Source organism: Bacillus testis (assembly GCF_001243895.1).
Taxonomy (GTDB): domain Bacteria; phylum Bacillota; class Bacilli; order Bacillales; family DSM-1321; genus Bacillus_AD; species Bacillus_AD testis.
This window is the reverse complement of the sequence record NZ_LN851186.1, coordinates 1,429,244-1,486,914: the sequence shown is the minus strand read 5'-3', so window position 1 is coordinate 1,486,914 and position 57,671 is coordinate 1,429,244. Positions and strand designations below refer to the sequence as shown.

The window sequence follows — 57,671 nt, the reverse complement described above, 5'->3', positions numbered from 1 at the left end:
CTTGACGATCCTGATATCCTTGTTGGGTATCCAAAAAGACTCGGCATTCAGCGATTGATCCAATTGGGCTTCCCACAGCGTGCGCTTATGATGTTCCAGCTGCTGTGCCAAATCAAGCAGTTTGCCATCCAATTCATCCATGTGTACGGACAGTCCGCTTCTATTAAGGGTGCCGACTTCCCTCTTGAAAATGGCATAAAGACCTTGGGCAAGTTCTTCTTCTTTTTCTATTTGCCGGCCAAGTTCTTCTTGTTTATTATTGATCGCCAGTTCCATGCCTTCGATCATCTGCTGCAGCTTCCCAATATTAGTAGCCAGCTTACTCTGCTTTTTCTGGGACTCTTTTTCCTTTAATTCCAACTGCTCTTTTTCTTCCTGGGCGGCAATTACTTTCTTTCGATATTCTTCAAGCACCTCTGGAAATGCGTAGGCCGCCTTATCCCCGAATTCGTGATAGATGCGGTCCCTGAACGCTTCGAAGTCTGCCATATCATTCTGCAATTGGTTTATTTGCAGCTTCGTTGTTTCCAGCTCTGCCACCTTGTGCTGATAGGCTTGTTTATAATCTGTTTCCAATCTGTACAGATGTTTCTTAAATCCTTCATATTGCTTGATATCTTCCTGGATTTTCGAGAGTGTTGCCTGCCATTGTTCAATTGACAAGGATTTTAATGTGTCCATTCGTTCATTTACTTCCACTAATTGATCGCTTTGCTCCAAGGACTCTTTCTGTTTCAAAAGGTTTTGCACGGTATTCTCTATCTCTTCCCATTCCTTTAAAGAAATGAGCAATACCTGCTCTTCTTTCTGGCGCCGCAATTCCGCTAGCTTCTCAAGCAATGCTTGGTGCTTCTCCTTGCTGGTTTCGATAGACTTCTCTAACTCTTCTTTTTGGCGATGGATTTTGGCATATTCAAGATTATCTTTCTGAAAACGCAATTCTGCTAACACCGATTCTAATCTGGCAACCTCTTTCTCTACTTCTTTTAAACTTGTTTCATCGGATTGGATGGCATATTCCAGCGCAGCCAGCACTTGCCGTCCTTTTTGCACATGGGCCTCCATTTTTTCTTCGTTTTCCAGCGCTTTTTCCACACTTTGCTCGAATGGGATCACTAGATTCAAAAACTCCGTATGGGCCTGTTCCCTTTTAAGAAGGATCGGCAAGTCTTTAGCGATGCTTGCTTGGTTCTTGAATATTTCCACCAAATCATCTTCCGGCGAATCATGTTTTTTGATTACCTGGCTGACGGTCGGGATGATGCGTTTCTGGAACAGTGCATGGTCGTCTTCAGCACCTTCAAAATATTTGCCGACGCCTCCTTCGGTCAGATTGATATCCTTAATGATGTCCCAATCTTTCCGGTTGATGCCGTATGAGGACAGCAGTTTATAATGCTCGGCAGGTTTTTTGTAAATATAGTATCCCTGCCATTGAAGGAAATCGCCGATGACTTCTTCAGCGGAAAGCGCCTGGCCATCTTTGTAAAGCGGGATTTCCGCAAGGTCAACGCCTTCTCCAACCGCAAATTCTTTGGCATAAAAATGAAAAATCGGTGTAATGCTTTCTTCTTTTAAATCCTCTTCCGCCTCGTCCCCGTCTCTCATTTTCACGGTTTTAGCTGCACTGAAAATGCCGCCTGAAATCAAGTGCCGCTTATCTGAACCATCCAGTTCCCATTCAATCGCCACGTGGAAGGTATAAGGGACGAATTGCTCTTGTTTATTATAAAAAAATTGCTGGTAATGCCGATTGTTTTCTTCCCCCCAAGTGGTTCCCGGCTTCAGCACCTGAAAAATCGTCTGAAGCAGCACCCCTTTGCCCCCGCCGTTCATTAAGGCGATCAGCCCATTAGTAGCTCCTTCATCGTTATGAAAGTCAAAAATCGTGTTTGCATACTGTTTCTGCATACCATCATATTTCAACCCGGCGATACGAATTCGGTGTATTTTAGGCATCCTGCTGCACCTCCGTTTGCATGAGTAATTTCATTTCTTCATAGCGGGCATCATCATGATACAGATATTCGATCCGCTCGAATAACTCGCTTTTAGGCATGGCTTTCGGAAGATCATGGCGGTCAAGGATGATCACTAGCCCCTCTCCCTCCAAAAGGCTCATCGCATTTTTAATTAAACCAAGCCGTGAACGCCTATTTCCTTTTTTGTAATCGAATTGCTGGTAATCCGCTACCTCCATATTCATCCACGTGTCATACGCTTCCTTCATGTCCACCCTCTTTTCCAAACCATAATCAGGGTGATCCTTCAACAGCACTCCCCATTTCTGCATCAGATCATGGACGCCTCTTTCAAGAGCATAAAAAGAGATTCCTTCACGTTCTGTACCAATTCTTGTCGCCCTATTCCGGTCGACTATGGAAAGAAAAGCCATAATAATGATGGATACCAAATGAAAGTATTTCTTGTTCTCGATATTTTTATGTTTATCCTTCAAGTGCGTAAAATTGGTTGCAAAAAGAGAGCCGGTGGAGGATGTGACCAAATGCAGCCTTTTAGTCGTTTCAATAATTTGCGTACCCGATTCGTCTGCCATCACTCCGACCAGCTGCCGGGTCGTAGGCTCAAAATAATGTTCATACATCTCATCCGTATCTTCGATCACCTTATTTTTCAACAAGGCGAAATAGATGGATGACGCTCGTTTTACTGCTTCCATTTCCATTATTGGTCATTCTCCTTTATGCATAGCTTGAATGGTGAAATTTTGGTATGGTACCATGTGATCGCCGATTTGTCTTCCTCTACTTTTGTGTAAATCTGTTTCCCCTCAAAATAACTGAATTCCGGATTTGCTGCCATCAATTTGGAAATAAGCACTTCCCGTTCATCATGCAATAATTCTTCTTCTTTTCCATAGACAGCAATAACTAGCGGCTTGCGGTCAAACATCATCCACATGTCCAATGTCTCACTTTCTTCGAACCATTGATCCTGTGCCTCGTAGGGGAGATCTGCAAGCGAAGAAAGGGAAAACTCGCCAAATTCCTTCAAATGGTCGAATACATATGTCCATGCGCCGACAACCGATTGCCAATCCGTTACCTTTAATCGATACTCTTCTTCTTCCTCGATTTCTTCATCGCCAAAGTCTGCCTGTTCTGCCAACGCCTCATATTCCTGCTCTCCCCACACCCAATCGAGGGGCAAGATAAATTCATTCCTTGGTGAAAACAATGGTCCCAGAATCTTCTCGACCAATGAGAAATCTTCCACTCCCTGTTTCATAAACCAGCCTTCGTAATAATGTTCCTTGAAAGAAATGAAGGAACTTTCCCAGAAGAGGGACGGCCTTTCCACTTTCAACCTAAGCTCAATTGAAATATTTTCAATGACAAGTTTGGCAAAATGGTCGTGAAGCTGGCGTGCATGCTCAAAGCGATCTTGCAGGAAAAAAAGCTCAGCCTTCACTTTGCTATAATCTTCCTTGTTTTTTGCCCGTTCCAATAAAGTCATAATCGTTCGGAAATGTTTCTTTTCTTCCTCAAACTGAGATTCGATGGCATCTTTATGGTCTTCTCTCTGCCGTTCCTGTTCCAGGACAAGGATTTTCGGATTTTCTTTCATTTCCTTCTGGAAAGCTTGTTCTCCTTTAATGAGGCGCTTAACGCGGGATATCAAAAGGTCCAGATTATCTGTCGCTTTCTTGAAATTGCCGTTTTTAATCAACTGCATGCTGTATAACTGTTCGATAGAAATGGAAAACTCTTCTGCCATTTCGCGGCTCATAAAAATCATTTCCTGAGCCACATCCGTTAATTTATAAACGGTTCTTTGGCCTTTTTCCAAATCCGTATGTAGATCATCCATGGTGACATAACGAAAAGTCTGCGTATCCCATGTTTGCGTCATTTCATTGTAGTATTCCGCTTCAAAAGGCTTCATTTCCTCTTCCTTGCCTCTATACAGCAATCCGCTGACCATTCGGTCAATCGTTTTGGAATCTGCCGACAGCCCCATCATGTCGACCACTTCCTGGATGATCAAGCGGATATCTGTTTTTTGCCGCTGGTCATCATCATTCAATTCACGATAAAAGATTTCCAATAATACCTGCATGAGGATCGACTGAATTTTCGGCTTCAGATTCCCTACTTCCATTCCTTTCCCTAAATGAAAAAGAGGATTGAGCCTTTTCATCCTCTGCGAAAATCCGTCTAATGTTGCTTTCATGACAATCCTCTCTTCCATGTTTCTATTGTCAATACTTCCTGTGGTATTCGCTTTCCCTTAAGTAACAGTTGCCGCATTGCCTGCTTTAGTTCCCAGCTGAATTCTTCCAGGAACAACTCTGTATGCGTCCCATTGTTGATTTGGCCGATTGCATCATTCGCCAAGGATGAATGCTGCAACATCCTTTCATAGATGGACACTGCCAGGGCAAAGCGAAATTCAGGGAATTTTTCCACTAGGCGTATGTAAATGCTGATTCCCTCCGGGTCAAGATCTCCGGCGTACCAAAATAATGGCCGGTTCTTCGGGAATTGTCTACAAAAAAAAGACAAGCTCCGTTCGATCTTCTTTCCTTCCCCATATATGAGGAGTTCCGGATTATAATCCAAATTGCCTTCCTCCAATAAGGAAACGGCCGTATGGAAGAAAGATAAATTCTCCACAATTAATACATTTCGGATCTCTTGGGAGTTATTACCCAACTTTGTCCAGTAGATAAAAGGCTCGCTTTTACTTACTGCATGGATATCCCCAGCTGAAAGGCCAAGCCGGGCCAGAAAATGGGGGCCGGCTGGAAATAATTTCGGATCCGTCAGGTATTTTTCATGCCCAAACAGTTCCAGGCTTCTTTCTTCAATTGACACTTCCCGATGGGGACGCTTCTCCTTCAAAAAAAGAATAAACGGAAACGATTTTGTCCCATTGTTCATCCGTTTGGAACTGCGGGTACTTTTCATAATACGTAAATGAAAGAAGATCATTCATTTTCATCATTTCGATTGTACTCCAGCTCCCCTTTGCTTTATACGGCATGAGCCAAAAAGCTTGCGGCAAAGCTGGCGTTCTAGCATTCATTTTTTTATTGGTTATAGCCTTTAACAAGCCTTTAGCCATCGCTGTTTGGACGGCTTCAAAAAAGTCGTTATATCCCTGAAACGGGTTGATCTGCAGGAGACTTTCCAATTCAGCCGTATATACCTTTTTCTTTTTGCTTGTATACCTCATAGAAGTCAATAACTCTTCAAGTCTATCACCGTTTTCATTCATATAGGATTTCTCCCTTCCCTGTCGCATTCCGATTATATCAAAGCAGCCACTATAAGAAAATAGCATTTGCCCCGCTCCTAGACTTATTGACACACACAAAAAAAAGAGCACGATATGTGCTCTTTCAACAGCGTAAGAACAAATAACAGCTCAATCCCAGAATTTGCGGAGCGCCTGTGTGCCGCTGTCTCCCTCCCCTTTCTTGGCGATGGTTTCATACATAGATTTGCTTAATGTTAGTCCCGGCACTTTCATATCCATTTCAGCTGCTTCCTCCAAGGCAATCTGCATATCTTTAATAAAATGTTTAACAAAAAATCCAGGCGAATAATCTTCATTCAAGATTCGCGGCGCCAAATTTGAAAGGCTCCAGCTTGCTGCAGCCCCTGTCGAAATACTGTCCAGAACCTTCTGCGGATTCAAGCCGGCTTTCTCGGCATAAACAATTGCCTCACATACTCCGACCATATTAGAGGCGATCACTATTTGATTGCACATTTTAGTATGCTGGCCGGCTCCGGCTTCTCCTTGATAGACAATATTTGTGCCCATGGCCTGGAGGATCGGCAAAGCCTTCTCATAAACTTCTTTCTCTCCTCCCACCATAATAGCAAGAGTCCCCTTCTCGGCTCCAATATCTCCCCCTGACACCGGGGCATCCAAAACCGATATACCTTTCTTTTTGCCTTCCGCATATAACTTTTTGGCCAATGATGGTTTGGATGTGGTCATATCAATCACAATTGTGCCTTTACGCGCAGATTGGAACGCTCCTTCTTCTCCAAGGTAAATTTCTTCTACATCTTTAGGATAGCCGACGATGCTAATGATCACATCTGCCGATTGGGCAAGCAGTCTTGGAGATTCAGACCATTCAGCACCCTTATCAAGCAACTCTTCTGCCTTTTCCTTTGTCCGAGTGTACACAATCAAGTCATAGCCTTTATCCATAAGATTGGAAGCCATGCTGCTTCCCATTACGCCTATTCCAATAAATCCGATTACCGGTTTTTTTTCCACGCTGCCCATTCTTGCATCCTCTCCTTATTTAACTAATTATTCAGATAAGTATGTATATCATTAATCAGCAATATTATAACATACAGCCCATTTATGTACCCTCGCTATTCCCAACTTCCGCAAAAAAAAGAAGCCGGCATATGCCGGCTTAAAATGGGGGAAATGAGAATGTTAGCTGCACTACGAGTCTAACAATTATGCTCCTTCTACTTTTACCCATAAGCTCCATAAGTAAACACCTTAAACAATCTTTTTTTATATTTATCAAATTTTATATACAGAAAAGGCCATCCCTTCTTAGCAGGATGGCCTTTTTCTGTATTATTTTTGTTCTACCGCTGCTTTAACAGCTTCAAGAACTTCATCATTTGTTTTCATATTCAATGCTTTAGCAGCAAGCCCTTCCATCTCTTCTTTAGAAAGACGAGAGATTAGGGAACGCGCTTTCAGAATAGACGTAGCACTCATAGAGAACTCATCCAATCCAAGTCCCAATAGAAGTGGGATCGCGATTTCGTCTCCTGCCATTTCACCGCACATGCCTGCCCACTTGCCTTCTTTATGCGCTGCATCCACAACGTTTTTAACAAGGCGAAGGATTGCCGGATTATACGGTTGGTAAAGGTAAGAAATGCGTTCATTCATACGGTCCGCAGCCATTGTGTATTGAATAAGGTCATTTGTTCCGATTGAGAAGAAGTCAACTTCTGTAGCAAAAAGATCTGCCATAACAGCTGTCGATGGAATCTCAACCATGATACCCACTTCAATATCGTCGCTGACTTTTACGCCCGCTTCCACAAGTTTTGCTTTTTCTTCTAGTAGAATTCCTTTTGCTTCACGGAATTCTCCAAGTGTCGCAATCATCGGGAACATGATTTTTAGGTTTCCGTAGGCGCTTGCACGCAATAGCGCACGAAGTTGTGTACGGAACATATCTTGCTCTTCCAAGCATAGGCGGATTGCTCTGAAACCTAAGAAAGGATTCATTTCATGAGGAAGGCTCAAGTAAGGAAGTTCTTTGTCTCCGCCGATGTCCAATGTACGGACAACAACCGGTTTGCCCTCTAGGCCTTCTAACACTGCTTTGTAAGATTCGAATTGTTCTTCTTCAGTCGGGAAAGAATCGCGGCCCATGTACAAGAATTCAGTACGGTATAAGCCAACGCCTTCTCCACCGTTGTCAATGACACCTTTAACATCTTTCGGTGTACCGATATTAGCAACAAGCTCTACATGGTGGCCGTCTTTAGAAACGGTTTTTTCGTTGATTAGCTTCGCCCATTCTGCTTTTTGTTGCTCGTAAGCAGCCGCTTTTTCTTTGTATTCAGCAATCAATTCAGGAGTTGGATTGATGTGGACTTGACCATCCAAACCGTCTACGATGATGATATCGCCATTTTGAATTGAAGCAGTCGCTTCTTTGGTTCCCACAACAGCAGGGATTTCCATTGAGCGTGCCATGATTGCAGAGTGAGATGTTCTTCCGCCGATATCAGTTGTGAAAGCAAGCACATATTGGCGGTTTAATTGAGCGGTATCTGAAGGAGTTAAATCTTCAGCAACGACAATTACTTCTTCCGTTACCATGCTTGGATTTGGGATTTGTACGCCAAGTAGGTGGGCAAGAACACGTTTAGTTACGTCGCGGATATCCGCAGCACGTTCTTTCATGTACTCGTTGTCCATGCTTTCGAACATCGTAACGAACATATCAGCTACTTCTTTAAGTGCAGCTTCTGCGTTCACTTTTTCACTTTTAATTTTATCTTCAATAGGACCTAATAATTCTGGATCGCTTAGGACTAATAGATGGGCTTCAAAGATAGCAGCTTTGTCAGCTCCCAATTCTTCATTTGCCTTATCTCTGATCGCTTGTAGTTCAGTCTTTGATGTTTCAACCGCTTTCTGGAATCGGCTTACTTCTTCTTCGACGTTAGAGATATCGCTTTTTGAAAAGGATAAATCAGGTTCTATAAGACGATATGCCTTTGCAATCGCAATACCGTTAGATGCTGCAATTCCATTTAACATAGTTGTCATTATTCTGCTAAACCTTCTTTTTTAAGAGTCTCAGCCAATGTGTTGATCGCATCTTGCTCGTCGCTGCCTTCAGCTGTGATAGTGATTTCAGCTCCTTGGCCAATTCCAAGGCTCATAACGCCCATGATTGATTTAAGGTTCACTTTTTTATCTTTGTACTCAAGGTTGATTTCTGAATCGAATTTACCTGCAGCTTGAACCAACAATGTTGCTGGACGAGCATGAATACCTGTATCTGCGATAACTTTAAAAGACTTTTGTTCCATAATAAAATCAAACTCCTTTATAAATAATACTTTTTAGTGAGATCTTGCGTCTTTTTTATATATAACTTCTATTACATAATACCCCAATTCAATATTTGTAATGTATACATCCAATAGAAACACATAAAAAATATCATTTGGCCAGCATATAGGCAGCCAAAGTCTGACTACAGACCTCTTATCCCCAAAATAATAGCATTACAATGGAAACGACACAATGACTTTTTTTCATTTTACCGATAAAAAAAGCACAATTCTCAAAAGGTAAATCCTCCCACACTAATCATGCCCTTTCAAGGTAAAAAATGGGCAGAATCCATGTTGAAAGCTATTATTTTTATTACTATACCATTTTCGTTTTCGACTATTCCGTTTCTACGCTTGTGATAGCGATTACAATTACATTTATAGGCAGTAAGGCGCAGGATAATGTATTTTTATTCCATTATATTCGATAAGTTGTGTAGGATTTGTTAAATAAGTTTGCTAATTCGATTGCAAAAAAATTCTTAATAGAGGAAAATACAGATAAAACGTTAACTATTGGAGGAGTTGTTCATGTATAAAAGGCATGAACCCTTTCGTTACCAGTTCGACAGTCCAATTGAGGGGTCCCTTAGCGTCATTCATACAGAGGATGGAAGTGAACGCAGCAATAAAGGAGCAATCCTTGTTTATAATCTCAGCCCTAAAGGATGTTGTTTTACATCAGATCTCATATTGCCCATTAAGCAGGAACTGAAATTCTTCATTCAAATTTCCTTGAATGGGGATTGCTTGGATATGCCAGGCTATACAGTATGGAAAAAACCGACCGGAAAAACATATATGTATGGTTTTTCTCTCGATGAAAATAATGTCTCTGCCGATCAAATTACCAATGCGATCAAACGGTATGTTGGTTCCATTAAAAGCAACTGACAACTGATCCTGTGCCATAAAAGAATCAGGAAAAAAGGTATATCCTCACCTTTTTTCCTGGTTCTTTTTTTGCCTTTCCCATTGACCATATGCCTTCATCATATGTTCATAAGCTGAAGGTTGGCAATTGGTATTCAAACGTTCAGCATTTTTGAAAAAAACTTTAACCTTTTCAAAGACTTTTATCTTTTCGATATGCTTGGGGAAAATCCACATGCAGCCTTCTTCATGCGCTTCTTTTGTAGGGAATGCAACCACTTCTTCCCCCTTGTTGGAAACAGCCACATATAAGCAGTCTTGATAAACAAGATAGGATCCTCCCTCATAAAACCTTTCCAGCAACTCTGAAATGCTCTGGATGGTTAAGAAGGTGCCCTCAGAATCGAAGATGATACTGCGGTAATAGGGATGCTTAGCCGGGACCAATGCCATCGTTCCTTTTGATAGATGATAATCCAATTGTTCTTTCATGCATCCTTTCCCTCCTTTTCATCTAGTACAGACATTCTGCCTTTCCCCCATGATAATCGTCCTTTTTGGAAGCACTTTAAAAAAAGGGGCCTTTTCACTGGCGATATGGCCAAAAACAGATGATTTGCCGCCAGAACCGCTTTGGACTGAAATGACTACATCCGCTTATAGTGGGATTTACCCGGGAATACAAGAATCATCGCGATGACTGACTCGAGGAAACAATGGAATCCTTTGAAAACCTAGCGGCAAGCCATTCCAATTTAATCCATTCAATTATTCATAAACTCCGTATCTACAAAGACCATGACCATTACTACAGTGTTGGTCTTGTAGCCTTGTGGGAAGCAGCAGACAAATATGAAGAAAATAAAGCGTCCTTTATTACTTATGCCTATTCTATGATACAAGGCCGTATCTTGACCGAATTGCGCAAGCAAAACAATTGGGAAGAAAGGCATTGCCTTATTATGGATTCCGACCACACTGCCTATGAACCTAGCGAATGCGACATCTATTTTGAACATCAAGATCTCCTGGATCTTTGCAGGGGCTTAACCGCAAATCAGGCAAATTGGCTTATACACACCTACGTATACAATATGAGCCTGGAAGAAACAGCTTCCCGCTTCAACAAAAATGTATGCGCCGTAAAGTCATGGAGGCGGGGAGCACTAGCCAGATTGCGCACTTCATGGAATGTAGACTAAAAGAAAAAGGGAAACATTTGCTCAATGGGATTTCTATTCCGCCCCTACGGCCATCATTGGCCCAATCGGACTCTTGCTGGCGCTTGATTCCATTTACACTTTTTCTTCTTTACGCATATATTGGAGCGAGAGCCTTAGCGCCAGTTAAAACGGGATAATAGGAGGCCATTGCGCCTCCTCCCGCTTAACTCCGGGCTTCATCGCAATACACGTAGGATGTTATGCCCCCATGCTTGGCAATTCCTTTAAAATGCTTAAAATCTGCACGCTTGGTCAATTCTGCCCTGAACGTTAAGAAATCCTCTTTCGACACAGTTATTTCATCCAATTCTTTCTGTTTTAACTTTTCCAACAATTCCTTAGCGGTATCACTATTCAATATAAACACCTCATTTTCAGAATATCAGTACAGTCAGTATACATTATTTCGACTGCTTTTGGATGGAAAGAACAGTATGTGTTTCTTTGAAAAAAAACAAAACACAGACATTTACAGTTATTTCTAATTTTTTTATAAAAAAACCTTTACGTATTCGATAAAATAGTGCAAACTGTAAAGTATATTTTCGAACAATTACATTTGTTTGAATTTTCCATTCCTTATTTTCACAACATTCATACGGGCAGATTGTTCTGACGCGGAGAAGTACAATAGAATGCTAAAGGTGTGATATTAATGAAGATTGCTCAAATCGGGAACTTAATTGAGTTTAAGGGTGGCCTGAGAGGGATTGTTGAAAAAGTGAACGAGAACTCGGTCATTGTGGATGTTACCTGCATGGACAATTACCGTGATCTTGAATTGGAGCAAAAAACCGTAGTGAACCATAAGAATTATAAGATTATCGAGCTTACGAACCAATAACCTTTTGTAAGCGCATTCCTCACGGCGGCCTAAGCCTATGTTTATTTAAAAAGAAGAGAACCTCCAAATCGGTGGTTCTCTTCTTTTGCATGTAAAATGGTTCCAACGATTTGTAAAATCTTACTTTATACATATCCTGTTGTAATGAGACCCTAAAATAAAATACAATAACAACTGTTATATTCAACTATTGCATCTGAGGAGGTAAATTTCACGCATGAAAGCATGTGCGACGGATTTCCGTTTTGTGCTGTCCTTGGTCAGCGCCCAAATTCTTTTATATCTTACCTATCAATATCCATCTGTGTTTTGGTATTTGTATACAGCCTCTATTCTTTTCTTGGTTTGTTTCACTTTATCAAGCAACTCTCAAAATTCCCGTAGCAGCATCACTGGAAAAAACATGTTATACGGCATTCTATCGGCCATTCTGCTCTATGCTGTTTTTGCTTTGGGAAACGAGCTTTTCTCGCTGCTGCATTTCAAAAGCCTTGCGAAGGATGTCTCGCAATTATATAAGCTCTATAGCCCATCTGCTTTATGGCAATTCGCCGTCCTATTTCTTATTCTGATTCCGGGAGAAGAATTGTTTTGGCGGGGCTTTATCCAAAAGAAGCTCAGCGCTGCTTTTACGCCATTATGGACAATCCTTACTTCTGCCATTTTGTATAGCATACCTATGCTATACGCACAAAATAACGCATTATTGCTGGCCGGCCTTGCAGGCGGACTCATGTGGGGCTTCCTCTACCAATGGAAGAAATCTCTATTTACAGTGATCCTCTCCCATATGGTTTTTGATTTTATACTTCTTTATTTACTGCCTTTGCACTAAGTGGCTAATGGGGTTCCCGCTGAAAAAAGGGGCCCCATTTTTATATAATGTAACTTTTTCTCTCGTAATTCGTCTAAATTTATGAAATACTCTATGTAAATGGCAAAAATAGCACTAAATTGGAGGAATAAACAAATGAAGAAATTACTTATGGCACTTTCTCTAGCAGGTCTGGTAGCATTAGCGGGATGCGGCAGCAATGAAGCGAGTGATTCTCCAGACAAAAAAACGGAGCCAACCGCCAAAAAAGAAGAACCTTCCAAGGAGACCGCAACAGAAACTGAGACAAACGAAAACAATGCTACTAATGGGCAATCTGCCGATACAACAAATACGAATAATGAGGATAAAACGCAAGATCAGGAAGGAACCACATCAGAAAGCAATAACGCTGATCAAAATACAAACGACCAGCCTTCTTCTGATACAAACAGCAGCGAAGGAAATGCAGTAGACAGCAATTCTAAAGAATTAACCTATCAAGTAAACGGCCAATCTAAGAAGGAAAAAGGAAAACTGACCAAAAGCGACAATCAGGGATATACCATCTATACACTTCCCCAATATGCTTTAACAGGGGAAGAACCGGGCAAGGACGTTCTTTATATGAAGGGTGCCGATCAAGTCAATATGCGAATCGAACTTTTGCAAAATCCTGATTGGGCCCAAATCGAAGAAAATATTCCTGTTGAATTAGAAGACACCAACAAAACGATTACACATCCGGCAGACAGCAGCCTGCAGCTTCCAAATGCAACAATCTATGAAGCAAGCAATGGCGAAGATGTAGTCACTGTTTATTTGGTCAAAGACAGCAAAAATCCAATGAAGCTAACCTTATTCACAACCGCTAAAAATGACCAACGTTCGGCACTGGCTGCAATGGCCAAAACGATTACAAAACAATAAAGTGAAATTTAAATCGTTGTAGATAAATTGATACAGAGGGCAGAATATACTTCTGCCCTCTATTTTTATTCGCCCTCAAATGCTTGGCTGCTCCGGAATAATAAAACTAAGAATACAGTGCTTACATAACCGAATAACGGATACAGGAAGGATAGCAATGCCCCATATTCGAACTGGCCGATTAGATATGCGACCGCTAGGAGAGAAACATAGATTAATAGACTCTTAGCCTTTACAATCGTCCGTAACTGCCTCTCTAAACCGAAAGTATTTCCGACTAAAGAAGTGAATATTTCCCCGTATACCACCAATAAAAAAATATAATAAAGCACCGAAGACCCCTGCTTCATTAATTCAGCGCTTGGAATGCTATACCCAAGAACATCGGGGAGAGTGCTTAGTGCCAAATGGCCTGACACCAAAATGGCAGTTAAAGCGATCCCACCCGCGATTCCTCCGCCTTTTATAACATTGACGTCCTTAATTTCTGCTGCAGTCGGCACAAGAACAGCCGCTGCCAATGCTAAATTGAAGGCGCTATATAATATGGGGGAAAAGGTGCTTCCCCAACTGATACCGGTTGCAGGCATCCTCAATGCATCCTCCAGAAAATGCGGCTGTTTTATGCCGTTCCATAACAGAAGAAAACTGAAGAAGATCATCAGAGGAACAACGACAATATTTATAGCGATCAAACCTTTCATCCCCTGCATAAGAATCAATAATGCCAATAGCGATGTCAGGATGACTCCCCACACTTTCGGTATATGTAAGTGTTCTTCAAAAACCGCGCCCGCTCCAGACAGCATAACTGCACTCACCCCGAGAAGCATTATAAAGAACAAACCATTTACAAGAATACCCCATCTCTTTCCGAATAAATGCCTATTCAATTCCTGGTAGGAGGCTGCCTTGATTTTTAACGCGATTAACATTATTTTTGTGCCCATCCAAACAAACACCAGTCCCGCCAGTACAATTCCAAACAGACCAAAGAGCCCATACTGCGTAAAAAATTCCGCAATTTCCCTGCCTGTTGCGAAACCAGCACCCACTACTGTCCCCACATACACTGCAGCAATTTGAAAAATGCCTGTTATTTTGGCATGCATAGCAGTCCCCTCCTCGAGAAAGTATATGCGTGGCTCACAGTATTAAGACAAGCAATTAGTATTCCATATTTATACTTTTATCGATCATTAACTCAACGGGAGGAGAAGTAATTGATAAAAATTATGGCATAAATGTTATTTATACATAAATATATGGTAAAATATTCATGAATTTAGAGAAAGGTATCTATTATGGATGATTTAAAAGCAATTCAAAAACACAATCATATTTTAACTAATCTAATCTGGATTGTTGTCGCGGTGCAGATATTTGTCAATGCTATCACCCAAGATTCCATGTGGACCAAAGAGATCATTCTGACCATCTTGATGAATGGCATCATGACTNCAATAAAAAAATATAATAAAGCACCGAAGACCCCTGCTTCATTAATTCAGCGCTTGGAATGCTATACCCAAGAACATCGGGGAGAGTGCTTAGTGCCAAATGGCCTGACACCAAAATGGCAGTTAAAGCGATCCCACCCGCGATTCCTCCGCCTTTTATAACATTGACGTCCTTAATTTCTGCTGCAGTCGGCACAAGAACAGCCGCTGCCAATGCTAAATTGAAGGCGCTATATAATATGGGGGAAAAGGTGCTTCCCCAACTGATACCGGTTGCAGGCATCCTCAATGCATCCTCCAGAAAATGCGGCTGTTTTATGCCGTTCCATAACAGAAGAAAACTGAAGAAGATCATCAGAGGAACAACGACAATATTTATAGCGATCAAACCTTTCATCCCCTGCATAAGAATCAATAATGCCAATAGCGATGTCAGGATGACTCCCCACACTTTCGGTATATGTAAGTGTTCTTCAAAAACCGCGCCCGCTCCAGACAGCATAACTGCACTCACCCCGAGAAGCATTATAAAGAACAAACCATTTACAAGAATACCCCATCTCTTTCCGAATAAATGCCTATTCAATTCCTGGTAGGAGGCTGCCTTGATTTTTAACGCGATTAACATTATTTTTGTGCCCATCCAAACAAACACCAGTCCCGCCAGTACAATTCCAAACAGACCAAAGAGCCCATACTGCGTAAAAAATTCCGCAATTTCCCTGCCTGTTGCGAAACCAGCACCCACTACTGTCCCCACATACACTGCAGCAATTTGAAAAATGCCTGTTATTTTGGCATGCATAGCAGTCCCCTCCTCGAGAAAGTATATGCGTGGCTCACAGTATTAAGACAAGCAATTAGTATTCCATATTTATACTTTTATCGATCATTAACTCAACGGGAGGAGAAGTAATTGATAAAAATTATGGCATAAATGTTATTTATACATAAATATATGGTAAAATATTCATGAATTTAGAGAAAGGTATCTATTATGGATGATTTAAAAGCAATTCAAAAACACAATCATATTTTAACTAATCTAATCTGGATTGTTGTCGCGGTGCAGATATTTGTCAATGCTATCACCCAAGATTCCATGTGGACCAAAGAGATCATTCTGACCATCTTGATGAATGGCATCATGACTGCATTGAATAGATACTGGAAAAAACCATATATCGTGATGTGCATCCTTATTGCAACGTCAGTTGTTCTTACTTTTTATGTCGCTTACACTTTGCCTTACATAAGCAATTATTTTTTTATGATGATTACCATTATAATCGCCGCTTACTATCAGAATAAAAAAGTCTTGATTGCATCTACATTGGTTTCGCTTGTTTTACAAGGATTTCTTTGGTTCCAAAAAGGCGAAGAAATTTTGCATAATATGCTGCCAATCAATTTTATGCACATTTTTGTCTTTATTGGTCTATGTTTTTTTATTCTATTAAATATGGTCCACCAAACGGATATATTAAAGCGCAGAAACAAAAAAATGGAATCCAAAGCGAAAGAAGATTTGCATTCCACCAAATCTCTCTATGAATCTTTGTTCTCTTATTCAAAGGATGCAATCGCTATTTTGGATCCAACCGGAAAAATCATCGAATTCAACCAGGCATTTCTTGAGCTGTATGATATACCTGATTTTTCAACCAAAATCCCGCATCTGCAAACATTTTTCCCTGAATCCATCGCCGCTGTTGAAAACGCCTTGGAGCAAGCAAGAAAAGGGGAAAGCATCACTGGGCTGGAACTGAAAAGCAATAAGCACAGCCAGGAATGCCTTATTGTCGAAATGACGATATCGCCCATCTTCAATGTACACAGCCAAATGGATTTTGTTTCATGCATGATCCGCGATGTAACGGAAAAAAGAATGATGGAAGAGTATCTCAGCAATTCAGAAAAACTGAAAGTGACGGGAGAAATAGCTGCCGGAGTGGCACATGAAATCAGAAACCCATTGACTGTCATTTCTGGATTTATCCAAATGTTGAATGAAGAAAACAGCCCGCATAAACAATACCTGGATATCATAACTTCAGAGATTAAGAGGATGAATAGCATCATCTCGGAATTCCTTGTGTTATCGAAACCGCACGTAACGAATATTAAATTGCATAATCTACATGATTTGCTGATGGAAGTCATTTTATTGTTCCAATCAGAGGCGCATTACAAAGGTGTAGCTATTTCGACACAATGCAGCGGATCCCCATTTTGGGTGCTCTGTGAAGGAAACCAGCTCAAACAGGTATTCATCAATCTCATCAAAAATTCATTTGAAGCCATGCCTAACGGTGGCCATATCACCATAACATGCAAAGAACAAAACAAAAAAAATGTACTGTTAACGATAGAAGATGATGGCATTGGCATTCCCGCCAATGTACTTGAACATATCGGGAAACCCTTTTTTACAACAAAAGAAACGGGCACCGGGCTCGGTTTCATGATCACTGAACGGATCATCCAGCAGCATAATGGGACAATCAGCATCAACTCTGTTGCCGGATCGGGAACTACCATAAAAATTTTGCTGCCTTTTGAAAAGCCCCATCACATGCAATTTATTTAAAATCATACTTCCTATAAAGTGAAACTTTGATCGGTGGCGGTTTTTATCCATTCCCGCCACTCCCCAATCAAATTGGGATAAATCGTAAGCCCGGCGAAACAAATATCCTTGCCGGGCCTTTCTTATTGCTTCTTTTTACTCTTTGTGGTTCCTTGCATGGTTCACATTTTGGAATCCAAAAATCCGAAAACAAAGAATAATCATTTGATTTTACACTTTTTTGATATACTATGATAATTATGCGTTCCTTCGCCTACTGAAAAAAATGCTTGAAGAATAAAAGAGAGAGAGCTTCGATGAATAATATCAAAAAGAATTTATTAGTATATATATTTATTATCATAATACCGACAATCCTGGCAGGCCTGTTGTTTCAGCATTACCTTCAAGTACAGGCGGATAAAAACCTGGCAAAAGAAAATATCCATTTTGGCAGAATGTACCAGCATTATATTGAATCATTCATTAAAGAAACCATCAAGAGTCTGGATGTATTGGCGATTGTCTCTGCTGAGATGGATGAGAAGCCTGGGGAGATCACCAATTTACTGACCAAAACAAAAGAAGCGGATAAGCGTTATGGCAATTTATATTATGTGGATGAAAGAGGAATCATTAAAGCAGGGACAAACGCTAACTATCATCATAAAGAGGTGAAACGCTACTTTATCAATAGCTGCTCCAGATTGAAGAAATCATACGTATCCAGCAGCAAAAGGGTCGATCCGTCAACCAATAACAGTTACTTTTATATTTGCAAACCGATATTAAATGCGGATCATACGATTTCCGGGTTTATTTTAGCGCAATTAAGTTTGGATTATGTCAAAGGGATCTTTGAAAAGTTGACGCCGCAGATTGCCCTGAAGATTACCAATTTTGATAATAAAGAAATCTTGTCATTGAACAATAACCACAAAGAAGGCGATTATCAGCAAAAGATTGCTTTTGATACAGTTCCTTGGGTACTGAACCTCAATTATGCCCCCAGAAAAATCGGACTGAACTCAAATGCTCTACTAAAATTCATTGTCTTTTTCCTTTTCATCACCCATATTCTCTTTCTCTCTTATCAGCATATTCAATACAAACGTGAAGAGACTAGAAGAAAAAAAGAGTACAACGACCAAAAATTAAGCATCATTGGCACCTTGGCGGCTTCCACTGCCCATGAAATCAAAAACCCGCTTACAGGAATAAAAGGGCTCGTACAGCTGCTCAGTGAAAAATACCAGAATTCCATCGATCAAATGTATTTTTCGGTAATCCAAAAGGAAATCCACCGCATCAACGAAATAGTCAATGAATTCCTGGTATTAGGAAAGCCAAGCATCCACCCAGTCGACCAGATCGATTTAAACCACATCTTAGAAGAAATGCTGCCCATGCTCGAGCGGGAAGCGGAAGCCTATTCTACTTCTCTCCAGACTTATCTTTGCGCTGATCCTGTATATGTCAAGTGTTCCAAAGACCAAATCAAACAAGTGATCTTAAACATCGTCAAGAATGGCTTTGAATCATGCATGCCCGGTGGCGCCATTGAAATCGCCCTTTCCATCCGCAAACAACAGGCAATACTCATTGTCCGTGACAACGGGAAAGGGATGGATGAAGAGACGGTAGAACATATTTTCGAACCCTTTTTTACCACCAAAGAATTTGGAACCGGATTGGGGCTTTATATTTGCCGACGGATTTTGAACACTAATAACGGCAAGATTGTTGTCGAAAGTGAGGCGGGTAAAGGAACTGAATGTACACTTTCCTTCCCGCTGATGCCGTCCGCCAGTCAGGATGGTTAATCAAAAAAACAAACAGAGTTGATGGGGGGGATCTCTATATGAGCCAATTGACAGAAACAATCAGGCAACCAAACACTGCTCGGCAAACGACGTATAAAATTCTATTGCTGATCGCCTTGTGCCATCTATTGAACGATACCTTCCAAGCCGTTGTGCCAGCTATGTTTCCTGTTCTGAAACAGGAAATGACCCTTACATATACACAATTAGGGATGATCGCCTTTACGCTGAATATTGTCGCATCCATTATGCAGCCAGTTGTTGGCTGGTATACAGACAAGAAGCCGATGCCCTATGCATTGCCTCTCGGATTATTCTCCACTATGCTGGGCATGGCGCTATTAGGCATTGCATCCGCATATACTTTTTTAATCGTTGCAGTCATACTTGTTGGAATCGGTTCAGCTGTCTTTCATCCTGAAGGATCCCGTGTCGTCCATATGGCAGCCGGCGATAAAAAAGGCTTATCCCAATCCATTTATCAGGTGGGAGGGAACGCAGGACAATCCCTGGCCCCTTTAATCTCAGCATGGGTCATCCTGCCACTTGGCCAAATCGGCAGTTTATACTTTGCCCCGGCAGCCCTGGTTGCCTGTGTGCTGCTATTGGTGATCGCCAAGTGGTACAAGGCACAATTGATTGCCGTACCGTCCGCCCCTAAAAAGGAAAGTACAACTATAGGCATTTCACGGAGAGTATGGAGCGCCTTGTTTCTGATCCTCCTGCTGATCTTCGCCAGATCTTGGTATATCTCAGCGATGACAAACTTTTTTGCATTCTATGCGATTGATCATTATGGTTTTTCCACCACTATCGCACAAATGTATGTGTTCACATTCCTTGCAGCCGGCGCTTTAGGCACTTTTTTCGGCGGCCCTCTGTCTGATGCTTTCGGAAAAAGAACCATCCTGCTTCTTTCCATGCTTCTGGCTGTGCCGTTTACAATCATACTGCCCTATGTAAATCCTTATCTGGCATTCTTCCTATTGTTTTTGATCGGGTTCGTTCTTATGTCGAGTTTCTCAGTCGCAGTGGTATACGCACAGGATTTAGTTCCCGGGAAAATTGGGACCATGTCCGGCCTGACAGTCGGCTTAGCATTCGGGATGGGGGCAATCGGGTCGGTTGCAATCGGAAATTTGGCGGACTCATTCGGTTTGATTCCGACAATCCGGCTGATGGGATTTCTTCCTCTGCTCGGTTTATTCAGTTTTTTCCTCCCCACTGACAAAGAACTGGCACAAACCAGCCAATCTTAATCGAATGAGTCAAGCGCCAGTAAGAATCCAATTGGTTCAACGAATAATCGGCGGGAGATACATGTCTCCCGCCGATTAAAGTTTCACTTTATCGAGTTTGTTTGCCGTTAAAGCATGAAATCTATTTTTTCATCCTTCCTATCCAAATACCATCCACACTATCCTTTGAAAAATAACCTCTTTCCAGAAGTCTTCCTATCTCCATCTATCATCATGGATATCGAAAGTCATAACACCCGGGTTCACATAATCGTTCGGGTCAGAGATGAACAAAAGGTCCGGCCGTTTTTCCACTGGAATTCGCCGCATTTCCCTTTGGAGATAACTCTTGTAATATTTTCCGGACGTTGTGATAGGTGATGCCCAATTGTCGTGGTGCGTCGGGATGAACAACCGTGGTTTCAATGCCTCCATGTACATACGAGGGTCACGAAGACCATTGAAATACTGATTAAAGCCCATGATGGCACCTACCTGGACATCCGTCTGCGGAAGGGATGACATTATACTGAGAAGCTCAGGTGCCTCTTCCTTGACTGGCCCCGCCGTATCATTCCATGTCAATACAAAGTCCCCCACCTGAAATTGGTACATGAGCATACCGCCGCCATCTTTGCCAATGGCACCAAGCAGCTTCTTGAGGTCTACCTTTGGCGCATTACTTTGTAGGTCCTTTTTAAGGAAGATGCCATGCGATCTATCTGTCAAATCAGGCAGCTTAGCGGCTGAATGGATATGAGTCAGCGCCGTGACCGAAACACCATCCAGAAAATCCAGCTTGTTCATGTCCCCTGGCTTGGCCCCCTGTCCTNATTGCATCCGCATATACTTTTTTAATCGTTGCAGTCATACTTGTTGGAATCGGTTCAGCTGTCTTTCATCCTGAAGGATCCCGTGTCGTCCATATGGCAGCCGGCGATAAAAAAGGCTTATCCCAATCCATTTATCAGGTGGGAGGGAACGCAGGACAATCCCTGGCCCCTTTAATCTCAGCATGGGTCATCCTGCCACTTGGCCAAATCGGCAGTTTATACTTTGCCCCGGCAGCCCTGGTTGCCTGTGTGCTGCTATTGGTGATCGCCAAGTGGTACAAGGCACAATTGATTGCCGTACCGTCCGCCCCTAAAAAGGAAAGTACAACTATAGGCATTTCACGGAGAGTATGGAGCGCCTTGTTTCTGATCCTCCTGCTGATCTTCGCCAGATCTTGGTATATCTCAGCGATGACAAACTTTTTTGCATTCTATGCGATTGATCATTATGGTTTTTCCACCACTATCGCACAAATGTATGTGTTCACATTCCTTGCAGCCGGCGCTTTAGGCACTTTTTTCGGCGGCCCTCTGTCTGATGCTTTCGGAAAAAGAACCATCCTGCTTCTTTCCATGCTTCTGGCTGTGCCGTTTACAATCATACTGCCCTATGTAAATCCTTATCTGGCATTCTTCCTATTGTTTTTGATCGGGTTCGTTCTTATGTCGAGTTTCTCAGTCGCAGTGGTATACGCACAGGATTTAGTTCCCGGGAAAATTGGGACCATGTCCGGCCTGACAGTCGGCTTAGCATTCGGGATGGGGGCAATCGGGTCGGTTGCAATCGGAAATTTGGCGGACTCATTCGGTTTGATTCCGACAATCCGGCTGATGGGATTTCTTCCTCTGCTCGGTTTATTCAGTTTTTTCCTCCCCACTGACAAAGAACTGGCACAAACCAGCCAATCTTAATCGAATGAGTCAAGCGCCAGTAAGAATCCAATTGGTTCAACGAATAATCGGCGGGAGATACATGTCTCCCGCCGATTAAAGTTTCACTTTATCGAGTTTGTTTGCCGTTAAAGCATGAAATCTATTTTTTCATCCTTCCTATCCAAATACCATCCACACTATCCTTTGAAAAATAACCTCTTTCCAGAAGTCTTCCTATCTCCATCTATCATCATGGATATCGAAAGTCATAACACCCGGGTTCACATAATCGTTCGGGTCAGAGATGAACAAAAGGTCCGGCCGTTTTTCCACTGGAATTCGCCGCATTTCCCTTTGGAGATAACTCTTGTAATATTTTCCGGACGTTGTGATAGGTGATGCCCAATTGTCGTGGTGCGTCGGGATGAACAACCGTGGTTTCAATGCCTCCATGTACATACGAGGGTCACGAAGACCATTGAAATACTGATTAAAGCCCATGATGGCACCTACCTGGACATCCGTCTGCGGAAGGGATGACATTATACTGAGAAGCTCAGGTGCCTCTTCCTTGACTGCCCCCGCCGTATCATTCCATGTCAATACAAAGTCCCCCACCTGAAATTGGTACATGAGCATACCGCCGCCATCTTTGCCAATGGCACCAAGCAGCTTCTTGAGGTCTACCTTTGGCGCATTACTTTGTAGGTCCTTTTTAAGGAAGATGCCATGCGATCTATCTGTCAAATCAGGCAGCTTAGCGGCTGAATGGATATGAGTCAGCGCCGTGACCGAAACACCATCCAGAAAATCCAGCTTGTTCATGTCCCCTGGCTTGGCCCCCTGTCCTACTGCAGGGATGCATGAAATTTTCTCTGGATTTTTTGCTTCTTTCTTCACTAATTCGCAATGCTCCGGGGTTCCTACCAATACAGCATCCGTTTGTTCAAGGATCGTCGCTGCATGATCCGAATGGTCAAAATGCGCATGGCCAATAAAAAGTGCTTCCGGTTTCAAGTCGATAAGCTCCTTAACGGTCGCCGGTACATAATTCGATTTATCGCCGCCAGGAATCCAGCTGTCAAGCAGAACAACATGCCCGTTGATTGCAGCTGCAAAATTCGATACACCAATCCATGAAAGAATCACTTTATCCTTATTGATGCCGCCAGTAACTGGATTCACATTTTCTTTCCCAAAGAATTTCTGGCGCGTTTCAATCATCGATGATTCTTCGGCCTCTGCTTTATCCGGATTCATCACTGCGATTGCAAGTGCCAACATAAATGCCGCAGTGCTAAAAAGCAAAAAAATGACTTGCTTTTTCATTAGAGAATACCCCCTGTAAAAGTCTATGTTTTATTTTTACAATCCCCTTTCCTTTTGTAAACCAAACCTTTCACATCTATCGTTCAACTAAAATACAAAGCTATTATAAATGTCCGATTGGTTCAACAAATGATCCGTAGGGTGAATTCCTCCCTCCTTATCAAAGTTTCACTTTATTTCAGCAAAACAGATTTCTAAAAAAGTTGGCATCTTTACTTAAAGAGAGTTGAAAATGGCTATACTCCTCTTGATTAGAAGGATGCTTTATAGGGTTTAAGCCAAATCCAGCCAATTCACACTCTCATTAACTAGCCATTGCTACATCCACCAGAAGAGTTATAGACTTTTACCATTAAAGATTGCGGCCATACCGGGCACAAACAAAGAAGCCACCCTCAAAGGTTGAGGGTGGCTTCTTTGTTTGCCCTGCATGTCTCTTTTCCATTCATAATTTTTGTTTTCCGCCATACATTATCAATAGAATATAGGTACAAGTTGGCTGATCGCTGACAGAAATGGAGCTTATTATGCCCGATTTGCTTTTAGGAAGCTTCTGTTCCGCCATGTCTACAGGCTTGGGGGCTTTTATTATTCTATTTGTGACAAAATCCTTCACCCACCGCTTCCGTGATATCCTTCTTGCCTTTACAGCGGGCATCATGATGTCCGCTTGTATGATGGGACTCATTCCGGAAGCGATGGAACTTGGAGGGTTTGTACCGCTTGTTATCGGTATTTATTTTGGAGTAGCGACACTTACTTTTATGGAAAAAAATATTCCTCATATCGATGTGAATCATTCGAACATTCCTTTTGCATATGAACAAAAAGCGATGCTCATCATTATGGCCATTACTCTGCATAACATTCCCGAAGGCCTGTCGGTAGGTGTTTCCTATGCATCGCCCGACACGGAAACCGGCAATCTTATTGCTATGGCGATTGGTCTCCAGAATGCCCCAGAAGGGTTCCTAGTCGCCCTATTCCTCCTCAACCTCAATATTTCCAAGTGGAAAGCGTTCATCATCGCCGCCGGGACCGGGACAATCGAAATTGCCGCTTCCCTTGTGGGATATACTATGACTACCTATATCCAGAATTTGATTCCGATTGGACTTGCTTTTGCAGCCGGAGCCATGCTATTCATTATCTATAAAGAGTTGATTCCCNCAAGCAGAACAACATGCCCGTTGATTGCAGCTGCAAAATTCGATACACCAATCCATGAAAGAATCACTTTATCCTTATTGATGCCGCCAGTAACTGGATTCACATTTTCTTTCCCAAAGAATTTCTGGCGCGTTTCAATCATCGATGATTCTTCGGCCTCTGCTTTATCCGGATTCATCACTGCGATTGCAAGTGCCAACATAAATGCCGCAGTGCTAAAAAGCAAAAAAATGACTTGCTTTTTCATTAGAGAATACCCCCTGTAAAAGTCTATGTTTTATTTTTACAATCCCCTTTCCTTTTGTAAACCAAACCTTTCACATCTATCGTTCAACTAAAATACAAAGCTATTATAAATGTCCGATTGGTTCAACAAATGATCCGTAGGGTGAATTCCTCCCTCCTTATCAAAGTTTCACTTTATTTCAGCAAAACAGATTTCTAAAAAAGTTGGCATCTTTACTTAAAGAGAGTTGAAAATGGCTATACTCCTCTTGATTAGAAGGATGCTTTATAGGGTTTAAGCCAAATCCAGCCAATTCACACTCTCATTAACTAGCCATTGCTACATCCACCAGAAGAGTTATAGACTTTTACCATTAAAGATTGCGGCCATACCGGGCACAAACAAAGAAGCCACCCTCAAAGGTTGAGGGTGGCTTCTTTGTTTGCCCTGCATGTCTCTTTTCCATTCATAATTTTTGTTTTCCGCCATACATTATCAATAGAATATAGGTACAAGTTGGCTGATCGCTGACAGAAATGGAGCTTATTATGCCCGATTTGCTTTTAGGAAGCTTCTGTTCCGCCATGTCTACAGGCTTGGGGGCTTTTATTATTCTATTTGTGACAAAATCCTTCACCCACCGCTTCCGTGATATCCTTCTTGCCTTTACAGCGGGCATCATGATGTCCGCTTGTATGATGGGACTCATTCCGGAAGCGATGGAACTTGGAGGGTTTGTACCGCTTGTTATCGGTATTTATTTTGGAGTAGCGACACTTACTTTTATGGAAAAAAATATTCCTCATATCGATGTGAATCATTCGAACATTCCTTTTGCATATGAACAAAAAGCGATGCTCATCATTATGGCCATTACTCTGCATAACATTCCCGAAGGCCTGTCGGTAGGTGTTTCCTATGCATCGCCCGACACGGAAACCGGCAATCTTATTGCTATGGCGATTGGTCTCCAGAATGCCCCAGAAGGGTTCCTAGTCGCCCTATTCCTCCTCAACCTCAATATTTCCAAGTGGAAAGCGTTCATCATCGCCGCCGGGACCGGGACAATCGAAATTGCCGCTTCCCTTGTGGGATATACTATGACTACCTATATCCAGAATTTGATTCCGATTGGACTTGCTTTTGCAGCCGGAGCCATGCTATTCATTATCTATAAAGAGTTGATTCCCGAAAGCCATGGGGACGGCAATGAACGGGCAGCTACCTTTTCTTTTATTGCCGGTCTGCTGGTTATGGTCATGCTAATGACCTCATCCTGATTATTTGCCTATCCAGGGCATTATGAAATGGCCAATTGAAAATTCTTCTTCCAGAATGAGTTTATTTCCTTTTGCTTTTCAGCATGGATTTGTGAACTAATCTGATATTCATATATCACTTGATCTAAATCTTCACTTTTTTGAATTGTAATAGAATGATTCAGACCATATAGAGACGCAAATTGAATTAATTCCATTCTCTTCACTTGAATATCCGAAGAAATCTCCGATAAAGCACGTTCTATCATTTTTTCTATATCTCCCTTTTTACCCCGAATATGAATCATGTTAAATTATTACAAACTTTCCCATACTTGTAAATAGATTCGCAAATATAGACAAAAACCGCATTGGGCCTTTTTTTTTATTCGACAACCCCTTCCTCTTAGGGCGATCAAGTGAAACTTGAATCGGGTGGTTTTATTTCATTTCTTCGTTTGAGGCGGGAGTCTTAGCGCCAGTTCGAATGGGCTAAAGATATGCCTTTATGTTTTATTGTAAGGGAAGTTAGGTATAACATATATATACTGCTCATTAGTGAGAGGGGGTAGGCATGATGAAAGAAAGCTTATTCAATAAAGTAGCGTATAACCGCTATAAATCAAAAGCAGAGAAGTATACGAAAGATAAACGGAAAGCCTCTGCCTTGATCAACAAGGCGAGCGCAAAATCCAAAAAAAACAAAGCGTCACTTAAAGGAATATGGGATTCACTGGTTACGATGACGCAAATGTTGAAGGCCTGGGTTACAGGAGAATATAAACAAATTCCATACCGCACGCTGGTCCTCTTATTTGTCGGAATCCTTTATTTCGTCACCCCAATCGATATAATCCCTGATTTTATTATAGGGGTTGGCATGCTGGATGACGTAGCCGTAATCGGATTTATCATCAAAGGGATCCAAAAAGACCTTGACCGCTATACGTTCTGGAAAAAGGAAAAAGAAAATACAGTGTATACGATTGATTATAGCAACATCCAGCAATAAGAACAAAACAGCTTAACAACCAGCAACAAAAGAGCAGTCTTTATCACTGCTCTTTTGTTGCTGGTTGCGTTATTTATATAAAAAAGTAAAGTGAACCGCTGATTAACGGGGGTCATTTATCCCCCATTTACCCTTTTCCCCTTCTCTCCCATTATCTAAAAAAGGTTACTCTTTTTTCTCAGGATTGCAAGGAATGTAAACATCTACGATCGTTCCTTTTCCCACCTTGCTTTTGACTTCTATCCACCCTTGATGTTCTTTGATTATTTTATAACTGACCATCAACCCCATGCCTGTCCCCCGGTCTTTTGTAGTATAAAAAGGTTCGCCCAGCCTTTTTTGTTTTGAAGCAGGAATTCCTATTCCTTCGTCCATAATGGATATTTTCAAGAACTTTTCATTATAACCGCTCGTCTTTACTGTAATAATGCCCCCCTCGGACATGGATTCAATACTATTTTCTATTATATTGATAAAAACTTGCTTTAATTGATCCCTTTCACATATAAGAGAGTAATGTTTTTGGCTGAATAAAATGGAGAATGAGGTCTGTTGTTTCATTGCCTCCTTGCTTAGTGCATCTATTGAATCTTGAAGAATTTGGCGGATGTCATTCATTTTATACTGGATTGCTTGCGGTCTGGCTAAAACCAGAAACTCAGTGATGATCGTATCAATCTTTTTCAATTCGGAAGAAATAATATTAAAATAGCTTGAAAAATCAGCATCGATATTATATTGCAGCAATTGAATAAATCCCTTCAAAGAAGTCATCGGATTACGGATTTCATGGGCAATACCGGCTGCCAATTCACCGATCACATGTAAGGTATCGGATTTCTTGATTTGTTCCTGCAATTCTAATCTCTCGGTTACATTTTTGATGATTGTAAGGTGAAGGCCTGAAACAAGTTCTTTCTTCGTACTAAATTCCAGGTGTTTGTATTTGCCCTCTCTTAAAGGAAATGAGATGGTTTCTTCTACTTTCGTGTTGTTCCTGATCCTTTCCATCATTTGTTCAATATCCCAGCGGCTTTTTGGCACAGCATCTAAAATCCTGTCGATTGGCATATTGATGAGAGTATTTTTGGGCTGCTCAATAATGCGGGCGCCCGCATCATTAATGTCGACGATCCCCTCCTCTTTCCACAGAATCAAGCCATCCTGCATGCCGTCGAAAATCGATTTGAACTTTTTCTCGCTTTTGCGCAGTTCCACCTCCATTTTATGCCTTTCGCTTATATTTCGGAAAATCGTAATATTGAATGAAGCATCGCACATCGTCTTAATGGTGAAATCAAGCAGTTTCTTTTGCCCATTTCCCATAATGAAGAACATCTCTTCCCTTACGGCTCCTTCGTTCCTCAATGTTTCCATCATACTTAGGTATTTTTTATCCTTTTTGCTGATAAAACTGCTGACTTTCTTCCCTAGCAGTTCATTTCTTTCTAATTCAAACATGCGGCAGCCTATTTCATTAATGTCCGTAATAACCCCCGTAGCATCCGTCAAGACAATGGCATCATTCACCTGTTCGAACATATATGAAGAAATCTCATTACTTCTCAACAATTGATTTTCAATCGACTTTTTTCCTTGCATATCTTTCATAATACCAACAAAAAGAGAGCGAAAAGAACGGTTATATCGTTTGTATTCAAAATGGTATGCGTGACCATTCATGCTCACCGGTGTTGATCCTTGAGCTTCTTCTGCCAGTATCCTTTCGAAGGTCTGGCAATCCATTCCCTCGGCAAAGAGAGAATAGACCGATTTCGACATCGCCGTATCTTTTTGTAGCCCTGCTATTTCAAGAAATGTTTGGTTCATGTCGTACACTTGGCCGTTGCGGCCAAATATGACAACGCCGAGCGGCACTTGGGAGAGAATGTCCCTGAAAATGTCTAGCGAAAGGATGTATTCCTGTTCCATCCTTTTAAATCCTGATTGGTCCCTCAATGTAAATAGGTATGATTCCGATGCAAATACAGCATGATAAGCGATATGAATATTTTTCCCTTCGGCATTGGACCACTTCCACTCGCCGGCACACACCTTTTCAGAACGGATCAGATCTTCATCAAAAAAGCTTTGCCCCTCGGATACAAGGGAAAGAATACGCCCTAATGGCTGATCGATATATTTACTATGTGTAAGCCCCAATAAAGTGGCTGCAGAGTCATTGATCTGGATAATCTCAAATTGTTCGTTTGTCATAATCATGGCATCCAAGGACAATTGAAAAAAAGATGAAGGAAATAAGAAATCTTGTCCTTTTGTCAAGTTCTTATCATCCTTCTCATGTAAGAGTGGCTGGTTTTGTCTCAATTCACTTCCCACCTTCGCTAAATCTTCGCATAAGGATATAGTATTCGACATATACCTGTGAAATCCTATTTACTTTTGTTGTTTTTATTCTTCAACTATCGACACAAACAGGCAAAAAAAAGAAGCCTAAGAAAGGCTTCCTTTTCACAGATATGGGGTTTCATGCTTTACAAGCAATGTTTGCCATCTCTTTTGGACTTCATTTTTAAAGTCATCGAGCAACGGTTTGTTTTCAGGCTTCAATAAATGTTTTGATTTGCCCATATAAGACAACCAATCTTCTACAGGAATTCTTTTTTTACGGGTTTCCGGATTGTAGGTGATGGCCGTTTCCCCTTGCTCAACCTCATATAGCGGGAAGAAACAAGAATTCACTGCAGCTTCCATAATCTTATTGCCGAGACGGTCCTCTGAGCGCCAGTTGAGAGGGCATGTAATTAGCAATTTCCCATAGACAGTGCCGACATTCTTGGCATACCATTGGGCTTTTGCAGCTTTTTTAATTAAATCCTGCGGAAAAGCCTCGCTGCCCGTAAAGACATAAGGAATGTTGGCAGCAGCCATAATCTGTGGAGTATCTTTATGATGGAATGACTTGCCATATTGTGTCTTGCCGACGTTGGTCGTGCTCGTCATATGGCCGAGCGGCGTAGAGTAGGACATTTGGGAACCTGTATTCATATATCCCTCATTATCATACTCCAGCATAATAAGCTTGTGGCCCCTTAAGGCAGTGCCTATAGCCGAACCCATGCCGATATCCATGCCCCCGTCTCCTGTCACCATGATAAATGTTACGTCATCATCCACTTGGATTTCTCCCCGTTTTTTCTTTTCCATAAATGCTTCCAATGTTCCTGAAAGAGTAGCAGGACCGTTTTGGAAAAGGTTATGGATCATTGTTTGTTTATGGGAGGAATAAGGATATGACGTGGTAACCACGTAGGCGCAGCCCGTTTGGAATAGGACTACAATATCGCCTTCTATCCCTTTGAAGAATAATTCGAGCCCGGTAAAGATGCCGCAGCCAGGACACGCTCCGTGCCCTGAAGCTATGCGCTTAGGCTTGGCCGTTAAAGCGCGAAGAGGCGGGATTCTAACTTTTAGTTTTCCAGACTCTTCTTGTTCCACTTTAATTAAACCAGTTTTAAATGCATCGCCATGGAGCGGTTCCATGACAGGCTCCAGGACATTTTCCACCGTTCCTGGTGTCTGGCCGTAATAGTCAAAGGATGGCACATCTTCCTTTTCAAATACAGCCAATGCCAATTTGAATAGGTTCAAGGCATCGTCCGTATAGAAATCCTTTCCGCCCAGTCCGAAGACCCTGCTTAAGACATGGGTTTGGTTCATCGGGTCCGATTGGATTGCCGATTTGATTTCATGTGTCAGGTTAGGGCCATTCGCACCGTAGGAATCCGCCCTTTCACCAACCAACAACACTTTAACACCTTTCAATGCCTGACGGATGGCATGTGCCGGGAATGGCCTGATGATCCCAGGACTGATCACCCCTGCTTTAATTCCCTGCTTTCTTAGCTGGTCTACTGCATCCTTTGCAGTTTCTGCAGCGGAATTGACCAAGAATAAAGCCACATCGGCATCATCCATGCAATAAGTATTCAAAGGACCATACTGGCGTCCAGATATGGCGGCGAATTCATCCGCTACTTCCTGAAACACATTCATAGCAGCATACATGGCATTTGACTGTTGGTAATGGTTATTCAACAAATCGTCGCCATTCATATGCGCCCCAATCGTAACCGGTTTTTTTGGATTATCGGCAAATGCATAATCAGAAGGGCATTCCCCTATAAACTGCTGGACAATTGCACGGTCTTTGAAAAAGTTCACTTTCCGCTTTTGATGTGAGGTAAAAAAACCATCATAGGCTACAATGACAGGCAATCTGACATCTTTATGCTCTGCAATTTTTAGAGCCATTATATTCAGATCATATACCGCCTGAGGTGTGCCGGCCGTCAGAATCACCCAGCCTGTGTTCAAAGCGAAGTATAAATCCGAATGGTCCCCACGGATATCTAAAGGGCCGCTTACTGATCGTGTCACAAGGTTCATTACCATCGGAAAGCGTGTTCCCGCTTGCACAGGCAGCTGCTCAAGCATATACATCAATCCATTTGCGGAGGTGGCATTGAACACCCTTGCTCCCGTCACGGCCGCACCGTAGCAGATTCCTGCTGAGCCATGTTCCCCATCTGCTGCGATCAACTTAATATCATGCTGTCCCTGTGCTTTCATCAAATCCAGCAATTGCGCAATTTCCGTTGACGGAGTAATCGGATAATAACCCATCAGATGATAATTAATTTGCGCTGCGGCAAGCGCAGCCATTTCATTTCCGGATTCGAATGCCGTTTCCTGCAGGCATTCCGTTCTTCTTTCTTCCACTACACTCATGTGACCAGCCCTCCTTTATAGCTGTCGATTCGTTTCTTGACGCTTTTTTCCGTCGCCACATTCCCAATTTCCCTTAAATCGGTCAAAGAACCTGTTGGACATGCTTCTACACATTTAAGGCAGCCCTTGCAGAATTGATAATCGATCCCTTGGAGGAACATATTTTTTCTGCCGCGTTTGTCCTCTCCCTCTATCCATACAAAACAATCATCCGGGCAGACATTGTCGCAGGCTGCACAATTAATGCATGTTTCCTGGTCAAATGACGGGATAAAGCCCTGTCTGGATCCGCTCATATCTTTGAGGATGGTATTTCCGTACGCGGTAATAATCCCGCCGATGGGCTGGGTTTGGTAGCCCAATTGAGGATGGCCGGCAGCAGTCTTTATGTTCAATACTTCACTTGTTTCTTTATGATAATGTTTAAAAACTACTTCATTATAACCGCGGTCGAACGTTCTGATATTCGGTTCCACTAAGTGGGGGTATTTTTTTTCAAACGTTTGGCGGATGACTTTCCGCATATCTTCCGGGTTCAAGAAACTACATGTTCTAAAGAGCGCTCCAAGCATTGCCGTATTTACTTTTGTCTTTTCTTCCAAAGCAATGCTCAATGCGTCGATGACTGCGATCGTGCACCCTGAAATCTGCAGCTCTTGCTGGATTTGAGCTGGTTGTTTAACAGAGTTGATGAGCAGTATGCCTTCATCTTGAAGCCCTTTTGCTACATCGACCATTTTATACAGGCCATCATGAAAGACACCGATTACATGCGGATGCTCAATCGGGCTATGGTCTCTTATTTCCACGTCCGGATCGCAGAATCGGATGAAGCTCTTCACAGGCGATCCTTTCTTTTCAGAACCGTAGGAAGAGAAGTTGCACCCATTCAGCCCTAAACCAAGTACGCCGGCTTCAGCCAACATTTTCCCTGCCAGATTAGCCCCTAATCCGCCGATGGACTCCAGACGGATTTCATAGAATCCCAATGTATTTTTTTTAGGCAATACAGACATGATGATCACTCCGCTTCTAGTTAAACAATTTTATATATAACGAATGGAATCAGTACTTCCATTAATAGTTAATCGCCACACAAACATTCCCTAAAGGACAATTTGTTCGTTAAGGTTTTCAATCATCCCTTCCAAGCATCCTTTATGCAATCGTATGCCTCCCACTTCTGAGTCTCCTTGCTTTATATTAGCGGGAGTCATAACACCAGTCGGAATGGGATGGCATTTCCTGCATGCTTTCTTATAGCAGCACACACTTTTAAATCAAATTCTATTGTATGTTTAAAAGGGCTCTAAAGAAATGAAAATTTTTGGGTATCGCGGTATTTTTACTGGAACGGATAGAAAATTTATCAATATCTTTCATATATATTACAGGCTTTTGCAGTCTATTTGGCATTTCGGTTTGTCATTTAAATGTTAAGGAAATGTAACCGCCTGTCCTGTTAATCAGCGTTAAGATTGGGGTATTACATTATAAAAAGACATTTCGCCCTAGTATGGGCGCTTTATTCCCTGTTGCTAGTGAAGGCTCGGTGACGATGAATCAATTCCACTTGCCATCCGGCTGGCTCGGCATTGTTTTGTATGCCTGCAACAGAAGAGTCAATTACAAATCATGGAGGATATTATGAATACTAGAAGCTTTTTCTTCGATAATGCTAAATTTATCCTTATTTTTTTCGTGGTGTTTGGCCACTTACTTCGAACATACATACACGACGCAGACAGCATTTATGCCCTGTATAAAACGATCTATACCTTTCATATGCCGGCCTTCATCCTAGTTTCCGGATTCTTTGCCAAAGGCATTTACCGAAAAGGCTATATAGTGAAACTATTCAAGAAGCTGATCGTCCCTTATTTAATCTTTCAAGGTATATACTCTGTCTATTTTTACTATTTGGACAAGGCGCCCACTATTAAGCTGGATCCGTTTGAACCCCATTGGTCCCTCTGGTTCCTGATTTCACTATTCTTTTGGAATATGATGCTGCTGCTATTCTCACGGATGAAGCCTCTATACGGACTTACCCTGACAATTCTGATTGGTCTGCTCGTAGGGTATGTAGACGAAATATCCAACTACTTGAGCCTTTCCCGGACATTCGTTTTCTTTCCAATGTTTTTGGCCGGCTACTATCTGAAAAAAGAACATATCCAAAAACTTTTTACTGTGAAGATCCGCGTTGCATCCATCCTGATTTTCATTATTGTAATTGTCGGATTCTATCTTTATCCAGATATTGATTATAAGTGGCTGTTGGGCTCTAAACCTTATTCGGAATTGAATGCCACCTTTGGGATGCTGACCAGATTAAGCTGCTATGGGTTAAGCTTTCTTATGATTGCCTGCTTCCTTTCCCTAGTGCCAAGAGGCCGTTATTTTTTCACCCTATTTGGCGAAAGAACATTGTATGTATACTTGTTGCACGGCTTTTTCATCCAATTTTTCCGCGAAAGCAATCTGCATCAATATGTTTCTTCTTCCAATGTTTACTGGATCCTAGTTGCGCTCGCTATGACACTGACCCTCTTGCTTTCAAGCAGATTTGTGTTCTCCATGGCCCAGCCCGTTATCGAATTGAACGCAACAAGATTCAAACCCCATGCTTACAGAATGATGAACCAAATGAAGAGGTATATTCGCCTGAATTGACAAAAAGCCCGCGGACAGTTGTCCACGGGTTTTTTGGCCTATTAGATTGAATGTGAGCCTTTTGCATCTGGGGCTACTTCCCTTGCTTATTCAGTTTACTGTTTTTTCGTGAATAAAAAAAATAAATGACCATTCCTATAGCCAGCCATATCAAGAAGCGAATCCACGTTGCACCGCTCAACTGAACCATAAGGAACAGACAGAACAAAATGGCTAGTGCCGGGACAACCGGCACCCCCGGACATGTAAATGCCCTCTTTAAATCAGGCCGTGTTTTCCGCAAAACCAGTACAGCCACCGAAATCAACGTAAACGCGGATAATGTGCCGATATTGACCAATGAAGCCAGTTCATCCAACGGGACAAATCCTCCAAGTCCAGCCGCAATAAGGCCAAAAATCCAAGTAGCTCCATATGGCGTTTTGTATTTTTTATGAATTTTGGAAAGAAATGGCGGCATAAGCCCGTCCCTCGCCATCGCATACATAATCCGTGTCTGGCCGTATAACATGACCAGCATGACAGTCGTCATGCCAAACACGGCTCCAACTGAAATAACGCCGGCCACCCAATTCTGGCCTGCCATCTGCAGGACAAGTGCCACTGGCCGGTCAAGCGCCTGGCTGAAAGCAGGATACGGAACAACACCGGTCATAATCAATGAAACTGCCACATATAAAACAGCACATATTGCTAAAGAAGTTATAATGCCTTTTGGCAGGTCCTTTGCTGGGTTTTTTGTTTCTTCGGCTGCCGACGCTACGGCATCAAAGCCCACAAAAGCGAAAAATAATAAAGCGGCTGTAGAGAAAACGCCTTTGAAGCCGAAGGGCATGAAAGGAACCCAGTTGGCAGGCTTTACATAAAAAATAGCTACGATTATGAACAATAGCACAACCGCTATTTTAAAAAGCACCATCATGTTATTTAGCCTTTTTGATTCTTTTATTCCAATTGAAAGTACAAAAGTAATGGCAATCACAATGAGGATTGCCGGCAGGTTCATATAGGTCGTTGCTCCCTTTACAGCTCCCGGCGCTGCAGTCAGCGCTTTCGGCAAATCAAGGCCTATTCCGCTCAGGAACGATTGGAAGTATCCGGACCATCCCACTGACACTGCACTGACTGCCAGAAGGTATTCAAGGATGAGATCCCAGCCGATTATCCAGGCAAAAAATTCACCAAGTGTAGCATAAGTATATGTATAAACAGAACCCGATATTGGCACAGTAGAAGCGAATTCCGCATATGCCAGAGCTGCAAAAAGGCAAGCCAATGCCGCAATTACAAAAGATATGGCTAACGCTGGGCCTGCCTGCACAGCTCCCGTTCCCGTCAAGACGAAAATGCCCGTACCGATTACTGCCCCGACTCCAAGCATCGTTAAATCGAATGCCCCCAATTCCCTTTTCAAACCCTGGTTTTCTGTCGAAGCAACCAGACTCTCTATCGATTTCTTCCTCATCAAACCATTTTTCATAACAAACATCCCCCAAGTTGTTTAACCCGTCCAAGAAAAATAAAATTGTCATTTGATTGTTTATTTCCCGTATAAAGTATTATTTTTAAAAAATTTAGATAATTCGATTATATGGATATGGATGTTGTTCGTCAATGTTTTCTTTTCTAGTAAAATAATGCCTGGCTGACAGTCAAAAAAGGTGCCGGCCATTCATCTTGGGCCGGCATCTTTTTTATTTTTCTATATCCTGGAACTTTGGTTTTTCAATAATACAATAGATACTTCGGGCTTCTTCACGGACAATACTGACTCCGCTATACTTGATTGGATGCTTTTCTTCATTTAAACATCCTTCTACTTGGCTTTGCAGCTCTTTGGCACTTTCTATTTTTCTTTTAAGATGTAATAAAGAGATTCCTACTTCTAGTTCGTGCCCATTTTTAAATTGGACAATCGTCTTCCTTCGTCCCGCACATCTTTCAACATTTGCGATTTGGTGCATGGCAATAAAGACACAGCCGTCATTCGTGTATTTCTCTGTAGCAATCCAATACAATTTATGATAACCGCTTATTTGTAAAGGCGGTGTTTGTTTGATCTCTAATAACATCCTTGCTGCTTTCATCGCTCCATTGAACTCCTGCCCAAACTTAAGCATTGATTTTTTGATAATCTCAAGGGGCGGCTGATCAACATAAATGGTCCTGCCGAATTCAATGACAGTTGAATAAACTTCCCCATTGGGCCCAAACCTTTTAATCATACAAATGGTTTTTCCATTAATTGTGTAGAATGCATACCTCTTCTTTTCCAATTCTCTCACCTTTTTCTTTAATTAATCATTTCCATTTCTTCAGGAAAAAGGTATACTTGCTATTGTCAGCAGGTATATCCTCTGATTGCCCATAAGCAGCTGTCCCCACGACTTCTTTGCTTATGGGCGTTTTGCATATGCTCATGCTTCACATATGCCACGCCTCCTTTTAAATGAGATACCTTCTATTTCGCATTAACTCTTGGTTCCTATTCCCTCTAAAAATAACTCCTCTACCTATTGTGTACGTTTTCGCTAGATTTGCTCTTTCATTTCAATAGCAAAAGCAAAAGATGATTGGAATTTTTGTGATTGATGTCTTTTTTTGTTGTAAGCTGTTCATTTATGAGGAAAATTGAAAAATGAACCTTTAGGACTATTATCGATTGAAAAAGGTTCTGTGTAAACCAATATTTTCCTTATTTTTGCATTTTTCAGTTAATGTTTCATCCCATTCATTCTTCCAATAATTCAGCCGTTGAATTATCGCTAAAATTCTTTATAATTAAATACTTCCGTTTACTCTCCTGCCATTCGGCCTGTCCTCCCCTTTCAGACTAGCTAAGTGCATTTCTCTGCAGAAATTCCTGTATTCACGCCTTTTTAAGCGAATTAGATTCTCTCTAATTCTTTCTTGTATGTAACGATACTAACGTACAATTGAATTAGCAGAAGATACGAGAGTCCAAATTAACATCCCAATTTCCTCTTTCACAAAAAATACAAAATTGCATTTTCAGCTATAAAAAACGCCCGTTTCCACCTTGAAAAAGGATATTTCCCAGTAGAATTCCAGGCATATTTTGCCGTTTTACAAAATGACATTTTTTGTTCACAATTACCATTTGCTCACAATTCTACAAATTTCATATAGTATTCACCATTGCCACATTATTAATATATCAATAATTCGAGAGAAAATGTAATATACCAGTATAATGTAAATTTAATCAAAAATAAGATTATTTTACCTTTTATGTTGAATTTTCGCTCATTTCAAACCATTTTTTACCTTCACATAATTATCATAAATCTTTATCGTTTGAAATTTCGGGTATGAATTAATATAGTATATTTAAAGGTATGTGAATGCATAAACACTATACCTCAATAGTTACAACATCTGGAGAATCACAGATTTCAAAATCTTAATGATTTTCCGATTTGTTACGCCTTTCTCTTTAATCACACAAAGGGAAGCAGCAGCACACTCATCACTTAAGAAAGGGGAACATTATGAAAAAGAAGTGGGCAGTATTAATTGGATCTTTTTTAACGATGCTGGCTTTGGCTGGTTGTGATTATCAAAGACCGCTTGTATTCAGACCAAATGGTCCGGTTGCTCAAACTCAGGCAAATACAATTAACTTTTCTGTATTCTTCATGATTTTTATTTTGGTTGTCGTGGTAGTGCTATACATATTCATGCTAACCAAATACAGAGCATCAAAAGCGCCTAAAGATTATGAGCCGCCTCATGATAAAGGTAATAAGTATTTAGAATTTACTTGGACCATCATTCCAATCATTATCGTAACAATCTTAGCTGTAGTCACAGTAAAAACAACAAATGAGGTTGAAAAAACGCCTAAAGGGTATGAGGACCAAAAACCTTTAGTGATTTATGCAGCTTCTTCCAACTGGAAATGGCATTTCAGCTATCCGGAAGAAGGAATTGAAACAGTCAATTATGTAAACATGCCAACAAAACGTCCGGTGGAATTCCGCATTTATTCTTATGGACCGATTACAAGCCTTTGGATCCCTCAACTAGGCGGACAAAAATACGGTATGAGCGATATGATTACAAAATTGCATTTTGTTGCAGATAATCCTAAATCCATGATGGGACGCAACTCTAACTTCAGCGGACAGGGTACCGCCAAAATGGAATTCGAAGCTTTATCAATGACTCCTGCTGATTTTGACCAATGGGTTAAAGATGTTAAGGCAAATGAAAAGAAATTGACAGAAAAAGAGTTTAATAAATTATTAGACACACCATATGTTGGCAGAAAATCATATTCTTCCACTCACTTGAAGTTCAGCCCTCCTCCAGAAGAACATGAGGATATGCAGAACATGAAGAACATGGATGATATGGATATGAAAAAAACAACTCCAACAGACGGCAGCGGTTCTGATGATAACCAGTTCGACAAGAAAAACACAGAAGGCAATGACAAGAGCGAACATAATGATCACAGCGAACATAGTAATCATTGATGTGTTAGCAGAACTAAATACAGCAAATAAGAAAGGAGTTACAAACTGTGAATTGGGATCAATTTAAAGTAGAAATGAGTCCGTTGATCTATGGTGCATATGTCAGCATTATCGTTGCTACACTTGCCATCTTAGTGGGCTTAACATATTTCAAGAAGTGGCGCTACTTAAAAGATGAGTGGTTGACTACTGTTGACCACAAACGGATCGGTGTCATGTACATCATCTGTGCGCTACTTATGCTTTTCCGCGGCGGCGTAGATGCGTTGCTGATGAGAACACAGCTTGCAGCGCCAGATATGAAATTATTGAACGCGCAACATTATAATGAAATCTTTACAACACATGGTGTCATCATGATTCTTTTCATGGCAATGCCATTTATTTTAGGACTTATGAACGTTGTCGTTCCACTTCAAATTGGAGCGCGCGATGTGGCTTTCCCTTACTTGAATGCCATTAGTTTCTGGCTATTCTTTGCAGGAGCAATGCTATTCAATATTTCATTTGTTATCGGAGGTTCACCAGACGCAGGCTGGTCTGCTTACTTCCCATTGGCAAGTAATGAATTCAGCCCGACAGTAGGTAATAACTATTACAGTCTGGCCATCCAAATATCGGGTATTGGTACACTGATGACAGGTATTAACTTCATTGTTACCATCCTTAAAATGAGAGCACCAGGCATGAAATTGATGAAAATGCCGATGTTCACTTGGTCTGCATTGATCACTTGCGGCATCATCGCATTTGCATTCCCTGTCCTGACTGTTGCACTAGCTCTTATGATGTTCGACCGTCTATTCGGTACACAGTTCTTCTCAATGACCAACGGCGGTAACGATATGTTATGGGCCAACTTGTTCTGGGTATGGGGCCACCCTGAGGTATATATTGTTGTTCTACCGGCATTCGGTATTTTCAGTGAGATTATCTCAACATTTTCACGAAAGAATCTGTACGGCTACAAATCGATGGTTGTGTCTATGCTTGCCATCTCCTTGCTATCTTTCGTTGTATGGGTTCACCACTTCTATACAATGGGACAAGGCGCAATGGTCAACGGCTTCTTCTCAATCACTACTATGATGATTGCCGTTCCGACTGGCGTTAAAATATTCAACTGGCTATTCACGATGCACAAAGGGAAAATTGTCTTCCCGACTCCGATGCTTTGGGCATTAGGGTTCATTCCGATCTTTACTTTCGGTGGGATTACCGGTGTTATGCTTGCCATGGCAAGTGCCGATTACCAATACCACAATACGATGTTCCTAGTGGCGCATTTCCACTATGTATTGATTCCTGGTACTGTATTCGGGGTAATTGCCGGCATGTATTTCTGGTTCCCTAAAATCTTCGGTTTCAGATTGAATGAAAAATGGGGTAAAATCTCTTTCTGGATCATCGCCATTTCATTCAACGTTACATTCTTGCCTCTATTCTTCTTAGGATTAGATGGTATGGCTCGACGCCAATATACGTATTCTGAGGCATCCGGCTTTGGCCCATTAAACTTGACGGCTTCAATCGGTGCACTCGGCCTAATGATCGGTTTCGCATTGTTAGTCTATAACATTTACTACAGTATCCGTTATGAACCAAGAGACGTTACTGGCGATCCATGGGATGGAAGAACATTGGAATGGTCTACTCCAAGTCCAATCCCTGCATACAACTTTGCGGTTACTCCTGTTCTTCCTGAAGAAGTGGACCACGCAGATGCATATTGGGATCATAAAAAGGGTTATGTAAATATCTTCCCGAATGGCTACCAGGAAATTCATATGCCTAACGGCAGCTTTAAGCCATTCATATTGTTTATTGCTTTCTTTGCTCTTGGATTCTTCATGGTATTCAGCATGTGGATTCCTGCAATCATCTCCGGCCTAGCAATAGCAGCCTTACTGATTGCACGTTCGTTCCAAATCGACCCTGGCTTCCATATTTCTGCTAAGGAATTGGAAGAAACAGAAAGAAAATTGAGAGGTGAGACAGTATGAAGCTAAATACCTCCTTACCACTTGAATATAGTACAGAACAAAACCGATTGCGTATCACTGGTTTCTGGGTCTTCTTGGCGGCAGAAGTTGTATTGTTCGCCACCTTGTTTACCGTTTATGCAATCTTGCATACAGGGACTGGTTCAGGTCCTACCGGAAAAGACATCTTTGAAATTTCAGGTGTCATTTGGGAAACGTTCATCCTATTAACAAGTAGTTTTACCATTGGATTAGCAGTCAATGCCATGCGCATTGGCAATAAGAAAGCAATGCTTGCTTTCCTTGCCATTACGCTGGTCCTTGGATTAGGATTCTTAGGAATTGAAATCACTGAGTTCTTCAATTACGTGGATGAAGGCGCCAAAATTTCTACCAGTGCCTTCCTATCAAGCTTATACGTAACACTTGGCACGCACGGTGCCCACGTAACATTTGGTTTCTTCTGGGGATTGATGATTTTCATCCAAATCGCTAAACGCGGTTTCAACCCGGATACTGCCAATAAAGCGTTTATCTTCTCTTTATATTGGCACTTCTTGGACGTTGTCTGGATCTTCATCTTAAGCTTTATTTACTTGAAAGGACTGATGTAACATGTCAAAGCTATTCCCTGTAGCACATATTATGGGCTTCTTAGCATCGATTGTGCTTACATTAGTTGCCATGTGCGTTTATTGGTTTGATCTTTCATTCGGTGCAAGTATGTCCATCTTATTCACGACAGCTATACTTCAAGCCGGTGTCCAAGTATTCCTATTTATGCACATTGGTGAATCCGAAGATAAGTCTTCCATCTTTCTCAACCTGGCATTCGGTATTTTCGTAGCAGTTGCAACGATTGCTGGATCATTGTTCACTCTGGTTTGGGGCTGGTAATCACCTTATCCTTCCAGAAGAGAAAGAATTATATAACACAAAAAGCCTGCAGCATTTCGCTGCAGGCTTTTTGTTATTCCTTTAAAACATCTCATTAAATTAGGCAGACATTAATTTACCTGCCACATTTCCTTATCCAATAATAACCCTTTCTTCAGGATAGCGGTAGCCCAATCTCTTCTCCTTACCGCCCATCGTAAAGAGAAAGCTAATAATACCGATTCTCCCGATAAACATCAAGAGAATCAAGATAACTTTTCCGAATATAGACAGATGTGCGGTGATTCCCATGCTCATTCCTGTCGTTCCGAAAGCCGAACATACCTCGAAAATAATTTCAGTGAGGTTAAATGGTTCAGTGATCGTCAATAGTATGATTGAAGTGGAGCACATCATAAAGGCCATTAACGTAACGACCATCGACTTTCGGACATCCACAGGAGATATCTCGCGCTTGAATGCCGTTATTTGACGATTCCCCTTAGCGAAATTGTAAAGAAACAACATATTAATCGCAAAGGTAGTCGTCCGGATTCCGCCGCCTACGGAACTCGGAGAAGCCCCTATAAACATCAGCCCGCTCAGAATCAAAAGCGTAGGCTCCTGAAGCTGTGCCACATCCATCGTCTGCAGCCCGCCGCTCCGGGTAGAAACCGACTGGAACAATGCATAAAAAAAGCTTTCATGCCAACTCTTTCCGTGTAAGAAATTTTGGGACTCTAACAGTAGGAGAATGATTGTCCCAAAGACAATTAAGATTAAAAACGTTATGGATGTTAATTTAGTAAATAATGAGAACCTGAATTTTCGATCTGCCGATTTCCTGGATAAGAAATTTTTGACTTCAATCAAGACAGGAAAGCCGATCGCGCCCAAAATAATAAGCACGATATTGATAAATTGAACAAAATAGTCTTGGGCATATGGAACCAATGAGTTTCCTGTAATATTAAAGCCTCCGTTAGTGGTTGCACTTACAGACATGAAAAGCCCGTGCAGAAAGGCTTCCGGGATATTGTCGTAATATTTTAGGAAGTAAACGCCGAGGATAAGCGCTCCGGCCGCTTCTATCGTCATAATGATGAAAAGCACCTGCCGCAGGAGAGCCACCAGTCCAGATAGCGAATATTGGTTCTGATCCATCATAATTAATCTACGCTCTTTAAAGCCAATCTTTTTTCGGAATAGCAGCCACATGAACGTTCCTAAAGTCATGATGCCAATCCCTCCGAACTGCAGGACGAACATCAGGATAAAAATCCCCGGAATACTGAAAGTCGAAGGAATATCAACCGGTGTCAAACCCGTGACGCTTACTGCGCTTGCAGCAACAAACAGGGCATCGATAAAAGGCAAATCCACATCCGGTTTCTTCGCAATCGGAAGCATCAGTAATAATGTGGATACCGTTACAGCAATCAGATAAAAGATGACAATAAGCTGTGCTGGCGTTAACTGATTTGTGTATTTTTTTTCAGTAATTTTCATATGTATACCCTCTATCTTACCAATGACTTAACAAACTTCTTCTATTGTAGATGGAATAGCGAGGGTTTGTCCATTTTTCAACCGATATTCTTCTATTTACCACCTCGTCTTCGGTGGTAGCCTTAGTACAAGTTAGAACGGGGCAATAGGAAAAGAGGCATACAAACCTCTCCCTTTCTTTGCTGCCCAACCTTTTACATAATCCTTTCAAGCATCGGACGTTCCTTTAAATAGATATACGAATTATCGTTCTTTCCTTTAAGAATCAGATCTCTGATAATCTGTGAGAGGATCACGCTATATACTGTGCCATTCCCTCCATATCCGCGCAAAAAGTAGCTGTTAGGATAGTCTTCATACGTGCCGATTGTCGGCAATCCGTCATGTGTTTCTCCGAAAAAAGCTCCCCAATAATACTCTGCCATCGTTTTCCCTTTTAATTCAGGGAACATATCGTAAATCGTCTGCATGAGTAAATCCCGTTTATGGATCAGCTTTGTATCTCTCTTATCCACTTTGGTTGTAGCTTCATCGAGACCGCCGAATACAATACGGCCATCCGCTGTTCTTCTCGCGTATATATAAGGCCTTGCCGTCTCCCAAAGCATCATATCATCGTACCAGCCATCTATATTTCCCACCGGATTAGTTGCTAAAGCATACGAACTAATGATTGAACCATTCGGATCGCGCACTTCTTCCTGCGCTTCATAACCTGTCGCATAGATGATATATTTTGCTTTTATAGAATGCCCTTTATCGGTGTAAAGAATGTCACCTTCCTTGGTATGCTTCCGGCCGTTTATTTTTGTATGCTCATAAATCTTAACTCCCTTTTGCTCCGCATAGTGGATTAACAAATGGGCATGCTTATAAGGATTAACTTCAGCATCATTTCCTGTTACAATAGCCCCTTCCTTACTGAATGAAAAATATTTTTCAATCTGCGACTTTGTGAAATAGTCAGCAGGGAAACCATATTTCTTTAGCGTTTTGAACTCTTCTTGGAGTGAAGCGACATCCTCTTTAGAACTAGCGAAATAAAGGCTTTTCCTGATTTTAAAATCAGAATTCTCGGCAAGGGATGGAACTACTTCCTCATTTAACGTCTGGATTGCTTCCAATCCCAATTGATAATGCCTTACCGCCGCCTTTTCCCCAAAACTTCGGATCATTGCGCTCAGCATTTTGTCATTGCTGTATTGCAGCAACCCCGTGTTGGCAACTGTACTTCCAGACGCAATTGTCCGTTTATCGACCAGGGTGACCGATACGCCTTGATCGGCAAGGAAATAGGCACAGTGAGCCCCCGAAGATCCGCTGCCTACAATTAATACGTCGCATTCCACATCGTTCTCCAATACTGGATAGGTAAATCCTTTGTATGTATGATCCCAATACGTTTTTCCACTAGATAAGTCCATCAATCATTCTCCTCTTCCTGATCTATATTTCTCTATTTCCGTTTTTACGTAAATGACAAACCTTTTTTAAGCTGCAATATTTTTTCCACCGCTTTCATTTAAAGGGACTTTTCCCACTAAACTGCCTTCATATAAACCCATTGGACATCCATACTAGAAATACAGAGGAAACTCTGTAAAACCTACAAAGGAGGACAAACAGCATGTCATCGAGAAATCAACTTTTAGTGCCAGGCGTTGAACAGATGCTTAACCAATATAAATACGAAATCGCCCAGGAGTTCGGCGTTTCTTTGGGTTCCGATACTACTTCACGGGCGAACGGCTCTGTTGGCGGGGAAATAACCAAACGGCTAGTGCAACAAGCCCAATCCCAGCTTTCTAATAAATCCTAATTTCATACACTGGCTAAAAAAAGGCACCACACTGGGTGCCTTTTTTATGCTCATCTTCACTCCCCTCAATTAGACCAATCGGATTCTTCTAGCGCGTAATCTCCCTCTTATACTTTCCTCGCTTTTGCTCCTGATTAAGAAGGTCTTAGCACCAGTCGGAACGGGATAAAAAGAGAAGGATATCTTGTGTCTTTGGCGAAATATAGGTATAAACAATACAATGGGGGAATCAGCTGTGAATCCAGTGTTAACCAACACACGCATCCGCTCAATACAAGAAGTGGAAATACAGGCAACTATCGATAAAATGGAAAGTATCCAACGACGCCCTAAAAACCCCATGGGTATCAGCATCCAGTCTTTTAGAAAAGCGACCGGATTGGCCGCCAAGAACATGCCGGGGCCTGCATTCAATACGGTAAAAGGATTTACCGATGATGATTTGCCTTTCCTCTCAGAAATAATCGCCTACTATAAAAGCTTGACCATCCCCCTGCGTTTTGAATTATGCCCTGGTAATGTGTCATTCGAAACCTTCGACGAGCTCACACGTTTAGGCCTGAAGCAAACAAACATCCACACAACCATGTATCTGCCTGGCCTATCCCTGCAAAATGGCAGGTCCGACGATGAAGCGGTCACGGCAAAGAAAATAAGCAACGAAGAAATGGATGTATTCACCTCATTGTATACAGAGTGCTTTCACATGCCATCCTTTCTCGCTCCTGGACTTGCCGATAACAATCGCAGCCTGGACAGTACCCGGTGGGCTTTCTACATTGCCAGCTATCAAGGGGCTCCGGCCGGCGTTGCCATTCTCTATATGCAGGGCAACCAAGCTTATTTGTCTGCAGCCGGCGTATTGCCCGCCTATCGCCAAAAAGGCATACATAGCTTTCTGCTGCGCGAAAGACTATCAATGGCCCTTCATATAGGCTGTACAACCATTACCTCCCAAGCCGCCTATGGCAGCTCCTCAATGCGCAATATGCAAAGAGCCGGTATGCAAATCGCCTATAATCAATTGATTTGGGAAAAGTAAAGTGAAACTAGGAAATATGGGGTCTTCATTCCTTCCACGCCCGCCGAACAGTAGATAAAACAATTAGATGCTTACTGCAGGATTTCCCACACCTCTTTGTTTTCTCATATCCGATAATTTACACACAAAAAAACGGGTACCCTCTGGGAACCCGTTTCTTATGCTTAAACTTATACTTCTTCTTGAACCTTATTTTTATCTTTCGAGAACAGGAAACCAGCTGCCACGATGCCGAGCAGTACCCCCCAGAAAATCAGCTTCCATAACGTCGATTCAGGGAATTCATGAGGAATAACCCCAATGGATGGATGTGCTAACGTGAAGACAGCGAGCTTCACACCTACCCAACCGACAATAAAGAATGCTGCGGTTTCCAGACTTGGGCGCTTTTGCAATAAATCAACGAACATATGCGCAGCAAACCGCATAATGACTACACCAATAAATCCTCCCAGGAACATGACAATGAATTGGGCTCCATCGATGTCTCCTACCGAAAACCAGCCAGTGGTAGGCAATGTCTTTGCCAGCACAACGGCAGCCAGCATGGAATCCACCGCAAAAGCGATATCTGCAACCTCCACCTTAACAACAGTCATCCAAAAGCCGGAGCCTTTGGCAGCCGGCATATGGGCTTCAGGCAACTGATCTTTGCTTGTATATTTTTTATAAAGATGGTGCATGGCGATAAAGATCAAGTAAACGGCGCCAATCGCCTGTACTTGCCAAACATTGACCAAATAAGAAATGAGGAACAAACTTCCAATCCGAAAGATAAAGGCACCCAACAATCCATAAAAAAGGGCTTTTTTCCTGTCCTCAACCGGTAAATGCTTTACCATGACGGCCAGCACAACTGCATTATCGGCCGCAAGGATTCCTTCAAGACCGATCAACACCAGCAATACCCAGCCATATTCCAGTAACACTGTTGCTTCCATTTATTCAACCTCCATTACTAGTGTTCTACTTTCACACCAATTGTAATGAGTTAAATTATGGATTAGAGGCAATAGAAAAAGACCCCTGCCATTACTCACTACAATGGCAAAGGTCTCGCTGAGCAAATATAGATTGCTTAACAAAGCCGGTGAATATGTATACACCCACGAACTGACGACTTTGTTTTAGGGCCAACACCCTAATGCTACTCCCCTTTGAAAAGGAACACCGTATTAATTTATGAGTTTATTATATGGTGTATTGATTAGATTGGCAACCCCTTTATTTACTTTTCTTCAATAAGGTCAAGTAATGCCTTAAGAAAGAGCCCCATTTCTTCCGGTCGCCAAAATAGGATTGCAGCAATCCAACGAAATTCGTATATTTGCCTCCATAAGGGTACCATTGAATCTCGCTGTCTTTCTTGCCGCGATCGGACATCACCGATTTTTCATGGCAGAACATGCGCCAGCCATTTTCACCATGATAGCGGCCGACTCCACTGTTTTTAACGCCTCCGAAGGGAAGGTGATGGTTTGCCACGGAAATAATTACATCATTGATTATGACTGCTCCTGATACAAGCTGCGAAGCCAAGGCTTCTGCACGTGTTATGTCCGCCGACCACACACTGGCATTCAGGCCATACATACTGTCATTGGCCATCGCTACAGCATCTGTTTCATCGTTGAACGGGATAATCGGCAAAACGGGACCGAACGTTTCTTCATTCATGATTTTCATGCTGGCGTTTACGGAAGTCAACACCATCGGTTCAAGGAACATACTGTTTTCCTCCCACTCGTCAGGATGCTTGCCCGTTTGCAGGATTGCCCCTTTCGAGAGCGCGTCAAGGACATGTTCCCTGACGATTTCGATTTGATGGGGATAAGTCATCGACCCGATGTCATCTTCCTTCGTGGCCCCCTGTGTAATAGCATTCACTTCCCTGCAGACCGCCTCCACGAATGATGTATGGACTTTCTGATCCACATACAGTCTCTCCACACTCATGCATACTTGTCCGCTGTTGGTGAAAGCGCCCCAGACCGCCCCCTTGGCGGCCCTGGCTAAATTGGCATCATGGCAGACAATCATCGGATCCTTCCCGCCAAGTTCCAAGGTAACAGGAATCAAGTCGCCGGCAGCCTGAGCAGCAATTTTCCTCCCAGCTGCCACCGAACCAGTAAAAAATATGTAATCAGGCTTAGAGGAAACCAAGCTTTGGCCAAGCTCTTTTCCCCCATGTGCAAATTGGACAACTCCTTCAGGAAAACCGGCCTTGCTGAAGAGCTCTTCCATATATTTGCCAACATAAGGAGTCACTTCAGACGGCTTGGCAATAACGCTGTTTCCTGCAATCAACGCGCTTAAAATGGGCACCATGCTCAATTGGAACGGATAATTCCAGGGTGAAATGACAAGGACCACACCTCTTGGCATATACTCGATGTAGGATTTTTTCCCTAGAAATAGTATAGGTGTTTTCACCTTTTGTCTGGCCAGATTTTTTACGGCATCTTTCTCGATTGTTCTAATAAAATCGAGGACTGGCATAATATCGGCCACAAGAGCATCCAATGGCACTTTTCCGGCATCTCCGGAAATGACATCAACGGTTTGGCCCATCTCCTTAAGCAGAATATTCCGTAATGAAGAGAAATACGGCAGACGTTCTTCCACTGTGAAGGAACTCCACCTTGTAAATGCCGATCTAGCAACCTGTACCATCTCTTCCACTTGACTGTTATCCGTGCCATGCATCGCATATATCTGTTCCCCCGTGGCAGGAGAATATACTTTCCAAGGTTCCTTGAGTGATTTCACGTAAATCCCTCCCCTAAATTCGTCAGCCCAATCCGATGATTAAGCTTTTTAAACATACCTAAAACAGCTTTTGAAAAGCTGCTTCTACCTTCTTCCTGTAAACCGTCCATAACTATTGTATTCCATAATTACACTATACTCGACGCCATACCCGTTTACAATTCAAGACTACCAAAATCGGAAGAAAGAAGCCTGGCGAAACATAGACACCTCGCTCTCATGGACAAACATATAAAAAATGCGTTCCACCATCAGGAACGCATTCTGTTTAGTTTTTTTCCGTTTTGGCAAGCCCGATCTTTGTGATAGCTGAGAAGAACGTCAGAACCGGCCCCATCAAACAAAAGAAAGCGAAAGGCAAGTAGTCAAGAGTTGAAACGCCAAGGACACCGGAAACAAATACACCAGAGACTCCCCATGGAATCAAGGGATTGATCACTGTCCCCGTATCTTCCAAAACACGTGCCAGCGTCTTGCGGGCATAGCCCAGCTTATCGTACTGGCCCTCATATGTTTTTCCCGTCAACAAGATGGATAAGTATTGCTCCCCAATGAAGAAATTGATGCCAATCGCTGTCAATGCTGTTGCTGTAATTAAGGAAAAGACATTCTTCAAAGAAGCTTCAATAGCATTCAGCAATGAGGGAATGATACCCAACCGGAATAGCAATCCGCCCATTCCCAAAGCCAACAAGACAAGGGAAACAGAAAACATCATGCTCTCTATGCCTCCACGGGAAAGAACATCATTCAGCTGGGGCAGGTCGCTCTCCATGACAAACCCGGAAAACAAGATATCTGCCATCTGTTGGACAGTGACTGCTGAATCCTGCAAGAAAGCGATGATAATCGCCGACAGAATACCGAAGCTTAGCGTGGGGATAGCAGAGACTCTTAAAATTGCCATTAAGGCCACCACAACAAAAGGCAGCAATGCTAGAGGGGAAATAAAACTATTCTCTTGTAATGCATGCAGGAACGCTGCAATATCGCCTGTTTTCTCTCCAGCTGCCGGCGATAAAACGAAAAAGATTGCCGCCGAAATAACGAAACCTGGCACAGTCGTCCATAGCATATTCTTGATATGCTCAAACAAGGGCACGCCTACTGTTTCGGATGCAAGGTTCGTCGTATCGGATAAAGGGGACATTTTATCTCCTAGAAAAGCCCCCGATACGATTGCGCCGGCAGTGACAGCCAATGATGCATCAACCGCAGATGCCATGCCGAGGAAAGCCACCCCGATTGTCGCTGAGGTTGTAAACGCACTTCCGATGCAGATGCCTACAATCGATGTAACAATAAAAGCAGAAAAATATAGCGGCATCTCTGAAAACAATTGAAAACCATAATACATCAGTGTCGGAATCGTGCCGCTAATCATCCAGCTGCTGATCAGCATTCCGATGAAGAAAAAGATGTAAATGGCTCCAAGGCCTGACGAAGCTCCTTCTAAAAGACCTCGTTCCATTTCCTTGATCGGCACTTTCTTGATAAATCCAAATGCCAACAGCAACATGATGCTGAAAATCATCGGCAGATGGGGTGAGACGGAAAAATAGATGATTCCTGTACTCAATAAAGCAATGATCAAAAATAAAATAAGGGCTGCTTCCCACACAGGGAGCTTTAATTTTGATGAATGTAGCATTTTTCCTCCTCCTTGGCGTTCACACTCAGCAAGACTTAAGAAAACATTTTATGAAAACACAAAAAGCCTTTCTTCTTATAGGGACGAAATCACTTCGCGGTACCACCCTATTTGACAAGAAAAGCTTGCCCACTTCATTGTCATTTGCTGTTCTTACATGCAGGTGTAATTCATGTTTCTTCCCGCCAGGATTTTCAGCTCCCATCCTGTCTCTGTCTGCTGCCTGAAAGAACACTACTAAAACTGCCCAACAAATTTCCTTTTTTACTTAAACGCTTTTAAGTGCTAAAGCTAATGTATACTCTAATGCTTCGCACCAAAGAAGTCAATAACTAATATTTATATCATAAAATTCAGTTTTTGCGAAAAATGAAAAACAGCATACCTTCACATGAAAGATATGCTGTTCTTTACATACTTAATTTGATAAGCAAAGTCCATTTCATTTCCGGATGCTCGTTTTTCCTCTGTACTAAACAGGAATCCTTGCATCTTCCGTTCAAACCGGACTAAAGCTTAAAGAGCCTTATTCTTTGCCGTCCATTGGATTATATAGCACCAAATCCGGATGCTTATCTTGGAACCATCGCAATGCAAATTCGTTTTCGAATAAGAAAGCATACTTCTCATAACGGTCTTTAACCAAGATGCTTCTGCCGCTTGATAAATGTTCATCGACAACGTCGCTATCTACCCAACGCGCAATTTTATGGCCCATGAATTCCATAATAACGTCGGTATTATATTCATTTTTCATCCGGTGTTCAAATACCTCGAATTGCAATTGCCCGACAGCGCCGAGTACATATTCTTCCATGGTAGCCGTCTTGAACAATTGGATTGCCCCTTCCTGGACAAGCTGATTAATCCCTTTATGGAAGTGTTTCTGCTTCAAGACATTCTTAGCGGATACCTTCATGAACAATTCAGGCGTAAATTGAGGCAATCTCTCAAATTGGTACATTTCCCGGCTCGTTGTCAGTGTATCGCCGATCTGGTAATTCCCTGTATCATACAAACCGATGATATCTCCGCTGACTGCTTCGTTTACCGTATTGCGGTCATCTGCCATAAATTGCGTAGAGGATGACAAATTGATGGACTTGCCTGTTCTGCTCAAGTTCACGTTCATCCCTCTTTCGAATTTGCCGGAGCAAATACGCAGGAATGCTATACGGTCTCGGTGTTTCGGATTCATGTTTGCTTGGATTTTAAAGATAAACCCTGAAAATTCATCGCTTAATGGGTCGATGCTGCCAGCGCTTGACATTCTTGGCTGAGGAGAAGGTGCAAACTGAAGGAATGCATCCAAGAAGGTTTGCACACCAAATGTTGTCAACGCAGAGCCAAAGAAAACAGGGGTAAGCTGCCCTTGGGCAATCTTTTCCAAACTGTATTCATTGCCTGCCTCATTCAGAAGCATGATTTCTTCTAATGTCTGTTCATAAAGAGGAGATGACTTCAACGGATGGTCGATCTCCAATTCACCCTCTTCATTCAATGGAAGAAAACGTTCATTTTCCTCGCTTTTGAACTGCTCAATCCGATTGTTGAAACGATCATAAATCCCTTCAAAATCTTTGCCCATTCCGATCGGCCAGTTCATTGGGTAGGATTCAATCCCTAATACCTCTTCAAGCTCTGCCAATAATTCAAGAGGTTCCTTCCCTTGACGGTCCATCTTGTTGATGAACGTAAAAATAGGAATGCCCCGCATACGGCAGACCTTGAACAACTTGATTGTTTGATCCTCGATCCCTTTTGCGCTGTCCACGATCATCACAGCACTGTCAACGGCTGTCAGTGTACGGTATGTGTCTTCACTGAAGTCTTGGTGCCCCGGTGTATCCAAAATATTAATTTTACAGCCGCTGTACTCGAATTGCATGACGGAAGAAGTAACAGAAATCCCTCTCTGTTTCTCTATTTCCATCCAGTCGGACGTGGCGTACTTTCCGGTTTTACGCGCTTTGACTGTCCCTGCGTCGCGAATGGCGCCTCCAAATAACAACAGCTTTTCAGTCATGGTTGTTTTACCAGCATCCGGGTGGGAAATGATGGCAAATGTCTTTCTTGATTGTACTTCCTTTTGAAGTGATGTGTTCATTGTTCTACATCCTTATCTATAAAAATCTAGCCGTTCATAGCCTTAACTTAACGAATATATCATAATCACCAGGGGGTTGGCTATCTTTTTAAAATATGGATTGTTCCCGGATTTATGACCATCATTCCACTTTTCAACTCAGCGTTTCGCCATTTTTTTATCATGCATTTTATTGCTGATATACTCTTTAGCTCCCTTTAGAATAATTGGCAAAAGGGCTACTGCTACACGTTTTATTATTTTTTTCATCATTTTTACCTCCAATATATTCTTTATTGTTCCTTTACCCCAACTTTTATCATAAAAACGTTTCTCAGGAATAATATCCCGCTTCATAAATCACACTAGGAAAGACAGTCTATTACATGAACGGGCGTCTTCTATCTCTAGCGCCCTTTTTAACAGAGGTGAATTGTATTGAACTATTTATGGGGATTGATTGGCATTGCGACGGTTCTTGGCATTGCGCTCCTGCTATCAAATAACCGGCGGAAAATCAATTTGCGCACTGTGGGAGTCGGATTGGCCATCCAAGTAGGCTTTGCTTTTATCGTCCTTAAATGGCCGCTCGGACGGTCCGCCTTGCAAAAACTAACCGATGCAGTGAATGCCATTATCACATTTGCGAATGAAGGCATCTCTTTCCTGTTTGGCGGGATTTATACGCCTGAATCAGGCATTTCTTATGTATTTGCATTTAATGTTCTCTGCATCATCATTTTCTTCTCTTCCCTTATATCTGTGCTTTATTACTTGGGCGTCATGCAATTCATTATTAAATATATCGGCGGGGCGTTGGCAAAATTGCTGGGCACAAGGCGTGCGGAATCCTTTTCGGCAACAGCCAATATTTTCGTGGGGTTGACTGAAGCGCCTTTGGTGATCAAACCGTATATCGCAAAATTGACGCAATCAGAATTATTCTCTGTCATGGTATGCGGATTGGCATCTGTTTCCGGCAGTGTTCTGGCTGGCTATGCACTGATTGGTGTTCCGCTTGAGTATTTGCTGGCCGCCAGCCTTATGTCTGCTCCCGCCGGGCTGCTGCTTTCAAAAATGATCTTGCCGGAAACGGAAAAAAGTATGGATGACGGACAAAGAAAAATCGAAATGGCTGAAGATGAGCATTCGGCAAATGTGATTGACGCAGCCGCCAATGGAGCTTCTACAGGGCTGCAACTGGCATTGAATGTCGGTGCCATGTTACTCGCATTCATAGCGTTGATTGCTTTAATCAACGGTCTCCTTGGATTGATTGGAGGCTGGTTTGGTTTAGGAAATCTGTCACTTGAATTGATTCTGGGCTATGTATTCTCCCCTCTCGCCTTTTTAATTGGCGTTCCTTGGGAAGAAGCGCTACAAGCAGGAAATTTCATTGGCCAGAAATTAATTATTAACGAATTTGTCGCCTATTCCGCTTTCGCGCCAGAAATCCCTTCATTGTCCGACAAGACCGTAGCAATCGTCTCTTTCTCCCTGTGTGGGTTCGCCAATCTTTCCTCGTTGGGAATTCTATTGGGAGGATTGGGTAAGCTTGCCCCGGAAAGAAGGCCCGATATCGCCAGAATGGGCATGAAAGCCATTATTGCAGGCGCGCTCGCTTCCTGTTTAAGCGCAGCGATTGCCGGTATGATCTTAGGGTGAGAAGCGACTATATTCCACCACAGATGAACGTTTTACTCTATAGGTAAACGGAAATATCCACTTGTCTTTTTGACAGACAATCGGTTACCCAAATTTGTTATTTGAGGTGTTTTTATGAATTACATATGGGGATTCATCGGCATTGCGTGCATTCTTGGAATCGCCTTTATCCTTTCAAACAATAAGAAAAAAATAAATATTCGAACCGTTGCAGTAGGCTTGGGAATCCAGCTGTTGTTTGCTTTCCTGGTCCTGAAATGGCCTTGGGGAAAATGGGCGTTGCAGAAATTGACGGATGGCGTCAATGCTATCATTACCTATGCAAATGAGGGAATCAATTTTCTATTTGGCGGAATTTATACGCCTGAGTCAGGCATCACTTATGTATTTGCCTTTAATGTTTTGGGGATTGTTATCTTTTTCTCAGCGTTGATCTCTGTCCTTTATTATCTTGGAGTCATGCAATTTATCATCAAATATATTGGTGGAGGGCTTGCGAAGCTTCTAGGCACAAGAAAAGCGGAGACATTTTCTGCGACGGCGAATATTTTTGTAAGCCAAACGGAAGCTCCATTGGTCATTCGTTACTACATCCCTAAAATGTCCAAATCCGAGTTATTCGCTGTAATGGTCTGTGGGCTTGCATCAGTAGCAGGCAGTGTATTAGTAGGTTACTCCCTCCTTGGCGTGCCGCTGGAATACCTGTTGGCAGCAAGCTTTATGTCGGCTCCAGCAGGATTAGTTATGGCCAAAATCATCTTTCCGGAAACTGAGCCTGAATCGGTTGAGGAAGACTACACCCAACTTGAAAGTGACGGCCAGTCTACGAATATCATCGACGCAGCGGCGAATGGCGCTGCAGACGGCCTCAAGCTCGCACTCAGCATTGGAGCGATGCTCTTGGCATTCATAGCTCTGATTGCATTAATCAACGGGCTGCTCGGTCTTATTGGGGGATGGTTCGGGGCAGGAAACATTTCATTGGAACTGATTCTAGGGTATATTTTTTCCCCTCTGTCTTTTGTGATCGGCGTCCCTTGGGATGAAGCACTTATTGCCGGAAACTTCATTGGACAAAAGCTGATTTTGAATGAATTTGTCGCCTACACTGCATTTGCACCGGAAATACCGAACCTTTCTCCAAAGACAGTGGCGATCATCTCTTTTGCGCTATGTGGATTTGCCAACATCTCTTCTTTAGGGATTTTACTGGGCGGGCTTGGAAACTTGGCTCCCGCAAGACGGCCTGAAATTGCCAAAATGGGTGTAAAAGCCGTCATTGCAGGAGCGCTTGCTTCCTGTTTAAGCGCAGCGATAGCCGGAATGTTAATTGGTTGACAGGAAAAACCGTCCCTTACATGAGGAGACGGTTTTTCCTATTTCATCGGCAAATGAGCCTTGTGGAAGAAGCAAATTTTATCTACAATTAGTAAGAAATACAACTAAGTGGAGGGAACCGATTGATTACGTTTGAACCATTGACAGAACAAACACTCTTCATCGCTAAAGAAATCGTTCATTCCAATGCTGACTATAATCTGCTTGAACACGGAAAAGCTGAACGAAGCGAAGCAGAAATCGCCAAAGAATTCCTTGAAGGCAGAGATAGCCATGCATTCATTAAAGCTGATGATACGTATATAGGGCTGATCAGCTTTCTCGACATCAATCCCAAAGACAGCTGCCCTTGGATTGGCTTATTTATGATCCATAAGGACTACCAAGGTTACGGGTACGGGACACAGGCATATTTCCAGTTTGAAGAGGAATGGAGACAGCAAGGGAAGGAAAAAATCAGATTAGGCGTCCTCGTAAATAATACGGCCGGAAAAAGATTCTGGGAAGGACTTGGATACCTCCGCTACCAGACAGCCAGTGTTAATGGCAAAAGTGTCGATTGCTACGAGAAGGCACTTTAACAGACAGCGTTTACAAACCTTTATCGACAACCTATGTAAAGGTTTGTAAACTCTTTGCAAGTTTCAGATTTTTTTATCAAGCATCTTGTTATTTAAAAAATCATCATGTATAATTACAGTATAATTATTAAAAGACATTCACTTATTACCAAGGACCAAAAGTACCTTTTTGATGTTTGATAATGTGTGAATTTTATTCTTTCATCTGGGAAGTAATAAACTAGCATATTAATTTTTGTTTAACATTTAGGAGGATTTATAGTATGACAGTTACAGGTAAAGTAAAATGGTTTAATGGCGAAAAAGGTTTTGGCTTCATCGAAGTACCAGGCGGAAATGATGTATTCGTACACTTCTCAGCTATCCAAGGCGAAGGATACAAAACTCTTGACGAAGGCCAAGAAGTTGAATTCGAAATCGAAGATGGCAGCCGCGGACCACAAGCTAAAAACGTGGTAAAACTTTAATTTTTAAATTTCACTTACGTGATGGGACGTTACTACAATGTAGTAACGTCTTTTTATGTCCATCGCCGCTATAAGAACCGATCTGTCATCGCTTCTCTAAAACGTGCAGGCAGGTTTTGCATGGTGTCATTCAGTGTATTCAATTTATTCTCAATCCGATAAAGCAAATACAGAGTGACCACAATCGGAAAACCCACATCACTGATTAAAGAAATCCATTCATCCATTGGTTCTTCTCCTCTCTAACAAGATCCTTCCTTTTTAAGAAGCAGCCATACCGGAAAAGTGTTTACTTATCCGGCATGGCTGCTGTTTGTTTTTACAGGCTGTAATCGTTTACGGTTCTTTCAATCAAGCGTACATCCTTCTTGGCAACTAACTTCCCGCTTTTTGATGTCAACGCTCCCTGTTGAATAATGGTATCCATGGCTGCTTTCACTCGTTCGACATCAATAGGTTCCTTTGGCTGCTCTATGCTGATCGTCGCTGTTTTATTCAGCTCTGTCACAAAGGATAACTCCAATGTTTTGACTTTACTGCCCATCTACGTTCACCTCTCCCTTTCATTTTTTATCAGTTTTCCAAGTTCTGAATTTCTTGCTGTTCGATGGACAACAACGGCAATGTCTGCAGTTCCGCAATCGCTTGAGCTGTGGCAACAAGTTGGGCAACCGTGGCATTTCCTTCGATATTCGAGAAAGATTTTCTTTTCACCACCGGATTGCCTTGGGTATCAATCCCCGACTGTAGGCATAAACGCAATTGCTTAGATAATAGTGTTTCAGTAGCCATTTCTTTCACCTCCCTTTCACACTTCTTATACAAAAAGAAGCATAAAAAGTAGCGCTTGTGGTAAAGTTTTTTAGAAAGGGGGCTAAAATAT

General features: G+C 42.1%; 52 protein-coding genes and 1 pseudogene (2 of these 53 running past the window's edge). 24 read left to right on the top strand and 29 right to left on the bottom strand.

Features of this window, described 5'->3' with window-relative positions:
• The 8 genes from BN1765_RS07845 to BN1765_RS07810 form a co-directional block, all read right to left on the bottom strand.
• Positions 1-1,959 carry the 5' portion of a hypothetical protein gene (locus tag BN1765_RS07845; RefSeq protein WP_050614596.1) on the bottom strand. Its footprint begins 2,493 nt before the window's first position, so 1,959 of the gene's 4,452 nt are visible here — the first part of the coding sequence; the start codon lies at positions 1,957-1,959; the stop codon falls past the left edge of the window.
• A complete protein-coding gene (locus BN1765_RS07840; RefSeq protein ID WP_050614595.1) occupies positions 1,952-2,686 on the bottom strand; it encodes a DUF6063 family protein in 735 nt (244 codons plus the stop codon). The genes BN1765_RS07845 and BN1765_RS07840 overlap by 8 nt, the downstream gene beginning before the upstream one ends.
• Positions 2,686-4,194, bottom strand: a complete 1,509-nt coding sequence (locus tag BN1765_RS07835) for a hypothetical protein (RefSeq protein WP_050614594.1) — start codon at positions 4,192-4,194, stop codon at positions 2,686-2,688. Before BN1765_RS07835 ends, BN1765_RS07840 begins: the two co-directional genes overlap by 1 nt.
• Positions 4,191-4,838 (bottom strand): Wadjet anti-phage system protein JetD domain-containing protein, encoded by a 648-nt coding sequence (locus BN1765_RS07830; RefSeq protein ID WP_050614593.1) that lies wholly within the window; start codon positions 4,836-4,838, stop codon positions 4,191-4,193. Before BN1765_RS07830 ends, BN1765_RS07835 begins: the two co-directional genes overlap by 4 nt.
• Entirely contained in the window at positions 4,828-5,241 is a 414-nt protein-coding gene (locus BN1765_RS20240; RefSeq protein ID WP_187119431.1) for a hypothetical protein, read from the bottom strand. Before BN1765_RS20240 ends, BN1765_RS07830 begins: the two co-directional genes overlap by 11 nt.
• Before the next feature lie 150 nt (positions 5,242-5,391).
• A complete protein-coding gene (locus tag BN1765_RS07820) occupies positions 5,392-6,270 on the bottom strand; it encodes an NAD(P)-dependent oxidoreductase (RefSeq protein ID WP_050614591.1) in 879 nt (292 codons plus the stop codon).
• 312 nt (positions 6,271-6,582) lie between these two features.
• Positions 6,583-8,304, bottom strand: coding sequence for a phosphoenolpyruvate--protein phosphotransferase (gene ptsP / locus BN1765_RS07815; protein ID WP_050614590.1), 1,722 nt, complete (start codon positions 8,302-8,304; stop codon positions 6,583-6,585).
• Positions 8,304-8,570 (bottom strand): phosphocarrier protein HPr, encoded by a 267-nt coding sequence (locus tag BN1765_RS07810; protein WP_050614589.1) that lies wholly within the window; start codon positions 8,568-8,570, stop codon positions 8,304-8,306. The genes ptsP and BN1765_RS07810 overlap by 1 nt, the downstream gene beginning before the upstream one ends.
• 558 nt (positions 8,571-9,128) lie before the next feature.
• On the opposite strand from BN1765_RS07810, the gene BN1765_RS07805 reads away from it, so the two are divergent.
• Positions 9,129-9,491: a PilZ domain-containing protein gene (locus BN1765_RS07805; protein WP_050614588.1), complete on the top strand. Its 363-nt coding sequence runs from the start codon at positions 9,129-9,131 to the stop codon at positions 9,489-9,491.
• Positions 9,492-9,536: 45 nt separating this feature from the next.
• On the opposite strand, the gene BN1765_RS07800 is transcribed toward BN1765_RS07805, so the two are convergent.
• Positions 9,537-9,962: a competence protein ComK gene (locus tag BN1765_RS07800; protein ID WP_050614587.1), complete on the bottom strand. Its 426-nt coding sequence runs from the start codon at positions 9,960-9,962 to the stop codon at positions 9,537-9,539.
• 224 nt (positions 9,963-10,186) lie between these two features.
• Between BN1765_RS07800 and BN1765_RS07795 the strand changes: the two genes are divergently transcribed.
• Entirely contained in the window at positions 10,187-10,672 is a 486-nt protein-coding gene (locus tag BN1765_RS07795; RefSeq protein ID WP_050614586.1) for a sigma-70 family RNA polymerase sigma factor, read from the top strand.
• Between the two features lie 184 nt (positions 10,673-10,856).
• Here the strand turns inward: BN1765_RS07795 and BN1765_RS07790 are convergent, their stop codons facing one another.
• A complete protein-coding gene (locus BN1765_RS07790) occupies positions 10,857-11,060 on the bottom strand; it encodes a hypothetical protein (protein WP_390621171.1) in 204 nt (67 codons plus the stop codon).
• Positions 11,061-11,348: 288 nt separating this feature from the next.
• On the opposite strand from BN1765_RS07790, the gene BN1765_RS07785 reads away from it, so the two are divergent.
• The 3 genes from BN1765_RS07785 to BN1765_RS07775 all read left to right on the top strand — a co-directional run bounded on the left by BN1765_RS07785 (position 11,349) and on the right by BN1765_RS07775 (position 13,281).
• Positions 11,349-11,537, top strand: a complete 189-nt coding sequence (locus BN1765_RS07785) for a YkvS family protein (protein ID WP_050614584.1) — start codon at positions 11,349-11,351, stop codon at positions 11,535-11,537.
• Positions 11,538-11,754: 217 nt separating this feature from the next.
• Entirely contained in the window at positions 11,755-12,372 is a 618-nt protein-coding gene (locus BN1765_RS07780; RefSeq protein WP_050614583.1) for a CPBP family intramembrane glutamic endopeptidase, read from the top strand.
• Between the two features lie 135 nt (positions 12,373-12,507).
• Complete coding sequence (locus BN1765_RS07775; protein ID WP_050614582.1) at positions 12,508-13,281, top strand: hypothetical protein; 774 nt, start codon at positions 12,508-12,510, stop codon at positions 13,279-13,281.
• A 65-nt stretch (positions 13,282-13,346) separates the two neighbouring features.
• On the opposite strand, the gene BN1765_RS07770 is transcribed toward BN1765_RS07775, so the two are convergent.
• Positions 13,347-14,393: a YkvI family membrane protein gene (locus tag BN1765_RS07770; protein ID WP_050614581.1), complete on the bottom strand. Its 1,047-nt coding sequence runs from the start codon at positions 14,391-14,393 to the stop codon at positions 13,347-13,349.
• Positions 14,394-15,738: 1,345 nt separating this feature from the next.
• Here BN1765_RS07770 and BN1765_RS07760 point away from each other — a divergent pair.
• The 3 genes from BN1765_RS07760 (at position 15,739) to BN1765_RS07750 (ending at position 20,392) form a co-directional block, all read left to right on the top strand.
• A complete protein-coding gene (locus tag BN1765_RS07760; protein WP_050614579.1) occupies positions 15,739-17,331 on the top strand; it encodes an ATP-binding protein in 1,593 nt (530 codons plus the stop codon).
• 296 nt (positions 17,332-17,627) lie between these two features.
• Complete coding sequence (locus tag BN1765_RS07755; RefSeq protein WP_050614578.1) at positions 17,628-19,133, top strand: PAS domain-containing sensor histidine kinase; 1,506 nt, start codon at positions 17,628-17,630, stop codon at positions 19,131-19,133.
• Positions 19,134-19,171: 38 nt separating this feature from the next.
• Positions 19,172-20,392, top strand: a complete 1,221-nt coding sequence (locus BN1765_RS07750; protein ID WP_050614577.1) for an MFS transporter — start codon at positions 19,172-19,174, stop codon at positions 20,390-20,392.
• 195 nt (positions 20,393-20,587) lie between these two features.
• On the opposite strand, the gene BN1765_RS07745 is transcribed toward BN1765_RS07750, so the two are convergent.
• Positions 20,588-21,178 carry a hypothetical protein gene (locus tag BN1765_RS07745; protein ID WP_050614576.1) on the bottom strand — a complete coding sequence of 197 codons (591 nt, stop codon included), beginning with the start codon at positions 21,176-21,178 and terminating at the stop codon, positions 20,588-20,590.
• 5 nt (positions 21,179-21,183) lie between these two features.
• Between BN1765_RS07745 and BN1765_RS07740 the strand changes: the two genes are divergently transcribed.
• Positions 21,184-22,116, top strand: a complete 933-nt coding sequence (locus BN1765_RS07740) for an MFS transporter (protein ID WP_082195439.1) — start codon at positions 21,184-21,186, stop codon at positions 22,114-22,116.
• A gap of 195 nt (positions 22,117-22,311) precedes the next feature.
• Here BN1765_RS07740 and BN1765_RS07735 read toward each other — a convergent pair whose 3' ends face one another.
• Positions 22,312-23,406, bottom strand: coding sequence for an MBL fold metallo-hydrolase (locus BN1765_RS07735; protein ID WP_050614574.1), 1,095 nt, complete (start codon positions 23,404-23,406; stop codon positions 22,312-22,314).
• Between the two features lie 527 nt (positions 23,407-23,933).
• Here BN1765_RS07735 and BN1765_RS07730 point away from each other — a divergent pair.
• A pseudogene (locus BN1765_RS07730) lies at positions 23,934-24,581 on the top strand (ZIP family metal transporter); the annotation flags it as partial.
• 769 nt (positions 24,582-25,350) lie between these two features.
• Positions 25,351-26,082 carry a ZIP family metal transporter gene (locus tag BN1765_RS07725; protein WP_050614573.1) on the top strand — a complete coding sequence of 244 codons (732 nt, stop codon included), beginning with the start codon at positions 25,351-25,353 and terminating at the stop codon, positions 26,080-26,082.
• 20 nt (positions 26,083-26,102) lie between these two features.
• On the opposite strand, the gene BN1765_RS07720 is transcribed toward BN1765_RS07725, so the two are convergent.
• A complete protein-coding gene (locus BN1765_RS07720) occupies positions 26,103-26,330 on the bottom strand; it encodes an aspartyl-phosphate phosphatase Spo0E family protein (RefSeq protein ID WP_050614572.1) in 228 nt (75 codons plus the stop codon).
• A 305-nt stretch (positions 26,331-26,635) separates the two neighbouring features.
• On the opposite strand from BN1765_RS07720, the gene BN1765_RS07715 reads away from it, so the two are divergent.
• On the top strand, positions 26,636-27,073 hold the full coding sequence (locus tag BN1765_RS07715) for a YkvA family protein (protein ID WP_069203001.1): 438 nt from the start codon (positions 26,636-26,638) through the stop codon (positions 27,071-27,073).
• A 165-nt stretch (positions 27,074-27,238) separates the two neighbouring features.
• On the opposite strand, the gene BN1765_RS07710 is transcribed toward BN1765_RS07715, so the two are convergent.
• The 3 genes from BN1765_RS07710 to BN1765_RS07700 all read right to left on the bottom strand — a co-directional run bounded on the left by BN1765_RS07710 (position 27,239) and on the right by BN1765_RS07700 (position 32,841).
• Positions 27,239-29,356 (bottom strand): PAS domain S-box protein, encoded by a 2,118-nt coding sequence (locus BN1765_RS07710; protein ID WP_187119430.1) that lies wholly within the window; start codon positions 29,354-29,356, stop codon positions 27,239-27,241.
• Positions 29,357-29,545: 189 nt separating this feature from the next.
• Positions 29,546-31,825, bottom strand: coding sequence for a thiamine pyrophosphate-dependent enzyme (locus BN1765_RS07705; protein WP_050614569.1), 2,280 nt, complete (start codon positions 31,823-31,825; stop codon positions 29,546-29,548).
• Positions 31,822-32,841 (bottom strand): 2-oxoacid:acceptor oxidoreductase family protein, encoded by a 1,020-nt coding sequence (locus tag BN1765_RS07700; RefSeq protein WP_050614568.1) that lies wholly within the window; start codon positions 32,839-32,841, stop codon positions 31,822-31,824. The genes BN1765_RS07705 and BN1765_RS07700 overlap by 4 nt, the downstream gene beginning before the upstream one ends.
• A 631-nt stretch (positions 32,842-33,472) precedes the next feature.
• On the opposite strand from BN1765_RS07700, the gene BN1765_RS07695 reads away from it, so the two are divergent.
• Positions 33,473-34,501 carry an acyltransferase family protein gene (locus BN1765_RS07695; protein ID WP_050614567.1) on the top strand — a complete coding sequence of 343 codons (1,029 nt, stop codon included), beginning with the start codon at positions 33,473-33,475 and terminating at the stop codon, positions 34,499-34,501.
• A gap of 73 nt (positions 34,502-34,574) precedes the next feature.
• Here BN1765_RS07695 and BN1765_RS07690 read toward each other — a convergent pair whose 3' ends face one another.
• A complete protein-coding gene (locus BN1765_RS07690; protein WP_050614566.1) occupies positions 34,575-35,981 on the bottom strand; it encodes a branched-chain amino acid transporter BcaP in 1,407 nt (468 codons plus the stop codon).
• A 214-nt stretch (positions 35,982-36,195) separates the two neighbouring features.
• A complete protein-coding gene (locus tag BN1765_RS07685) occupies positions 36,196-36,786 on the bottom strand; it encodes a competence protein ComK (protein ID WP_261797556.1) in 591 nt (196 codons plus the stop codon).
• Between the two features lie 1,227 nt (positions 36,787-38,013).
• On the opposite strand from BN1765_RS07685, the gene qoxA reads away from it, so the two are divergent.
• From qoxA to qoxD, 4 genes are read left to right on the top strand one after another with little or no spacing between them, the layout of a single operon-like run.
• On the top strand, positions 38,014-39,003 hold the full coding sequence (qoxA, locus tag BN1765_RS07680; protein ID WP_050614564.1) for a cytochrome aa3 quinol oxidase subunit II: 990 nt from the start codon (positions 38,014-38,016) through the stop codon (positions 39,001-39,003).
• Between the two features lie 47 nt (positions 39,004-39,050).
• The gene (gene qoxB / locus BN1765_RS07675) at positions 39,051-41,006 is read left to right on the top strand and encodes a cytochrome aa3 quinol oxidase subunit I (RefSeq protein WP_050614563.1); all 1,956 of its coding nucleotides are present in this window, start codon (positions 39,051-39,053) and stop codon (positions 41,004-41,006) included.
• Positions 41,003-41,599, top strand: a complete 597-nt coding sequence (locus BN1765_RS07670) for a cytochrome (ubi)quinol oxidase subunit III (RefSeq protein WP_050614562.1) — start codon at positions 41,003-41,005, stop codon at positions 41,597-41,599. Before qoxB ends, BN1765_RS07670 begins: the two co-directional genes overlap by 4 nt.
• Before the next feature lies 1 nt (position 41,600).
• On the top strand, positions 41,601-41,882 hold the full coding sequence (qoxD, locus tag BN1765_RS07665) for a cytochrome aa3 quinol oxidase subunit IV (protein WP_050614561.1): 282 nt from the start codon (positions 41,601-41,603) through the stop codon (positions 41,880-41,882).
• Between the two features lie 132 nt (positions 41,883-42,014).
• Here the strand turns inward: qoxD and BN1765_RS07660 are convergent, their stop codons facing one another.
• On the bottom strand, positions 42,015-43,370 hold the full coding sequence (locus tag BN1765_RS07660) for a TrkH family potassium uptake protein (RefSeq protein ID WP_050614560.1): 1,356 nt from the start codon (positions 43,368-43,370) through the stop codon (positions 42,015-42,017).
• 194 nt (positions 43,371-43,564) lie between these two features.
• A complete protein-coding gene (locus tag BN1765_RS07655) occupies positions 43,565-44,794 on the bottom strand; it encodes an NAD(P)/FAD-dependent oxidoreductase (RefSeq protein WP_050614559.1) in 1,230 nt (409 codons plus the stop codon).
• Positions 44,795-44,997: 203 nt separating this feature from the next.
• Here BN1765_RS07655 and BN1765_RS07650 point away from each other — a divergent pair, with 203 nt between their 5' ends.
• Together BN1765_RS07650 and BN1765_RS07645 are read left to right on the top strand one after the other, a co-directional pair.
• Positions 44,998-45,189 (top strand): alpha/beta-type small acid-soluble spore protein, encoded by a 192-nt coding sequence (locus BN1765_RS07650; protein ID WP_050614558.1) that lies wholly within the window; start codon positions 44,998-45,000, stop codon positions 45,187-45,189.
• A gap of 235 nt (positions 45,190-45,424) precedes the next feature.
• Positions 45,425-46,231, top strand: a complete 807-nt coding sequence (locus tag BN1765_RS07645) for a GNAT family N-acetyltransferase (RefSeq protein ID WP_050614557.1) — start codon at positions 45,425-45,427, stop codon at positions 46,229-46,231.
• Positions 46,232-46,401: 170 nt separating this feature from the next.
• Here the strand turns inward: BN1765_RS07645 and BN1765_RS07640 are convergent, their stop codons facing one another.
• The 5 genes from BN1765_RS07640 to BN1765_RS07620 form a co-directional block, all read right to left on the bottom strand.
• A complete protein-coding gene (locus tag BN1765_RS07640) occupies positions 46,402-47,172 on the bottom strand; it encodes a TerC family protein (RefSeq protein ID WP_050614556.1) in 771 nt (256 codons plus the stop codon).
• A gap of 283 nt (positions 47,173-47,455) precedes the next feature.
• On the bottom strand, positions 47,456-49,000 hold the full coding sequence (locus BN1765_RS07635) for an aldehyde dehydrogenase family protein (protein WP_075050789.1): 1,545 nt from the start codon (positions 48,998-49,000) through the stop codon (positions 47,456-47,458).
• A 268-nt stretch (positions 49,001-49,268) separates the two neighbouring features.
• Positions 49,269-50,651 carry a Na+/H+ antiporter NhaC gene (gene nhaC, locus BN1765_RS07630; RefSeq protein ID WP_050614555.1) on the bottom strand — a complete coding sequence of 461 codons (1,383 nt, stop codon included), beginning with the start codon at positions 50,649-50,651 and terminating at the stop codon, positions 49,269-49,271.
• Between the two features lie 526 nt (positions 50,652-51,177).
• On the bottom strand, positions 51,178-52,758 hold the full coding sequence (locus BN1765_RS07625) for a peptide chain release factor 3 (RefSeq protein WP_050614554.1): 1,581 nt from the start codon (positions 52,756-52,758) through the stop codon (positions 51,178-51,180).
• 138 nt (positions 52,759-52,896) lie between these two features.
• Entirely contained in the window at positions 52,897-53,094 is a 198-nt protein-coding gene (locus BN1765_RS07620; protein WP_050614553.1) for a hypothetical protein, read from the bottom strand.
• 81 nt (positions 53,095-53,175) lie between these two features.
• Here BN1765_RS07620 and BN1765_RS07615 point away from each other — a divergent pair, with 81 nt between their 5' ends.
• The 4 genes from BN1765_RS07615 (at position 53,176) to BN1765_RS07600 (ending at position 56,788) form a co-directional block, all read left to right on the top strand.
• On the top strand, positions 53,176-54,402 hold the full coding sequence (locus BN1765_RS07615; protein WP_050614552.1) for a NupC/NupG family nucleoside CNT transporter: 1,227 nt from the start codon (positions 53,176-53,178) through the stop codon (positions 54,400-54,402).
• A 114-nt stretch (positions 54,403-54,516) separates the two neighbouring features.
• Positions 54,517-55,740, top strand: a complete 1,224-nt coding sequence (locus tag BN1765_RS07610; protein WP_050614551.1) for a NupC/NupG family nucleoside CNT transporter — start codon at positions 54,517-54,519, stop codon at positions 55,738-55,740.
• A gap of 122 nt (positions 55,741-55,862) precedes the next feature.
• Positions 55,863-56,321 (top strand): GNAT family N-acetyltransferase, encoded by a 459-nt coding sequence (locus BN1765_RS07605; RefSeq protein ID WP_050614550.1) that lies wholly within the window; start codon positions 55,863-55,865, stop codon positions 56,319-56,321.
• Between the two features lie 263 nt (positions 56,322-56,584).
• Entirely contained in the window at positions 56,585-56,788 is a 204-nt protein-coding gene (locus BN1765_RS07600) for a cold-shock protein (RefSeq protein ID WP_042349162.1), read from the top strand.
• 68 nt (positions 56,789-56,856) lie between these two features.
• Here BN1765_RS07600 and BN1765_RS19500 read toward each other — a convergent pair whose 3' ends face one another.
• The 3 genes from BN1765_RS19500 to BN1765_RS07590 form a co-directional block, all read right to left on the bottom strand.
• On the bottom strand, positions 56,857-57,015 hold the full coding sequence (locus tag BN1765_RS19500; protein ID WP_075050788.1) for a YvrJ family protein: 159 nt from the start codon (positions 57,013-57,015) through the stop codon (positions 56,857-56,859).
• Between the two features lie 92 nt (positions 57,016-57,107).
• Positions 57,108-57,332: a DUF2922 domain-containing protein gene (locus BN1765_RS07595; protein ID WP_050614549.1), complete on the bottom strand. Its 225-nt coding sequence runs from the start codon at positions 57,330-57,332 to the stop codon at positions 57,108-57,110.
• A 29-nt stretch (positions 57,333-57,361) separates the two neighbouring features.
• The gene (locus BN1765_RS07590; protein WP_050614548.1) at positions 57,362-57,580 is read right to left on the bottom strand and encodes a DUF1659 domain-containing protein; all 219 of its coding nucleotides are present in this window, start codon (positions 57,578-57,580) and stop codon (positions 57,362-57,364) included.
• Between the two features lie 89 nt (positions 57,581-57,669).
• Between BN1765_RS07590 and BN1765_RS07585 the strand changes: the two genes are divergently transcribed.
• On the top strand, positions 57,670-57,671 hold a 2-nt sliver of the coding sequence (locus tag BN1765_RS07585) for a glycerophosphodiester phosphodiesterase (RefSeq protein ID WP_050614547.1). It continues 805 nt past the right edge of the window; only 2 of the gene's 807 nt are visible here; the start codon is cut by the window's right edge — 2 of its three bases fall inside, at positions 57,670-57,671; its stop codon lies off the right edge, out of view.

Coding starts and splice junctions, on each gene's coding strand:
- BN1765_RS07660 (WP_050614560.1), bottom strand. CDS start 43,370: ATGAAAATTACTGAAAAAAAATACACAAATCAGTTAACGCCAGCACAG.
- BN1765_RS07835 (WP_050614594.1), bottom strand. CDS start 4,194: ATGAAAGCAACATTAGACGGATTTTCGCAGAGGATGAAAAGGCTCAAT.
- BN1765_RS07755 (WP_050614578.1), top strand. CDS start 17,628: ATGAATAATATCAAAAAGAATTTATTAGTATATATATTTATTATCATA.
- BN1765_RS07760 (WP_050614579.1), top strand. CDS start 15,739: ATGGATGATTTAAAAGCAATTCAAAAACACAATCATATTTTAACTAAT.
- qoxD (WP_050614561.1), top strand. CDS start 41,601: ATGTCAAAGCTATTCCCTGTAGCACATATTATGGGCTTCTTAGCATCG.
- BN1765_RS07700 (WP_050614568.1), bottom strand. CDS start 32,841: ATGTCTGTATTGCCTAAAAAAAATACATTGGGATTCTATGAAATCCGT.
- BN1765_RS07810 (WP_050614589.1), bottom strand. CDS start 8,570: ATGGAACAAAAGTCTTTTAAAGTTATCGCAGATACAGGTATTCATGCT.
- BN1765_RS07750 (WP_050614577.1), top strand. CDS start 19,172: ATGAGCCAATTGACAGAAACAATCAGGCAACCAAACACTGCTCGGCAA.
- BN1765_RS07640 (WP_050614556.1), bottom strand. CDS start 47,172: ATGGAAGCAACAGTGTTACTGGAATATGGCTGGGTATTGCTGGTGTTG.
- BN1765_RS07595 (WP_050614549.1), bottom strand. CDS start 57,332: ATGGGCAGTAAAGTCAAAACATTGGAGTTATCCTTTGTGACAGAGCTG.
- BN1765_RS07775 (WP_050614582.1), top strand. CDS start 12,508: ATGAAGAAATTACTTATGGCACTTTCTCTAGCAGGTCTGGTAGCATTA.
- BN1765_RS07715 (WP_069203001.1), top strand. CDS start 26,636: ATGATGAAAGAAAGCTTATTCAATAAAGTAGCGTATAACCGCTATAAA.
- BN1765_RS07840 (WP_050614595.1), bottom strand. CDS start 2,686: ATGGAAATGGAAGCAGTAAAACGAGCGTCATCCATCTATTTCGCCTTG.
- BN1765_RS07745 (WP_050614576.1), bottom strand. CDS start 21,178: ATGAACAAGCTGGATTTTCTGGATGGTGTTTCGGTCACGGCGCTGACT.
- BN1765_RS07735 (WP_050614574.1), bottom strand. CDS start 23,406: ATGAAAAAGCAAGTCATTTTTTTGCTTTTTAGCACTGCGGCATTTATG.
- BN1765_RS20240 (WP_187119431.1), bottom strand. CDS start 5,241: ATGAATGAAAACGGTGATAGACTTGAAGAGTTATTGACTTCTATGAGG.
- BN1765_RS07600 (WP_042349162.1), top strand. CDS start 56,585: ATGACAGTTACAGGTAAAGTAAAATGGTTTAATGGCGAAAAAGGTTTT.
- BN1765_RS07780 (WP_050614583.1), top strand. CDS start 11,755: ATGAAAGCATGTGCGACGGATTTCCGTTTTGTGCTGTCCTTGGTCAGC.
- BN1765_RS07800 (WP_050614587.1), bottom strand. CDS start 9,962: ATGAAAGAACAATTGGATTATCATCTATCAAAAGGAACGATGGCATTG.
- ptsP (WP_050614590.1), bottom strand. CDS start 8,304: ATGACAACTATGTTAAATGGAATTGCAGCATCTAACGGTATTGCGATT.
- qoxA (WP_050614564.1), top strand. CDS start 38,014: ATGAAAAAGAAGTGGGCAGTATTAATTGGATCTTTTTTAACGATGCTG.
- nhaC (WP_050614555.1), bottom strand. CDS start 50,651: ATGCTACATTCATCAAAATTAAAGCTCCCTGTGTGGGAAGCAGCCCTT.
- BN1765_RS07805 (WP_050614588.1), top strand. CDS start 9,129: ATGTATAAAAGGCATGAACCCTTTCGTTACCAGTTCGACAGTCCAATT.
- BN1765_RS07690 (WP_050614566.1), bottom strand. CDS start 35,981: ATGAAAAATGGTTTGATGAGGAAGAAATCGATAGAGAGTCTGGTTGCT.
- BN1765_RS07820 (WP_050614591.1), bottom strand. CDS start 6,270: ATGGGCAGCGTGGAAAAAAAACCGGTAATCGGATTTATTGGAATAGGC.
- BN1765_RS07770 (WP_050614581.1), bottom strand. CDS start 14,393: ATGCATGCCAAAATAACAGGCATTTTTCAAATTGCTGCAGTGTATGTG.
- BN1765_RS07695 (WP_050614567.1), top strand. CDS start 33,473: ATGAATACTAGAAGCTTTTTCTTCGATAATGCTAAATTTATCCTTATT.
- BN1765_RS07625 (WP_050614554.1), bottom strand. CDS start 52,758: ATGAACACATCACTTCAAAAGGAAGTACAATCAAGAAAGACATTTGCC.
- BN1765_RS07670 (WP_050614562.1), top strand. CDS start 41,003: ATGAAGCTAAATACCTCCTTACCACTTGAATATAGTACAGAACAAAAC.
- BN1765_RS07610 (WP_050614551.1), top strand. CDS start 54,517: ATGAATTACATATGGGGATTCATCGGCATTGCGTGCATTCTTGGAATC.
- BN1765_RS07590 (WP_050614548.1), bottom strand. CDS start 57,580: ATGGCTACTGAAACACTATTATCTAAGCAATTGCGTTTATGCCTACAG.
- BN1765_RS07725 (WP_050614573.1), top strand. CDS start 25,351: ATGCCCGATTTGCTTTTAGGAAGCTTCTGTTCCGCCATGTCTACAGGC.
- BN1765_RS07620 (WP_050614553.1), bottom strand. CDS start 53,094: ATGAAGCGGGATATTATTCCTGAGAAACGTTTTTATGATAAAAGTTGG.
- BN1765_RS07785 (WP_050614584.1), top strand. CDS start 11,349: ATGAAGATTGCTCAAATCGGGAACTTAATTGAGTTTAAGGGTGGCCTG.
- BN1765_RS07795 (WP_050614586.1), top strand. CDS start 10,187: ATGGAATCCTTTGAAAACCTAGCGGCAAGCCATTCCAATTTAATCCAT.
- BN1765_RS07705 (WP_050614569.1), bottom strand. CDS start 31,825: ATGAGTGTAGTGGAAGAAAGAAGAACGGAATGCCTGCAGGAAACGGCA.
- BN1765_RS07720 (WP_050614572.1), bottom strand. CDS start 26,330: ATGATAGAACGTGCTTTATCGGAGATTTCTTCGGATATTCAAGTGAAG.
- BN1765_RS07650 (WP_050614558.1), top strand. CDS start 44,998: ATGTCATCGAGAAATCAACTTTTAGTGCCAGGCGTTGAACAGATGCTT.
- BN1765_RS19500 (WP_075050788.1), bottom strand. CDS start 57,015: ATGGATGAATGGATTTCTTTAATCAGTGATGTGGGTTTTCCGATTGTG.
- BN1765_RS07655 (WP_050614559.1), bottom strand. CDS start 44,794: ATGGACTTATCTAGTGGAAAAACGTATTGGGATCATACATACAAAGGA.